General features: G+C 34.5%; 43 protein-coding genes (2 of these 43 cut by a window edge). 21 read left to right on the forward strand and 22 right to left on the reverse strand.

Features of this window, described 5'->3' with window-relative positions; all coding sequences use genetic code 11:
* The 7 genes from ABD730_RS13790 to pdxA form a co-directional block, all read right to left on the reverse strand.
* A protein-coding gene (locus tag ABD730_RS13790; protein WP_344715448.1) for a zinc-dependent metalloprotease crosses the window boundary here: on the reverse strand, positions 1-743 show its beginning. Its footprint begins 1,954 nt before the window's first position; the window shows 743 of its 2,697 coding nt (coding positions 1-743); its start codon is at positions 741-743; the stop codon falls past the left edge of the window.
* Positions 744-887: 144 nt separating this feature from the next.
* On the reverse strand, positions 888-2,240 hold the full coding sequence (gene accC, locus ABD730_RS13795; RefSeq protein WP_334468493.1) for an acetyl-CoA carboxylase biotin carboxylase subunit: 1,353 nt from the start codon (positions 2,238-2,240) through the stop codon (positions 888-890).
* Positions 2,241-2,315: 75 nt separating this feature from the next.
* Positions 2,316-2,798 (reverse strand): acetyl-CoA carboxylase biotin carboxyl carrier protein, encoded by a 483-nt coding sequence (gene accB, locus ABD730_RS13800; protein ID WP_215926220.1) that lies wholly within the window; start codon positions 2,796-2,798, stop codon positions 2,316-2,318.
* 32 nt (positions 2,799-2,830) lie between these two features.
* Positions 2,831-3,826, reverse strand: a complete 996-nt coding sequence (locus ABD730_RS13805) for a beta-ketoacyl-ACP synthase III (protein WP_344715451.1) — start codon at positions 3,824-3,826, stop codon at positions 2,831-2,833.
* 177 nt (positions 3,827-4,003) lie between these two features.
* Positions 4,004-4,207 (reverse strand): 50S ribosomal protein L32, encoded by a 204-nt coding sequence (gene rpmF, locus ABD730_RS13810; RefSeq protein WP_215926224.1) that lies wholly within the window; start codon positions 4,205-4,207, stop codon positions 4,004-4,006.
* Between the two features lie 8 nt (positions 4,208-4,215).
* Positions 4,216-4,755: a YceD family protein gene (locus ABD730_RS13815; protein WP_215926226.1), complete on the reverse strand. Its 540-nt coding sequence runs from the start codon at positions 4,753-4,755 to the stop codon at positions 4,216-4,218.
* Positions 4,756-4,834: 79 nt separating this feature from the next.
* Positions 4,835-5,875, reverse strand: coding sequence for a 4-hydroxythreonine-4-phosphate dehydrogenase PdxA (gene pdxA, locus ABD730_RS13820; protein ID WP_344715453.1), 1,041 nt, complete (start codon positions 5,873-5,875; stop codon positions 4,835-4,837).
* Positions 5,876-5,926: 51 nt separating this feature from the next.
* Between pdxA and ABD730_RS13825 the strand changes: the two genes are divergently transcribed.
* On the forward strand, positions 5,927-6,517 hold the full coding sequence (locus tag ABD730_RS13825) for a riboflavin synthase (RefSeq protein ID WP_344715455.1): 591 nt from the start codon (positions 5,927-5,929) through the stop codon (positions 6,515-6,517).
* Here ABD730_RS13825 and ABD730_RS13830 read toward each other — a convergent pair.
* The 4 genes from ABD730_RS13830 to ABD730_RS13845 form a co-directional block, all read right to left on the reverse strand.
* Positions 6,514-6,717 (reverse strand): PID-CTERM protein-sorting domain-containing protein, encoded by a 204-nt coding sequence (locus ABD730_RS13830; protein WP_334468503.1) that lies wholly within the window; start codon positions 6,715-6,717, stop codon positions 6,514-6,516. The two genes, ABD730_RS13825 and ABD730_RS13830, sit on opposite strands and share 4 nt — an antisense overlap.
* 253 nt (positions 6,718-6,970) lie before the next feature.
* Positions 6,971-9,469, reverse strand: a complete 2,499-nt coding sequence (locus tag ABD730_RS13835) for a TonB-dependent receptor (RefSeq protein ID WP_344715457.1) — start codon at positions 9,467-9,469, stop codon at positions 6,971-6,973.
* On the reverse strand, positions 9,456-10,361 hold the full coding sequence (locus tag ABD730_RS13840; RefSeq protein WP_282030136.1) for a FecR family protein: 906 nt from the start codon (positions 10,359-10,361) through the stop codon (positions 9,456-9,458). The genes ABD730_RS13835 and ABD730_RS13840 overlap by 14 nt, the downstream gene beginning before the upstream one ends.
* Positions 10,362-10,416: 55 nt before the next feature.
* Positions 10,417-10,935 carry an RNA polymerase sigma factor gene (locus ABD730_RS13845; RefSeq protein WP_334468509.1) on the reverse strand — a complete coding sequence of 173 codons (519 nt, stop codon included), beginning with the start codon at positions 10,933-10,935 and terminating at the stop codon, positions 10,417-10,419.
* A gap of 367 nt (positions 10,936-11,302) precedes the next feature.
* Between ABD730_RS13845 and ABD730_RS13850 the strand changes: the two genes are divergently transcribed.
* On the forward strand, positions 11,303-12,418 hold the full coding sequence (locus tag ABD730_RS13850) for a hypothetical protein (protein ID WP_344715461.1): 1,116 nt from the start codon (positions 11,303-11,305) through the stop codon (positions 12,416-12,418).
* Positions 12,419-12,524: 106 nt separating this feature from the next.
* On the opposite strand, the gene ABD730_RS13855 is transcribed toward ABD730_RS13850, so the two are convergent.
* Positions 12,525-13,382, reverse strand: coding sequence for an EcsC family protein (locus tag ABD730_RS13855; protein ID WP_334468513.1), 858 nt, complete (start codon positions 13,380-13,382; stop codon positions 12,525-12,527).
* 156 nt (positions 13,383-13,538) lie between these two features.
* On the opposite strand from ABD730_RS13855, the gene ABD730_RS13860 reads away from it, so the two are divergent.
* Positions 13,539-14,309 carry a patatin-like phospholipase family protein gene (locus tag ABD730_RS13860; RefSeq protein WP_215926242.1) on the forward strand — a complete coding sequence of 257 codons (771 nt, stop codon included), beginning with the start codon at positions 13,539-13,541 and terminating at the stop codon, positions 14,307-14,309.
* A 144-nt stretch (positions 14,310-14,453) separates the two neighbouring features.
* Here the strand turns inward: ABD730_RS13860 and ABD730_RS13865 are convergent, their stop codons facing one another.
* The 4 genes from ABD730_RS13865 to ABD730_RS13880 form a co-directional block, all read right to left on the reverse strand.
* Positions 14,454-15,350, reverse strand: a complete 897-nt coding sequence (locus ABD730_RS13865) for a 3-hydroxyacyl-CoA dehydrogenase (protein ID WP_344715463.1) — start codon at positions 15,348-15,350, stop codon at positions 14,454-14,456.
* Positions 15,351-15,605: 255 nt separating this feature from the next.
* Positions 15,606-16,352, reverse strand: coding sequence for a succinate dehydrogenase/fumarate reductase iron-sulfur subunit (locus ABD730_RS13870; protein ID WP_344715465.1), 747 nt, complete (start codon positions 16,350-16,352; stop codon positions 15,606-15,608).
* A gap of 6 nt (positions 16,353-16,358) precedes the next feature.
* Positions 16,359-18,281 (reverse strand): fumarate reductase/succinate dehydrogenase flavoprotein subunit, encoded by a 1,923-nt coding sequence (locus ABD730_RS13875; protein ID WP_344715467.1) that lies wholly within the window; start codon positions 18,279-18,281, stop codon positions 16,359-16,361.
* A gap of 3 nt (positions 18,282-18,284) precedes the next feature.
* The gene (locus ABD730_RS13880) at positions 18,285-18,950 is read right to left on the reverse strand and encodes a succinate dehydrogenase cytochrome b subunit (protein ID WP_344715469.1); all 666 of its coding nucleotides are present in this window, start codon (positions 18,948-18,950) and stop codon (positions 18,285-18,287) included.
* 419 nt (positions 18,951-19,369) lie between these two features.
* Here ABD730_RS13880 and ABD730_RS13885 point away from each other — a divergent pair, with 419 nt between their 5' ends.
* The 17 genes from ABD730_RS13885 to ABD730_RS13965 all read left to right on the forward strand — a co-directional run bounded on the left by ABD730_RS13885 (position 19,370) and on the right by ABD730_RS13965 (position 49,876).
* Positions 19,370-21,469, forward strand: coding sequence for a bifunctional aldolase/short-chain dehydrogenase (locus ABD730_RS13885; protein WP_344715471.1), 2,100 nt, complete (start codon positions 19,370-19,372; stop codon positions 21,467-21,469).
* 25 nt (positions 21,470-21,494) lie between these two features.
* Entirely contained in the window at positions 21,495-22,766 is a 1,272-nt protein-coding gene (locus tag ABD730_RS13890) for a sugar isomerase (protein WP_344715473.1), read from the forward strand.
* 6 nt (positions 22,767-22,772) lie between these two features.
* Positions 22,773-24,152, forward strand: a complete 1,380-nt coding sequence (locus ABD730_RS13895; protein WP_344715476.1) for an FGGY-family carbohydrate kinase — start codon at positions 22,773-22,775, stop codon at positions 24,150-24,152.
* A 6-nt stretch (positions 24,153-24,158) separates the two neighbouring features.
* Positions 24,159-25,310, forward strand: a complete 1,152-nt coding sequence (locus ABD730_RS13900; RefSeq protein WP_344715667.1) for an alpha-hydroxy acid oxidase — start codon at positions 24,159-24,161, stop codon at positions 25,308-25,310.
* Between the two features lie 45 nt (positions 25,311-25,355).
* Positions 25,356-27,446 (forward strand): right-handed parallel beta-helix repeat-containing protein, encoded by a 2,091-nt coding sequence (locus ABD730_RS13905; RefSeq protein WP_344715478.1) that lies wholly within the window; start codon positions 25,356-25,358, stop codon positions 27,444-27,446.
* A gap of 355 nt (positions 27,447-27,801) precedes the next feature.
* Positions 27,802-30,090: a T9SS type A sorting domain-containing protein gene (locus ABD730_RS13910; RefSeq protein WP_344715480.1), complete on the forward strand. Its 2,289-nt coding sequence runs from the start codon at positions 27,802-27,804 to the stop codon at positions 30,088-30,090.
* A 24-nt stretch (positions 30,091-30,114) separates the two neighbouring features.
* Entirely contained in the window at positions 30,115-31,755 is a 1,641-nt protein-coding gene (locus ABD730_RS13915; RefSeq protein WP_344715481.1) for a T9SS type A sorting domain-containing protein, read from the forward strand.
* A 259-nt stretch (positions 31,756-32,014) separates the two neighbouring features.
* Positions 32,015-33,049, forward strand: a complete 1,035-nt coding sequence (locus ABD730_RS13920; RefSeq protein WP_344715483.1) for an alpha/beta hydrolase — start codon at positions 32,015-32,017, stop codon at positions 33,047-33,049.
* Positions 33,050-33,056: 7 nt separating this feature from the next.
* Complete coding sequence (locus tag ABD730_RS13925) at positions 33,057-33,911, forward strand: polysaccharide lyase (protein ID WP_344715484.1); 855 nt, start codon at positions 33,057-33,059, stop codon at positions 33,909-33,911.
* Between the two features lie 15 nt (positions 33,912-33,926).
* Positions 33,927-35,426 (forward strand): sialate O-acetylesterase, encoded by a 1,500-nt coding sequence (locus ABD730_RS13930; protein WP_344715486.1) that lies wholly within the window; start codon positions 33,927-33,929, stop codon positions 35,424-35,426.
* A 14-nt stretch (positions 35,427-35,440) separates the two neighbouring features.
* Complete coding sequence (locus ABD730_RS13935; protein WP_344715488.1) at positions 35,441-37,819, forward strand: alpha-L-rhamnosidase-related protein; 2,379 nt, start codon at positions 35,441-35,443, stop codon at positions 37,817-37,819.
* Positions 37,820-37,838: 19 nt separating this feature from the next.
* Complete coding sequence (locus ABD730_RS13940; RefSeq protein ID WP_344715490.1) at positions 37,839-40,145, forward strand: GH36-type glycosyl hydrolase domain-containing protein; 2,307 nt, start codon at positions 37,839-37,841, stop codon at positions 40,143-40,145.
* Positions 40,146-41,804 (forward strand): MFS transporter, encoded by a 1,659-nt coding sequence (locus tag ABD730_RS13945; protein WP_344715491.1) that lies wholly within the window; start codon positions 40,146-40,148, stop codon positions 41,802-41,804.
* A gap of 29 nt (positions 41,805-41,833) precedes the next feature.
* On the forward strand, positions 41,834-43,054 hold the full coding sequence (locus ABD730_RS13950) for a glucuronyl hydrolase (RefSeq protein WP_344715493.1): 1,221 nt from the start codon (positions 41,834-41,836) through the stop codon (positions 43,052-43,054).
* Between the two features lie 220 nt (positions 43,055-43,274).
* Positions 43,275-46,460: a SusC/RagA family TonB-linked outer membrane protein gene (locus ABD730_RS13955; RefSeq protein WP_344715494.1), complete on the forward strand. Its 3,186-nt coding sequence runs from the start codon at positions 43,275-43,277 to the stop codon at positions 46,458-46,460.
* A gap of 3 nt (positions 46,461-46,463) precedes the next feature.
* Positions 46,464-48,134, forward strand: a complete 1,671-nt coding sequence (locus ABD730_RS13960) for a SusD/RagB family nutrient-binding outer membrane lipoprotein (protein WP_344715497.1) — start codon at positions 46,464-46,466, stop codon at positions 48,132-48,134.
* Positions 48,135-48,148: 14 nt separating this feature from the next.
* On the forward strand, positions 48,149-49,876 hold the full coding sequence (locus ABD730_RS13965; protein WP_344715498.1) for a hypothetical protein: 1,728 nt from the start codon (positions 48,149-48,151) through the stop codon (positions 49,874-49,876).
* Between the two features lie 145 nt (positions 49,877-50,021).
* Here the strand turns inward: ABD730_RS13965 and ABD730_RS13970 are convergent, their stop codons facing one another.
* From ABD730_RS13970 to nqrF, 3 genes are read right to left on the reverse strand one after another with little or no spacing between them, the layout of a single operon-like run.
* Positions 50,022-50,984 (reverse strand): aldo/keto reductase, encoded by a 963-nt coding sequence (locus ABD730_RS13970; RefSeq protein WP_344715500.1) that lies wholly within the window; start codon positions 50,982-50,984, stop codon positions 50,022-50,024.
* The gene (locus ABD730_RS13975; protein WP_344715501.1) at positions 50,981-51,712 is read right to left on the reverse strand and encodes a creatininase family protein; all 732 of its coding nucleotides are present in this window, start codon (positions 51,710-51,712) and stop codon (positions 50,981-50,983) included. Before ABD730_RS13975 ends, ABD730_RS13970 begins: the two co-directional genes overlap by 4 nt.
* A gap of 11 nt (positions 51,713-51,723) precedes the next feature.
* Complete coding sequence (nqrF, locus tag ABD730_RS13980; protein ID WP_344715503.1) at positions 51,724-54,057, reverse strand: NADH:ubiquinone reductase (Na(+)-transporting) subunit F; 2,334 nt, start codon at positions 54,055-54,057, stop codon at positions 51,724-51,726.
* Between the two features lie 208 nt (positions 54,058-54,265).
* Here nqrF and ABD730_RS13985 point away from each other — a divergent pair, with 208 nt between their 5' ends.
* Positions 54,266-55,132: a helix-turn-helix domain-containing protein gene (locus tag ABD730_RS13985; protein WP_344715504.1), complete on the forward strand. Its 867-nt coding sequence runs from the start codon at positions 54,266-54,268 to the stop codon at positions 55,130-55,132.
* 118 nt (positions 55,133-55,250) lie between these two features.
* On the opposite strand, the gene ABD730_RS13990 is transcribed toward ABD730_RS13985, so the two are convergent.
* The 3 genes in view from ABD730_RS13990 to kduI are tightly spaced (at most 19 nt apart) and all read right to left on the reverse strand, a layout consistent with a single transcriptional unit that may run on beyond the window.
* Complete coding sequence (locus tag ABD730_RS13990) at positions 55,251-56,426, reverse strand: DUF4861 family protein (RefSeq protein ID WP_344715506.1); 1,176 nt, start codon at positions 56,424-56,426, stop codon at positions 55,251-55,253.
* Positions 56,427-56,441: 15 nt separating this feature from the next.
* Entirely contained in the window at positions 56,442-57,236 is a 795-nt protein-coding gene (locus ABD730_RS13995) for a gluconate 5-dehydrogenase (RefSeq protein WP_344715508.1), read from the reverse strand.
* A gap of 19 nt (positions 57,237-57,255) precedes the next feature.
* A protein-coding gene (gene kduI / locus ABD730_RS14000; protein WP_344715509.1) for a 5-dehydro-4-deoxy-D-glucuronate isomerase crosses the window boundary here: on the reverse strand, positions 57,256-57,671 show its end. It continues 427 nt past the right edge of the window; the window shows 416 of its 843 coding nt (coding positions 428-843); its start codon lies beyond the right edge, outside the window — the gene reads right to left on this strand; the stop codon is at positions 57,256-57,258.

The following is a 57,671-nucleotide window of genomic DNA, read 5'->3' on the forward strand; positions in this document are numbered from 1 at the left end:
GATAGATCTCTCTCATAAATACCATTAACTCTATTAATTGTAACAACTATTGCTGCCATTGCGCCAGCAACAGTTCCTCCATGGAAAAACGCATACTCACCTGTACAAGCTACTGCAAGACGATAGTTTCTTAGCGTTCCGTCGTCTGCATCTCTTGCCGCAGCAACATCTTCATACGATCTTTCTAATAATTCTGAATCATCAATTACAGCACATTCAAAATCAAAATTTCTTGCTTCTAAATCTTTCTTAGCATAAACGGTATAGATGTTACCTTCAACTGAAAACGGATCTATAAATTGAGTGCCATTAGATGTTCCTAAAAACATCGCGTGCAAACCTTTTGGTGTGATACTAAATCTGATTATTTCTGTTGGGTTATCAATACCTTGACCAGCATATGTTCTCATATTAGGAAACTTAGCCTGAAGCTCTGGTTCCATTAACGACGCTTCAAATACTTTATACCTATTTAACTTGCCCTCTGAATTAGGAAAAGATATAACAGTGTTACCCGTATTTTCTCTGGTTCCAACGTTTTGTAAGGCATTCTTTAAGCCTTCAATATTGAGTTGAAAAAATTTCTCTGTTTTAAGTTCTATTTTTCTTAAAATTTGTTCTGTTTGTTTAGCCTTTACAGCATTAACATTTGTCCACAATTCATCTGAATTTTGTGAAGTAGCAGATAATGAGACAAATGCCATTACAATTGTCGCAATTTTTATTACGTAATTCTTATTCATAGTTAGTTTTTTTTATAATCCTTAAAGTTAAGGTATTTTTTTATAATTTTAAAAAAGTGTAATAATCAATTTCTATATTACATCTATTTAGATCCTAACGACAATCATATATAAAAAAACCAAGCTTATTAGCTTGGTTTTTTTTTATTCTTCAATCTCTTTTTGAATTACAAAGTCTTCCATAAATTTAGTAGTATAGTTACCTGCTAAATAATCTGGATGATCCATTAATTGTCTATGGAAAGGTATTGTTGTTTTAATTCCTTCAATAACAAATTCATCTAGAGCACGCTTCATTTTATTAATAGCTTCTTCTCTTGTTTGAGCTGTGGTAATAAGCTTTGCTATCATAGAATCGTAATTAGGCGGAATGCTATAACCGGCATAAACATGCGTATCTAATCGCACACCGTGTCCACCTGGTGCATGAAGTGTAGTGATTTTTCCTGGTGAAGGTCTAAAATCATTAAATGGGTCTTCAGCATTAATTCTACACTCAATAGAGTGTAAATTTGGTGTATAATTTTTACCAGAAATTGGCACACCTGCAGCCACTAAAATTTGTTCACGAATTAAATCGAAATCAATAACCTGTTCTGTAATAGGATGTTCTACTTGGATACGTGTATTCATTTCCATAAAGTAGAAGTTTCTATGTTTATCTACCAAGAATTCTACAGTACCAGCACCTTCATACTTAATGAACTCAGCCGCTTTTACTGCAGCTTTACCCATTTTGGCTCTCAATTTATCTGTCATAAACGGAGAAGGCACTTCTTCTGTTAGTTTTTGATGACGTCTTTGTATAGAGCAATCACGTTCTGAAAGGTGACAAGCTTTTCCGCGAGAATCACCAACAATTTGTATTTCGATATGACGAGGCTCTTCAATAAGCTTCTCCATATACATATCATCGTTTCCAAAAGCAGCTTTAGATTCTGCACGTGCAGATTCCCAAGCATTTTGAAGGTCTTCAGGTTTCCAAACGGCACGCATTCCTTTTCCACCACCACCAGCAGAAGCTTTAAGCATTACTGGGTAACCTGTTTCTTTGGCTACTTTTTTACAATCTTCAAACGTTTCAATTACTCCTTCACTTCCTGGTACACATGGAACTCCTGCTGCTTTCATGGTCGCTTTAGCATTTGCCTTATCTCCCATTCTATCAATCATCTCTTCAGAAGCACCAATAAATTTGATACCATGTTCTTCACAAATTTTTGAGAATTTTGCATTTTCAGATAAGAATCCATAACCTGGATGTATCGCATCTGCATTTGTTATCTCAGCAGCAGCAATAATATTAGCGACCTTAAGATAAGATTCACTACTTGCTGGTGGGCCAATACAAACAGCTTCATCTGCAAACTTAACATGAAGACTTTCTGCATCTGCTGTAGAGTATACCGCTACGGTTTTAATGCCCATTTCTTTACAGGTTCTAATAACTCTAAGCGCTATTTCTCCCCTGTTGGCAATTAATATTTTTTTAAACATAACTTTTAAGTATTTAAAATTTCAAATTCCAAATTCCAACGTATTGGGATTTATGTTTTGGAATTTTAAATTTGGTTATGATGGATCAACTAAAAATAGTGGCTGATCAAACTCTACTGGTGAAGCATCATCCACCAATACTTTTACAATTTTACCAGAAATTTCTGATTCAATCTCGTTAAATAGCTTCATTGCTTCAATAACGCAAAGCACATCGCCTTCTTTAATATCTGTACCAACCTCAACAAAAACTGGTTTGTCTGGAGAAGGCTTTCTATAAAAGGTACCAATTATTGGTGATTTTATAGTAATGTATTTTGAATCTTCTGTTGCTGCTGGTGCCGCAGGACTTTCTGCTGCTGGCGCTACTGCTTGATGTGCTGGCATATGCTGTTGCATTACAGGAGCTGCTTGCATTGGCACTTGCTGTACTATTGTCGTCTCACTTTCTGAACCCGTTCTAATGGTAATTTTAACGTCATTCATTTCTAACTTAACCTCACTTGCGCCAGATTTAGCTACAAATTTTATTAAGTTCTGAATTTCTTTTAAATCCATAATGTTTAGATATTTGTTAGTTAGTTTTTTATTTAGGAATTATAAGCCCATTTAAGATAAATTGAGCCCCAAGTAAATCCACCACCAAAAGCGGCAAATATTATTTTATCACCTTTTTTAAGTTGTGATTCATAATCATGTAATAATAAAGGTAAAGTTGCAGATGTTGTATTACCATACTTTTGTATGTTCATCATTACTTTATCTTCTTCTAAATTAATTCTATTTGCAGTTGCATCAATAATACGCTTGTTAGCTTGGTGTGCTGCTAACCATGCAATATCATTGTTAACAAGATCATTTCTGCTCATTATCTTCTCTGCGACATCTGCCATATTAAAAACGGCATTTTTAAATACTGTTTTTCCATCTTGAAACACATAATGTTTTCCTTCGTCAAATGTATCTTTTGTGATTGGATACGATGAACCACCATAAGTAGCTTGAAGAAATTCTCTACCTTCTCCATTACTTCTTAATAATTCATCTTGCAATCCTAAACCTTCTTCATTAGGTTCAAAAAGTACAGCTCCTGCTCCATCACCAAAGATGATACATGTTGCTCTATCTTTATAATTAATGAATGATGAATTTTTATCTGCTCCAATTAATAGAATCTTTTTATAACGGCCAGACTCTATATAAGCAGATGCTGTTGACATTCCAAAAAGAAAACTAGAACACGCAGCTTCTAAATCATAAGAAAAAGCATTTACTGCACCTATTTGACTTGCTGTGTAAGCGGCCGTTGAAGCAGCTTTCATATCTGGGGAAGCGGTACAAACAATAACTAAATCAATTTCTTTTGGATCTAATCCTGTTTTTTGAATTAATTCTTCTGCCGCTTTTATCGCTAAAAACGATGTTCCTTTTCCTTCTTCTTTAAGAATTCTACGTTCTTTAATACCTGTTCTTGAAGTGATCCACTCATCATTGGTATCAACCATAGTTTCGAGGATTTTGTTTGTTAAAACATAATCAGGAACATAGCCTCCTACAGCTGTAATTGCTGCTGTGATTTTACTCATTATTAAGATTTAGATAATTAAAAGTATGCAAAATTGGTAAAAACTGAGGTGTTTTATTCAATTTTCATCATTTTTTGGCAAATATTAACGCAAAGTAAGTGGTTTTTGCGCTATTGAAAAAATAATAACAAAAAAAACGCTCACAATGGAGCGTTTTCTTGTATGCATGCATAATACTTATGCTACATTTTCTTCTTCTACAGAGTTGTCAATTAGTATTTGACCTCTGTAATATAATTTACCTTCGTGCCAATGTGCTCTATGGTATAAGTGTGGCTCACCAGTTGTAGGGCAAGTTGCTATTTGAGGTACAGAAGCTTTATAATGTGTTCTTCTTTTATCTCTTCTTGTTTTCGATATTTTACGCTTTGGATGTGCCATTTTAAATGTTATTTATCCGTTAATAGTTTTTTTAAATTATTCCAACGAGGATCAATATCCTCTGATGATTTTGTTTTATGATCCTCACTAGGACTTAATTCTTCTAATTTTGAAAGTATATCTGACTCTAATGAACCGTCTTCAATACCTGGATGAACTCTTTTAATAGGAACGGCTAAAATAATAAGCTCATATATATATTGTGCTACATTAATTTCATATTCTCCATGTGGTACAATTAAGATATCATCATTATCGTCATTATACTCGTTACCAAACTTAACTACCAATTTAAAATTGTCGTTAATAGCTTGGTTATAGGGTTCATTTGAAATATCACAATTCACATTTACTGAGCCTTCTGCCGAAAAATTCAACTCTAAAAGTGTTGATTTTTTTTCGAATTCTAGATCAATTTTAACGTCAATTGCATTAAATTCATCATATTCAAAATGCTGAAAGAACGTATTATCAATTTGAAAATCAAAATGGTGCATTCCTTCTTTTAATCCTACAAAAGGGATAGTATAAGATTTTAATGCCTTCATTATCACATTCAATTTGAGCGTGCAAATATATAAATTTTTCCTTACTTAAAGCCTAGATATCAACAAATTTTGTTTATAACTATCGAGATCCTTTCTTTAAGGGGTTTTTACTGTAGTAATTATAGCTCTCTCTCTGTCTAAATATTTCGATTGCCGTATAGATTGCTTGCTTCATTGAGCTTTCATCTGCAATCCCTTTTCCTGCGATTTCATATGCTGTACCATGATCTGGAGAAGTTCTTACTTTATCTAAACCAGCTGTGTAATTTACTCCTTTTCCAAAAGCAATAGTTTTAAAAGGAATTAAACCTTGATCATGATAAGAAGCAATTATGGCATCAAAATTTTTATAGGTATTAGAACCAAAAAAGCTATCTGCTGAATAGGGACCATAAACCAACGTACCATCTGCCTTAATTTTTTCTAAGGTAGGTTTTAATATCGTGTCGTCCTCATTACCAATAACTCCATTATCTCCTGCATGTGGATTTATGGCTAAAACTGCAATTTTTGGTTTTCTTATGCCAAAATCTTGTATTAACGATTTTGTTACTGTTGTTATTTTTTCTTTAACAAGACCTTCTGTAATCGCATTACTAGCATCTTTAAGCGGAACATGATCTGTTAGAAGGCCAACTCGCAATTCATCTGAGACCATAAACATTAAACTTTTTCCGTTTAAGGCTTTTGCCAGGTAATCTGTATGACCTGGGAAATTAAATTTTTCAGATTGAATGTTGTGTTTATTAATTGGAGCTGTTACCAATACATCAATAGCACCTTCTTTTAAAGCTTCAGTCGCTGCTTCAAGAGATTTTATAGCATATTCTCCTATTTTTTTATCTTCAGTGCCAAATTGAATTTTTACAGGTTCGCTCCAAACCTCAACCACATTAACTTTTCCATGAGCTACTTTCTCAACTGAATCAATATTGAAAAAATTAATTTTACTACTAAAATGATTTTTAAAAAATTGCATGGTTTTAGCCGAAGCAAAAATAACAGGTGTATTCAATTCTAACGACCTTGGATCCTCATAGGTTTTAATGATAATTTCTGCACCAATACCATTGAGGTCACCAATAGAAATCCCTACAATTATCTTTTCGTCTTTTTTCATTTTTTGTCTTTAACTTTGTAACTGCAAATTTAACTAAATAAAGTACAAATTATGTTTACAGGTATTATAGAAGATTTAGGTACAATTGAAAAATTAGATAGGGATGGCGGAAATCTTCATATTACGATGCATACCTCTATAACAAATGAATTAAAAATAGATCAAAGCGTTGCTCACAATGGTGTCTGTTTAACCGTTGTCAGTATTGAAGGAAACACATATACTGTTACTGCTATCCAAGAGACTCTTGATAAAACCAACATAGGCTCTCTAAAAGAAAACGAATTAGTAAATATAGAACGTGCGATGAAGCTTGGAGACCGACTAGATGGCCATATTGTTCAAGGGCATGTCGATCAAACAGCGAATTGTATTGATATTATTGCCGAAGATGGTAGTTGGGTTTTTACTTTTGAATATGACAAAAACCTTAATAATATTACAATTGAAAAAGGTTCTATTACTGTAAACGGAGTTAGTTTAACCGTTGTAAACTCAAAGTTAAATCAGTTTTCGGTAGCAATAATACCGTATACATATAACCATACCACTTTTAAAAATTTAAAAATTGGAGATACAGTAAATTTAGAATTTGATGTAATTGGAAAATACGTTAAGAGACTAAATGAGCTCAGACATTAAGCCCTTTGCTTGGCAGATAATTTGTAAGCTTTGTAAATACCATAGATTAGAGCAACAACAAACAATGCAATAATTCCGCCATCTATTGGAAGACCAGGTGGTGGTGGCGGTAATGGCGGAGGAGGTGTATTACTCTGCGCCATAGAAACGAAACCTACTAAAAAAACTGATATTGAGGCTAATATATACTTGTTCTGCATTCTGCTAAATAAGGTGTAAAAGTATAAAAAAAACTGAGCTAACAAAATTTATTCGATTAAAAAACATCCTTAAACGGTAAATTTATCCGACGAAATGCTAAAAATGAACTTTATTTAGGGAAGTTAGCTACATTTTTAACCCATTTCAGCGACAAATATAATACATATTTTTAATAATTATTAACAGCATCGAATCTAATCCTAGATTTAACCTAAAATTCACAAACAATCGTAATAAATTCCGAATAACTATCTAAAAATAAACACGTAAAACCGCATTAGTCGTAATTCCTAATGAATATCTGGAAAACCTTATCGCATTATCATCTGCATCAATTCTGTAATAGTTGTTGATTGGGTTTTTAACATCAGAGATGTTCCAAGCAGACATACCAACTTCTGAGCGGAATACCTTATTTATCTTAAATTTATAAAGCGCTGAAGCATCAATTCTTAAATAATCTTGTAACCTTTCGTTATTTGCCTTATCAAAATTGATAGCATTACCTGTAACTTCATTTTCTACTAATGGTATCGATGTTGGTTTCCCTAGCCTGTAATTTAATCCGGCAGAAATGCTCCACGACTCATCACTATAGGTTGTACCCAATGTAAAGGCATGCGTAATATCAAAATTGCTAGGAAACTCAATTTCTTCAAGCGTTTTAAAGGTATAATCGTTTTTTATATATGAATAACTCAACCATGTATTTAGGTGATTGAAATTTTTTCGGACTAAAAATTCGGCTCCTAAAACATCGTAGCTTCCTTTTTCTTTTTCAAATTCATACTTGGTGGTAAATCCTTGGCTTTGTGTGGTGATACCATCAACTTTTTTGTAATACACTTTGGCATCTATTAACCAACCTTTGTTTTTATAAAGCAATCCTAATGAGGCTTGTTTACTTTTAATTATTGGGATACTATCATTATCTGTGAGTTGCCATCGACGTTTTTCTACTCCTAAAAAATCATTTTGGAAATTGATAATTTGCGAGGTGTTTTGATGTTTAAACTCACCTAATGCTTCTAATTCAACATGATTTCCTAAAGCTTTTCGAATACTTAAACGCGGTTCTACAATCAATTCATCAAACTTTTCTAGATAATTCGCTCTAACTCCTAATTTAACGCTAAGATCTTTCGTGTCATTTTCAAACTGTGTCTGAGCAAAAACCGCTTGTTCTCTTAAAACTTCAGAATCACGTCGTACAAATCTTGGCACATCGATATCATTTAGGTTTGTAATTTCCGATTCAATAAAATTATAGCCCAAATTGAATTGCCATAAGTTTTGAGTATAAAACCCTTCTAGTTTTGCTGAAGTTTCAGACACTAGATTTTCTTGTAAAAAACGTTGTTCTGCCATAACGTTAGCATTTACTGCTTGTAATGTATAATCTGTATTATAAACATTGAGCACAGTACTTAATTTATCATTCCACTGCCGACGATAATTTAAGCCTACCGAAATACTATTTTGAGAAATGCTACTTTCTCGAGTTTCTTCTACTCCATTAAAAAGGGCCGATTCATCAAAGGTTAAATCGTTATGAACTAGCATAAAATTTAATCGTAAAAAATCCTTATCCGATGGCTTATAAAGCCACCTTAAAGACGCATCATAAAAATCGAAGGCTTGATTTGAGTTACTAACATTAGAGGTGTTTTCTGCGACCTCTGTATCTTGTGTCACACGTTCAAAATACGTTTTATAAGTTGGTGTTCTTACCAATTCATCAATAGATTTACGTCCTGCAATTTGAACTGAAGACTTTTTACCAATTGGTGCATTTAAAAATAAATCGGCATTAAGAAGATTAATTCCAAAGGAACCTTTAAAATTGGATTCGATGGTTTTACTAGAATGCATATCAATAGTTCCTGAAACACCATCGGTATAAGACGCATCTGTACCGTTATTAATTACGGTTGCCGTTTGTGTGATTTGTGGATTGAAACTTGAAATAAGTCCGAAAAAATGGCTGGATTGATACATTTTTATCCCATCCCAAAGCATTAGATTTTGGTCGTGAGACCCTCCTCTTATATTAATATTGGAAACGGTTTCGTCAACGCTTAATACTCCAGGCAATGCCTGAACCGTATGTAACACATCAGACTCTATAAGTCCTGGCAATAAGGTAAACTTGCTATAATCAATAGCTATACTTCCGTCTTGTTGCTTGTCTATACCTTTAACAATATAGCCGTTGAGCACTACAGAACTAAACACCTCAGCTTCTTCAATTAAAGTAATAGCCTCACAACTATTTAATTTAAAAAATTGGGCTTGGCGCTCTATGGTTTTAAAACCTATAAATCGGATGGTAAGAAGCGTCGCTAATGATGGGACTTTAATTTCAAAATAGCCATCATCATTAGTTACTGTATAATTGTGTTTAGTATTGATGGTTGCTCCATAAAGCGGATTTTCTAGGTTGTCTCGCAAATAACCACAAATTGTAATGGGTTTAGTGATACTAAAGACCACGTCGCTAATTTTGGTGAAAATTAAATTGGTCTGTTGTTCTAAGGTTTCAATTTTTGTATTTAGACTTAGATCGTCAGCTAAAGGAATGACATAGATCTCTTTTAGAAGGTCACTTTTATAATTGAAATTAACATTATGACTTTTAGAAATCTCATTAAGCACTTGTATGATAGACATTTTTCCATCATTAGCTTGTGCTTTTACTGAAAAGCAAATTAATACACTTATTAAAAAAGTTATATACTTAATCTTTAGCATTGTGTATGACGACCTCTTTATTATTTATAATTTCATAGGTCAAACCAAGCGGCTGTGTAATTGCTTTTAAAGCATTATTAAGGTTATCGTGCTCAAATGCGCCTGTAAATCTCAACGTATTTGCAGTAATGGAATCGGTAATTGTGATATTATATTGACTTTCGAGTTCTAAAAGCACTGCTTGTACAGACGCATCTTTAAATACACTCATATTTTTAAGCCAATACGGTTCTGCTATAGCAATGTTAGATTTTTTAGCAGTTCCTGATTTTAAAATAAACTCTGAACCGGCTGGTACTTTTGTAACCGCATCGTTATAACTGACTTGCACCAAACCTTCATAACAGGTTACTTTAAAAATGCTATCCTTTGTAAACACATTAAACTCTGTTCCTAAAACGGTTACTTTTCCAAATTCAGTATTGACATCGAATTGCTTTCCTTTTTCGACATCAAAAAAAGCTTCTCCTTTTAAATTTAAGGTTCTTTCGTTTTCCCAATTTGAAGGACTATATGTAAGCTGAGACAACTCATTAAGTTCTACTCTAGAATTATCAGGAAGTGTAATGGTTTCTTTTTGTGCTAAATCGGTTGCAATTGTATTGGTATTATCTCTATTTAAAAACAAAAATAAGGTTAAACCAATAACAAAAACAGCTGCAAATCGTGATGCTATATTCATCCAATTAATTGACGAAGCCTTTTTATTTTGCAACTGGCTTTCTAAAGCTTCAAACGCAGGCACTTTTGCATGATGATGACCACTAAAGCGCTGTGCTTCTTCTGCTATTTCATTATACAGCTTCGCATCATCTAAAGCATTAAAAGCTTCCGCCTCTGCTTCAGATAAGTTGTTGTCCAACCATTTTTTTAGTAAATATTCTTTGTCCATAACTTGATGCTATACTTTTAAAACAACTCAACTTTCAATTGTCCCAAAATTAGTTTCAATTCAGTTCTTCCAATTGATCTTTCAACTTATTTAAGGCGGCGTAAATTCTGTGTTCAGCTACTTTTTTGGTAATATTTAATAGCTCTGCTATTTCTTTGTGGGTTTTTCCATCGACTTTACTTAAAAGAAAAGCCACACGTTCTTCTTCTTTTAATGTTGACAAGGCTGTTTCGTAACGCTTTAAAAATTCCTTTTTACGCAGCATGAATTCTGGCGTCTCATTAGTGTAATCCTTAGGCTTTACTTCTTGATGCTTAAAAACAATCTTTTGGTGTTTCACCTCGTTAAGCATCATATTATTTGCAACCGTATATAAATAAGATTTTGCAGCTTCAGGTGCCACTTTAGCACAATTTTCCCATAATTTAATAAAGGCATCTTGCACTTTATCTGAAGGGTTTAATAAATCACCATATTTGTAATATAAAATCGTACTCATGCTTTGCGCATACTTTTCGTAAAGTTTAGAAAAGCGCAATTTATCACAGATATCTTTGTGGAGCGACTTAGGCAATTAAAAGTGGGTTTTGAAATTTGAACACCAAAAGTATGCTTTTTTTTAAAGACCGTACAAAAGATAATGTTACTAAAACATCAAATTTATATTTTAAAAATTGCCATAAAAATCAATAAAATAATTGAGGCTATTTTAACATGTAATTGTTTTAAAACTATAAGCCCAGTTTAAAACTACACAACATATAAATCCATCTAATGAAAATAAAAAAACAATGATTCACACCTATAAACAACTCAAATTACAATTAAATAAATAAAAAAATAATACATTTCTTGGGACATTTAATTAGTGAGTTGTTCTAAGTATAAAGACGGTAATTAAAACGCCTTATTAATTGAAAAACTAAAAAAACAAATTAATTATGAAAACTATCAAACCTTATCTTTTTGCCTTATTAGGTTTATTCTTAACCATGACATCCTGTAGAACTGAGGATGATTTAAGTATTGACCCTCCGGCAGAATCTACCTTACAAGCTAATTCTACTTTGACAAATCAAATTCAAAGAGTTGCTATGAACGATGGTTCTGTTGATAATATAGTTTACAATGCCAATTGTTTTACCATTCAACTGCCTATAACCGTAACTATTAACGGAACAGAATTAACCATTACCAACATTAATGATTATGATGATCTTGAAGATATTTTAGATGAATTTGACGACGATGACGACAATGTTGTTATCGATTTTCCTATCACTATTATTTTTGCAGATTACTCCGAAGTTCAAATTAACAGCTTAGATCAGCTAGAAGATTATGCTGATGATTGTAATGATGAAAATGAATTTGATGATGATATTGAATGTTTAGATTTTGTATATCCAATTACAGCTTCTATTTTTAATACCAACAACGAAGTTATTGAAACACTCACATTTACTAACGATTATGATCTTTATGAATTTATAGACGACATAGATGAAGATGATTTAATTGGTTTTGAATTTCCTATAAGTATTGTAATTGCTAATGGTAACGTAATTGTAATTAATAATTTTAATGAGCTTGATGATGCTATTGATGATTTTGGTGATGACTGTGATGAAGACGATGATTACGACTATGATGATGACGATTGCACAAACTGCACACCAAGCCAATTAGAATCTATTTTAACAGGTTGTTCAGATTGGTATATAGACGAATTAGAACGCAACGACAATGATTTAGAAGACAACTATACAGGTTATCTTTTTAATTTCTTTGCAGATAATACAGTTACAGTGTCTTGGACTGGAAACACTGCCAATGGAACATGGACAACTAGCGAAACAGGAAACAATATCACAGTAACTTTTGATATTCCAGGGTTTGACGATATCAATGATACTTGGATTTTACATGAAATCGATAACGATGATGATGATGATGATGATGATGATGATGATGACGAAGATGATAACGAAACTGAAGTAAGCTTTGAAATAGGAGAAGACGACGAACTAGAATTTAAAAACAACAATTGTAACTAAATAGTTGGTCAAATTAGTGGCCTATACTTAAGGCCCTTGTTTTACTTTATTAATAGCAGAACCAGCCATGAAGCAATTCATGGTTGGTTTTTTTTATATTGTAGACTTAATTTTTTTTAACCTCTGTGTTTATTGCCTCATAAACCAATTTAACCTCAGCTTCTCCATACTTTCGTTCTAAACGCCTTATGGTAAAATGTGCCGTTGCCATCTTTTGAAAATGATCTACAAATACATAATTTAAACCACCTCCACCAATTGCTCCTACAATAGGTACCGCTTGTGCTAAAAATTTCTCACTAATAAGAAGACTTAATCTCGTGGCAATTTTAGACAGAAAATTACCTATAGCATTAGACCCCAAAGCACTTGCTCCTTTAACTAAACTATCTAAACTCATTTTTATACCAGCTGCCGATATGTTATTTAAAGCTGAATTTAATGCCATACGCGTCGTGTAGTAACTGGCCTCCATACCGTCATCGTCAAGAGAATCTCCACCAAGTGCAAAAACTTGCAGACATGCCATTTGCCCTTCTAAAGTATAAATATCTTCACCTTCACTACGCGCAATATCCATAATAGTACGCATTAAAAACTTCGTCGTAAGCGTTACTTCTGAAGCAAAAATAGCAGTACCAAAACCTGTAGAAGACCCGAAAAAGCCACTTAATGCACCTGTACCTGTTACAATACTTTTATAGGTGTTTTTTGAAGGCTTTTTAAATGTTTTGTTCTTTTGAATGGTTAATAAATTCGCTTTTATAATTTTTAATAATACAGATTCGGTAATCTTCTGCACTTTAACTAACACTTTTTCTGGCACATAATTAATTCCTGTTTCTACAGTATTACCAATTTTATTGACATTGCGTATGGCCCAACCTAAATTTTGCATGCTCATTTTCGCATGTTTTAAAGCTTGTTTATCTTCTGCTGATATCGTGTTTGTTGTTAGATTCAAGATTTGAGATTTTATTACTATTGGTCGATAAAACTTAGCAATTGTTACAAAGTCAATAGAATAGCGATACAATTCTTAAAAACATGTTTTCCCTAGTTTTATACTAAAATGACAAAAATCATTATACATTTATAATCATCATTGTACATTTGTAATATGAATATAGGCTTAGTACTTTCTGGTGGAGGTGCTCGCGGAGCAGCACATATCGGTGTCATTAAGGCATTAGAAGAACACGGTATCTTTCCTACACATATATCTGGAGTGAGTGCAGGAGCTATTGTAGGCGCTTTGTATGCAGCAGGTGTTTCTTGGTCCGAAATACTAACTTTCTTTAAGACTATACCTCTTTTTCATACTAAAAGATTTGCCCGTAATAAACCTGGATTTTTAAATTCTGAAAATTTTTATGATGATCTTAAAACTTATTTTCCAAAAGATAATTTTGAAGATTTAAAGAAACCTTTATTCATTCCCGCAGCAAATATCGTTGATGGGACTTCAAAGATTTTTAGCAAAGGACAACTTATAAAACCAATTATAGCTTCAGCTTCTTTTCCTGGTGTTTTTACACCTACCGAAATTAATGGAAAATACTATGTTGATGGCGGCACATTAAATAATTTCCCTGTTGAACCTCTTAAAAAAGAATGCGATATAATTATAGGTGTGTATGTTAATCCTCTAAAAGCAGTGACTATAAAAGATTTAAAACATTCTTTCTCTGTTGTAGAACGCGCTTATAAGATTAAAGTAGCCGCAGAATCCATGAACAAGTTTCCAGATTGTGATTTGGTCATCTGTCCACAAGAACTGGTGAGTTTTGGCACTTTTGGAATGAGTAATGTAGATGCTATTTTTAATTTAGGATACACATCTACACTAGCTGCTCTTAAAGAAAATAAAATGTTATTTATGTCTAAATAATTTCAACTAGAGCATACACCTTACATAAGGAATAACAGAATTAAACATTTTAAAGCCCTAATAAAATTATAGAAAGAGACTAATACCACTTCAATCTTACTTTTTATTAGGGTTCTAAAAATTAAGTCTTATTCCTAATTCAAATTATTTTAAAAAATCAGCTTCTTTATACGTTGGATTTGGGTATTTGTAAAACCCTTCACCAGTTGCAACTCCTAATTTGTTTTTATCTATATAGTTTTCTTTTAAAAAGGCCACAGTTTTTAGTTTTAAGTCATCTTTAGTTTTCTCTGCCGCTATTTTATCAATATTATATGCTGTAGTAATGCCTACAATATCGAGAATACCAAAAGGGCCAACAGGTGCTCCTGTTGCTTTCATCCATGTTTTATCTATGGTTTCTGGGTCTGAAACCTCACTAACTAATAAACTAGTGGCAGCGCTTAGCAAGGGTACCAATAATGAATTTAATATATATCCAGGCTGCTCTTTATATAAGGGCAATGCCAACATACCAATCGCTTTTGCAAAATCAACAACATCATTAAAAACTTTAGGGTCAGTTGCACTGTGTCCCATAATTTCGGCTGTATTATGAATCCAAATTGAATTCGCAAAATGTAAGGCTAAGAATTTTGAAGGTCGTCCAGTGGCTTCTGCAAAGTGACTCGGCAATAGCGTTGAAGAGTTCGTAGCAAAAACCGTTTTTTTAGGAGCAACTTTTGCTAGCATGTTGTAAAATTCAATTTTAATTTTTGGATTTTCTGGCACAGCCTCAATTAGTAAATCAGCATCTTTAACAGCTTCGGTTAAATTTGACGTATAACTTAAGTTTTCAAATGTTTTATCTAATTGTTTTTGGGTTGCATTTAGGTCTTTTTTAAATGCATCACTCATGATACTAAATTTTGCCTTTGCTTTTTCCAAGACTGCATCATTAATATCATAAACGGTGACTTGAAATCCGTGAAATGCGGTTTGAAATGCTATTTGATACCCTAGCACGCCGCTTCCTGCTATAGTTACATTTTTAAAGGTCATTTTGTTATAAATTTTAGAGTATTTTACTTCCGTGAGATTGAAACCTTGCGCCTATTCTATTAGGTAATTGTTTCAAATTATATACATAAGTAACACAAAAATACACCTCTCTACAATGATAAGTTATGACGTAAGTCAGTTCTATAAAAAAAAGAGCTTATCAATTTCTAGCTCCTGTTATCTATGAGAAAATTGGTAATGAAATATTGTAAATTATTACTGAGTTTTAAACACCTCACTCCGTATTACACTATACTATTTATTTAAAATTTTCGCTTTGTTGTATTCGTAATTCATCCGAGCGATATTTAAAACCGAAATATCTTCAGGACATTCCACTTGGCATGCTTCGGTATTAGTACAATGCCCAAATCCTTCTTCTTCCATCTGCTTTACCATATTAATAACCCTTTTACTCGTTTCTGTTTGTCCTTGTGGTAACAATTCTAATTGTGTAATCTTAGCACTCGTAAACAATGCTGCACTCGCATTTTTACAACTAGCTACACAAGCGCCGCAACCAATACATGCCGCAGCATCAAATGCTGCTTCTGCCACGTCATGAGCAATAGGAATACTGTTTGCTTCTGGTGCTTGACCTGTATCTACAGACACATAGCCACCCGAAGTAATAATATGGTCTAAGGAAGAACGGTTCACTTTTAAATCTCTAACAACAGGAAATACCGCGGCTTTAAAAGGTTCTATATAAATGGTGTCTCCATCTTTAAACGAACGCATGTGAAGCTGACAAGTTGTGGTGTTTTTTAAAGGACCATGCGCAATACCATTAATCATCATGCCACATTGCCCACAAATACCTTCACGACAATCGTGATCAAACTCTACTGGATATTCTCCTTTTTTGACCAATTTTAAATTCAAAGTATCTAACATTTCTAAAAAAGATAATTCTTGATGTACATCATCTAATGTATAATCTTTGAATTCCCCCTTACTTTGGCTATCCTTTTGCCGCCATATTTTTAAGTGTATTTTCATAGTCTCTTATTTATAGCTTCGTACAGAAGGCGTTACAGTTTCAAATATCAACTTCTCTTTATTCAATATTGGGTTTGAAGGATTATTATTCCATTCCCAAGCCGAAGAATAACAAAAATTAGTGTCGTCTCGTTTGGCCTCACCTTCTGCCGTTTGATATTCTGTTCTAAAATGTGCTCCACAAGACTCTTCTCTTTGTAAAGCATCAATACACATTAGTTCGGCTAACTCCATATAATCTGCTACGCGTCCAGCTTTTTCTAATTCACTATTGACTTCTGAAGCCTCACCAGGAACAATCAGATCTGTCTTAAATGCTTTTCGTAAGTCTTGGATGTTTTTAATGGCTTGTTCTAAGCCTTCTTTAGAACGCGACAAGCCACACTTATCATACAATTCGCTACCTAATAATTTATTGAATTCCTCAGCTGTTTTAGTGCCTTTGGTGGTAAGGAATCCTTCTATTTGTTTTTTAACAGCTTGTTCCGCCTTATCAAATTCAGGATGGTTAATATCTGTTTTTGGTTGCTTTATCTCATCAGCCAAAAAGTTTTGTAATGTATAAGGCAACACAAAATACCCATCGACACAAGCCTGTAATAATGAATTGGCACCTAATCTATTTGCACCATGATCTGAAAAATTAGCTTCACCAATAGCAAAAAGCCCAGGAATAGTTGTTTTTAATTCATAATCTACCCAAAGTCCTCCCATAGAAAAATGGGCTGCAGGCGAAATTTTCATCGGTTCCAAATAAGCATCTATTCCCGTAATTTTCTTATACATGTTGAATAAATTGCCGTAACGTTCTTTAATAATATCTTTTCCGTATTCTTTTATAGCTTTTGAAAAATCGAGGTAAACTGCATTTTTTAATGCGCCAATACCTTTACCAGCATCTATTTGTTCTTTTGCTGAACGAGACGCAATATCGCGAGGTGCAAGATTTCCAAAGGCTGGATATTTACGTTCTAAATAATAATCGCGTTCTTCTTCTGGAATATCGTTGGCTTTCCGAGTGTCATTTTTATCTTTTGGCACCCAAATTCGACCATCATTTCGAAGGGATTCAGACATTAACGTTAGCTTGGATTGGTATTCGCCACTTTGTGGTAAACAGGTGGGATGAATTTGTGTCCAACTCGGGTTTGCCATAAAAGCTCCTTTTTTATGTGCACGCCAAATAGCAGACGCATTACAACCCATAGCTAGTGTAGATAAATAATATATTTTCCCATAACCTCCTGTAGCAAGCACTACAGCGTGTGCACCGTGACGCTCTACCTTTCCGGTATCTAAATTTCTAGCAATAATGCCTTTAGCCTTACCTTCAATAAGTACCAAATCTAACATTTCATGTCTTGCGTATAAGCTCACTTTTCCGGTATTAACTTGTCGCATTAAAGCTTGATAGGAACCTAATAATAATTGCTGTCCTGTTTGACCTCTAGCATAAAAGGTTCTAGAGACCTGTACTCCACCAAAAGAACGGTTTCTAAGGTAACCTCCATACTCTCTTCCAAAAGGCACACCCTGAGCTGTAGCTTGATCTATTAAACTGGCCGAACATTCCGCCAAACGATAGGTGTTGGCTTCTCTAGAACGAAAATCACCTCCTTTTAAAGTATCGTAAAACATACGATAAACACTATCTCCATCGTTTTTATAGTTTTTTGCAGCATTTACACCTCCTTGTGCAGCAACAGAATGGGCTCTTCTAGGGGAATCTTGAAAACAGAAACTCTTTACATTATACCCCATTTCTGCAAGGGAAGCCGCAGCAGAAGCACCTGCTAAACCTGTCCCAACCACAATAACCTCTAATTTTTTTCGGTTATTTGGACTTACCAGTTTGGCTGTTTTTTTATAATTACTCCACTTCTCGCTAAGTGGTCCTTCTGGTATTTCAGATTTTAAAACGTGTTCCATGATCTAACGATTTAGATAAATAAAAATGGGAATAATGATATAGCCTATAGTCATAATTATAGTATATGCCATACCTAAATACTTCACGATTTTAGAATATATCGGATGATAAAGCCCTAATGTTCTATGCGCACTAAAAACACCATGCAACAAATGATAACCAAGAGCAATAATGGCAATGACATATACAATAACATACCACAATTGATCGAAAGCTTTAATAACCAAAGTGTATAAATCTTTGTTTCCGTTAGCATCCAAAGGTAATTCTCCAAATTTGAATTGGTACCAAAAATCTTTAAAGTGAATGACTAAAAAGAGGAAAACAATGCTTCCTAAAAACATCATATTTCGAGAATACCATTTGCTTGCACGCCCTCTTCTATCCTTAACATAGCCTGGTCCTTTTGCTTTTTTACTTTTTACAGTAAGAGATATAGCATCTAAAGTGTGTAATAAAATACAGAGATAAAGCACCATGGCTATTATCTTAATTAAGATATTATCTGCCAATAAATCACTATACCAATTGTACTGTAATTTAGCTTCGGCTTCAGGCAATAGAAGTTGAAGATTTCCAAATAAATGAATGATGAGGAAAAAGGAAAGAAAAAGACCTGTTAATGCCATTAAATTCTTTCGGGTTAATGCATTTTTAACGTACCACATGTTTGCTTTTTGTTTATAATTCTATGGCTTTAACATAAACCTCTAAGATAAAAAAAACTGATGAGCTAGAAGGTGGATCTGCCAAAGACATTTTAAACTTTTGTAGAGATAAAGTTGTATTAGATTAAAGATCTGTTTAAATACAAAACGGAATACACATTTAAACTAAAAAAAAGGATCATTAATAACCAAAGTCATCATTAGCATAAATAATTTAAGCCTCATAAGCCCTTCCTCATTACACTTTTTTATAAGATATTTTATACAATCTGATTAATTACTTATTTTATTTGTCTTTTATGATAGGACAGCGTCTGTTTACCTTAGATTTAGTGGGCTATTTATGTATTTTTGAGAGGAGTCGAAATTTATTATACACGTATAAATCGACACTTTTTTAATATATAAAACCCACTAACATGTCAATAAAAAATTACCGTTATGTAGATTATCTATGGGACGACACTAAAGTAGAAAAGATTAAAAATGATGAAGTCGCACTATTCTTATATCGCTCTAACATCTTAGGTCGTGATCTAAGAATTACCAATTACGGAGGAGGAAATACAAGCTGCAAAACTATTGAGAAAGACCCTTTAACAAATAAAGATGTTGAAGTTATGTGGGTAAAAGGATCTGGAGGAGATATTGGCACTCTGACAAGAAGCGGAATCGCAGGCTTGTACACCGATCGCTTAAGAGATTTAAAAAAAGTATACAGAGGTGTTGCCTATGAAGATGAAATGGTGGCGCTTTTCAATCACTGTATTTTTGATCTAGATAGTAAAGCACCATCAATAGATACTCCGCTTCATGGATTACTACCGTTTAAGCATATTGACCATTTACATCCTGATGCTTTAATTGCCGTAGCTGCTGCAAAAGACAGTGAAAAAGTAACCAAAGAAATTTGGGGAGACACCATGGGTTGGGTGCCTTGGAAAAAACCAGGTTTTGAATTGGGTTTAATGTTAGAGCAATGCTTAGCAGATAACCCAGGAATTCGAGGTATAGTTTTAGGTTCTCACGGCTTATTCACTTGGGGAGATACCTCATACGAATGCTATATCAACAGTTTAGAAGTCATAGAGATGGCATCTGCTTATATCGAAAATAAAATTTCTGAAAATGGAGAGGTTTTTGGCGGCCAAACAGTTGATAGTCTTCCTAAAGAAGAACGATTAGAAAAAGCGGCAATTTTAGCTCCAATACTAAGAGGTTTATGTGCTTCTGAAAACAGAATGATTGGTCATTTTACAGATGACGAGAAGGTTATAGATTTTATAAACAGTAAAGATCTGCAGCGTTTAGCTCCGATGGGAACCTCTTGCCCTGATCATTTTCTAAGAACTAAGATTCAGCCGTTAGTACTCAATCTAAGTCCAACAGAAGAGGTAAATAATACCACACTCATTTTTGAAAAACTGGAACCTGCATTCGAAAATTACAGAAAAGAATACGAACAATATTACGAGACCTGTAAAAACAACACAAGTCCTGCAATTAGAGATGCAAACCCAGTCATTATTTTGTATCCAGGCGTTGGAATGTTCAGTTTTGCTAAAAACAAACAAACAGCTCGTGTAGCGAGTGAGTTTTATATTAACGCCATTAACGTGATGCGTGGTGCTGAAGCCATTTCAGAATACACATCATTACCAAGACAGGAAGCTTTTGATATTGAATATTGGCTATTAGAAGAAGCCAAATTACAACGCATGCCTAAAGAACAATCATTGTCTAGAAAAGTAGCACTCATAACTGGTGCTGGTGGTGGCATTGGAAAAGCCATTGCGGATAAGCTTGCAGCAGAAGGTGCTAATGTTGTTCTTACGGATTTATCTGAAGACCGCTTAAAAGAAGCTATAGAAACTTATAAAAACGATACCGCAATTTATGTCCAAGGAGATGTCACAGACAGCAATTCTATTGCAAACACTTACAAACAAGCTTGTTTAGCTTTTGGAGGCGTAGATATTGTAGTGCATAGCGCAGGATTAGCAATTTCGAAACCACTAGAAGAAACCACTGATAAAGATTGGGATATACTGCAAAATGTATTGGTTAAAGGACAATTTGAATTAGCAAAACAAGCCGTTGCAATTTTCAAAAAGCAAAAATTAGGTGGAGATATTGTTAATATCGCCAGTAAAAACGGACTAGTTTCTGGACCAAACAATGTGGGTTATGGAACAGCAAAAGCAGCTCAACAACATATGTCTAGATTATTAGCAGCAGAATTGGGAGCAGACAAAATAAGAGTGAATGTGGTGAATCCGGATGGTGTGATTGTAGGCAGTAAAATATGGGAAGGAGAATGGGCAAAAGGACGTGCTGAAGCCTATGGTATTACGGTTGAAGAATTGCCTGCACATTATGCTAAAAGAAATTTACTAAATGAAATTATTTATCCGGCAGACATTGCAAATGGTGTGTTTTCATTGGTCGCTATTTTAGACAAAAGCACAGGAAACATTATCAATGTAGATGGAGGCATGGCAAATGCTTTTGTAAGATAATTTAATCGCCTATAACACTATAACTATGGAAATAAATCAAGAACAAATAACCGCTTTTAATAAAGATTTATTAGTTGAACATAAAGAAAACTTAACCCAATTATCTAGAAAACACGGCAACTTAGAAGATATTATTAATACCATTTCAAACTACAATATAGCAATACCAAGTTGGGCATTAGGAGCTGGTGGCACACGATTTGGAAAATTCGGATTTGGAGGAGAACCTAGTACTTTAGAACAAAAACTTGAAGACATCAGTGTTATTAATGCTTTAACCAAATCTGCAAATGCAGTGTCTTTACATATTCCTTGGGATAGTCCTGAAAATACTAATGCCATTAAAGAAAAAGCAAAACGTTTAGGGTTACGTTTCGATGCTATGAACTCAAACACGTTTCAAGATCAAGAGAACCAAGAATACAGCTATAAGTTTGGTTCTCTATGTCATACAGACAAAAACGTGAGAGATCAAGCTGTAGCACACAATAAAGCCGTTATTGATTACGGAGTTGCCTTAGGTTCAAAATCTTTGACGGTATGGTTGGCAGATGGATCTAATTTTCCTGGTCAGCTCAATTTTAGACGTGCTTTTGAAAACACCTTAGCAAGTTTAAAAGAAATTTATGCCCATTTACCAGCAGATTGGAAACTGTTTATAGAATACAAGCCTTACGAGCCAAATTTCTATTCTATGGTGATTCAAGACTGGGGAACGTCTCATATGTTGGCTAAAGATTTAGGAAAACAAGCCTATACTTTAGTGGACTTAGGTCATCATTTACCAAACACAAATATTGAGCATATTGTTGCCACATTAATGACAAGAGGCATGTTAGGTGGTTTTCATTTTAATGACAGTAAATATGGTGATGACGATTTAAGTGTAGGCGTCATGAAACCCTATCAATTATTTCTAATATTCAATGAGTTGGTTTTTGGAATGGAAAATAATCCTGCGAATAACCCAATTCCTGCGTGGATGATTGATGCAAGTCATAATTTAAAAGATCCTTTAGAAGATTTAATTCAATCCATTGAAGCCATTGAAACAGCGTATGCCAAAGCATTGTTAATTGACCAAAAAGCACTTGAAGAAGCACAACTACAAAATGATGTTGTAACGGCACAACGCATTTTACAAGACGCTTTTAACACGGACGTAAAAACAATTTTAGCCGAAGCTAGATTGAGAAATAATGGAGCCATTGATCCTATTTCAGCATATAGGTCACTCGATGTTAGAAATGTATTGATTAAAGAAAGAGGAATGAATTCTACAGCAACAGGTTTGTAAAACACTATGAGTACTCCAATAAAACAAGACGTTATAGCAATATTCGATATAGGAAAGACTAATAAAAAATTTTTCCTATTCGATACTAACTATAACGAAGTTTATAAAGAGTACACGACTTTAGAGGAAATTGTTGATGAAGATGGGTTTCCAACGGAAGATATTCATGCACTTCAAAAATGGATACAATTAGTATTTAAAAATATTTTAGATTCCAACACATACACTATTACAGCTGTTAATTTTTCTACATATGGAGCAAGTCTTGTTCATTTAGATAAAAACGGCAACGTACTAACACCGCTTTATAATTATTTAAAGCCTATTCCATCAGATATCTTAGAACAGTTTAATAACACCTATGGAGATATTTCTACAGAAACAGGATCACCACCATCTGGGATGTTAAATTCTGGAATGCAATTGTATTGGTTAAAATACAAGCAACCCGACGTATTCAAAAACATTTTGTATTCCTTGCACCTGCCACAATATCTTAGTTATATGTTTACAGGTGTTCCGCTCAGTGAATTTACCAGTATAGGTTGCCACACATCACTTTGGGATTATGGTGAAAATGATTATCACAGCTGGGTTTATAACGAAGACATTGACCAAATACTTCCTCCGATTGTTTCAACAGAAACATGTATTTCTAAATACTATAATGGTAAACGAATAAAATTTGGAGTAGGTATTCATGATAGTTCTTCAGCACTCATACCCTATTTAAAGGGTTCTAAAAAACCTTTTGTGTTGGTTTCAACAGGCACTTGGAGTGTGTCACTAAATCCGTATTCCGTAGTAGCGTTAACCAACGAAGACCTTCAAAATGATACCATTAACTATATGAGGGTTAATGGCAAGCCTGTAAAATCGGCAAAACTGTTACTGGGAAAAGAATACACATCCCAAATCACACAATTAAGTCAATATTTTGATGTGCCTTTAGATCAACATAAATCGGTAGCATTTAATAGTCAAATTTTCAACAGATTATCACATAATTTTAGTCTATGTTATAGGTGGAAATATTTGCTCAACACTGAAACACCAGAGAAAACTAACCTCAAATTTGACAATTATCAAGACGCTTATCATCAATTAATGATAGAGCTTATCGATATACAAATACAAAGTATAAAAACCACATTAGGCACTAACAGTTCAATAAAACGATTGTATATTGATGGGGGATTTAGCGATAATGATGTATTTATAAAATTATTGACACACCGTTTGAGTAACCTAAAAGTAAGATCAACCAGTTCTTCATTAGGATCGGCATTGGGGGCAGCCCTTGTAATTTTGGATGGCAAATTGGATTCTAATTTTTTAAAAAAGAATTATGGCTTGAAAAAACATATACCATTTATTCGGAAGTAAAACATGATGAGTTTAAAGATAAACACGAAATATCCGTCCATAACTGATTTAAGGTTGAGAGCCCAAAAAAAAATACCAAAATTTGCTTTTGAGTATTTAGATGGAGGCTGCAATGAAGATGTCAACTTGCACCGAAATACCTCTGAGCTTAGAGACGTACAATTACAACCTAATTATTTAAAAAACCACACAGGTACATCGTTAAAAACAACGCTTTTTGGAATAGAATATGATGCGCCTTTCGGAATTGCTCCCGTTGGATTACAAGGTTTAATGTGGCCCAATTCCCCTGAAATATTAGCAAAAGCAGCATTTAATCACAATATCCCGTTTATTCTCAGTACGGTTACCACGACAAGTATTGAACGCACCAGTGAACTTACAGAGGGTAAGGCTTGGTTTCAATTATATCATCCTACAGAAGATCGATTGCGAGATGATATTATTAAGCGAGCAGAAGCTGCGCATTGCCCAGTGCTTGTTATTTTATGTGATGTTCCAACCTTTGGTTTTAGACCTCGTGATATTAGAAATGGCTTAGCTATGCCACCGAAAATGTCTGCTAAAAATATTTTACAAATTTTGGGAAAGCCACATTGGGCACTAGAAACTTTAAAACACGGACAACCCAATTTTGAAACGCTGAAACCATACATGCCAAAAGGCTTAGATTTAAGACAATTAGGCAAGTTTATGGATCAAACATTTAGTGGTCGATTAAACGAAGAAAAAATTAAGCCTATCAGAGACATGTGGAAAGGAAAACTCGTATTAAAAGGTGTCGCCTCTGAGCATGACACTGAAGAGGCTATACGCTTAGGCTTAGATGGCATTATAGTCTCCAATCATGGTGGACGCCAATTAGACGCAGGACAATCCACTATAAAACCGCTAAAAACCATTGCTCAGAAATATGGAGATAAGATTGAGGTTATGATGGACAGCGGACTTCGTTCTGGTCCAGATGTTGCTAGGGCTTTAGCATCGGGAGCCAAATTTACGTTTTTAGGACGTTCATTTATGTATGGTGTTTCTGCATTAGGAAAAAAAGGAGGAGACCATACTATATCATTACTAAAAACGGAATTACAGCAAGTCATGGTACAAATCAACTGTGAAAAAACAGCGGATTTTCCGAATTTTTTAATCAACCCTTAACGTTCAATTACTATGAAAACTTACGGCTACTTTTTACTTTGTTTTTTGCTGACACAACTAGCCCACGCGACTGAATTTTATTGTGACCCAGTTAATGGAAGTTCCAACAACGTTGGCAGTAAGGTAAGTCCATGGGGCAGTTTAGAAAGTGTTTTTGAAAAAGGAATAGAATTTAAAACAGGTGATGTGATATTCTTACTTTCCGGAAATCATGGAAACGTCAAAGTTATAGGCCAAAACGAAAAATACATTACTATTTCTGGACTTACAGGCCAAAATCCTACGATAAGCTCTATAATATTTGGAACTGAAGAATCGCCTGCATCCAAGTGGATATTCAGTAATATTACTTTTAATGGAGCCTTCAATTCAAATACTGCTTTTATACATCAAAATAGTTCAAAGATCAGATTAACGGAAAATAATTTTATTTCAAATACAAAGGATGATACTGCAATCGATGTCAAAGGAACGCAATGTAAAATAGAAAGTAATGTCATTTCTCATTACAAAAACGGCATTATAGTTTCTGGTAAAAAAACTCAAATTCGGAATAATCGTATCGATTTTTTTAGCCATAATGCCATTACTATTTTAGGAGATTATAATTTATTAGAATACAACTTAATTAAAGAAAGTATAGCCACAGATTCAGAAGTAAACTCAGGCATATACTTTACCGAAAAAGAAACAAAAGGTAACATTTTTAGAGGTAATACAATTATCAATTTCACCAAGTTAAATAGAGCGCAAATAGGCGTATTAAATGGTATTTATGGGTTGAAAACCATTATTTCTGAGAGTATTTTTGAAAACAACATAGTTATTACAAATGGTAAAAAAGGGATATCTCTTACGGGTCAATTGAACAATCTAAAAATCGTTAATAATACAGTTGTAAATCCCTATTTTGGTTTAAATTTCAACGATAAAAGCGAAACAAATGCACCACTTGCCATACAGATCATTGGCGAAAATGATTCTTCAAATCTGTTTATAAGAAATAACCTGTCTAATGATGTCCTATTCACAAACATAAAAGGGATTGCAGATTATAATCTAACGCTTCCTGTCTCCTCACATGATTATGACAAATGCTTTAATAATTGGGCTTTGTTTGATTTCTCTTTAGGCCCTAATTCAAAAGCTCTAAACAGTGGAACATCGAATATGGCACCAGATTTAGACGCAAGTCAAAACAAACGGACTTTGGGTAACTTTGTTAATATTGGAGCCTTTGAATATACTAAAATTGATGAGGCTAATCAGGTTTTTGAAATACCTTCGGAAGCTTCAGATAGACAGATTCACTCCAAAGGTAAAGGAGACTGGGATGGCCAACCACAAATTCGTATAGGAGGTGTTGGCGAAAATATTGATGGTGCTGGCGTATTTCCTTTTAAGCTTCCAGAAATCCCTGGAGGCAAAAAAATTCTATCTGCTAATTTTAAAGTGTATTTGTCTAAAGTAGATAATCAACCCGAAGGAGGCATTGATTTATATGCGTTGCCTCCAAAATCGAATTTTTGGGTCACTGAAGACCTCTATTATCAAGGAACTTTTGGACAAGATGTTTCGGCAAGACCCATTCAGAATAATTTTGTAGACCCTAATATGTATTCCGGAGACATTAAAACAAATAACATTGGACAAAATGGACTCAAAGATTACTTGAACACCATTTTTGAAACAGAAACAAACTCTGAGGACTATATCTTTTTAAGAATGAACCCTAACTCTAAAGATGTTTCAGATTATAATAGATGGAACTTTGTAAGCGCTAACGGGAACAAAAAAGAAAACCAACCAATGCTTGAAATTACTGTTGGATATCCTGAACTTAATGAAGGTAATATTAGTAACATAGAATCTATTAAAAACAATGTTGTTATTGCCCCCAACCCTATAACTAATGGAGAATTTAATGTGTACTTTTTAGGTTTTAAACAAGGTAAAACTGTACAACTTAAATTGTTGAATTTTTCAGGTGAGCAGGTTTTTGAACAGACTATAAATCCTTCTGACCTTTCAGGCGATGTTTTTCGTAGTGAAAATTCAAAACTACCTACCGGGAAATATTTGTTAGAATATACTACTGAAGGTGAAACAAAAAAACAAATTTTCTTCGTGTGGTAATTGGATAATTTTACACCATCAACTTTTAACAAATTACAGTTAATCACACTTTAAAGTTATTAAATTGATAACTGAATTCATAAAATTTAAATTTCTCACAATAATCACCTTAATTTTACCCATTATTCTCAAAAAGCGCAATTGAAGTTTATACTATCTGTTTAATTGTTTGTTAGTTTTGTCTGTTTTATTGAGCTAAGCACTGAAAACACTAGGATTAGTCAGCTATTTGTATTTATATTTGAGAATAGCGCTTTCTATTTTTCGGCCTTATCTGTATCAAATACAGAAACAAATAATAATTCCCAATAAAAATCAAATGTTTAAAAAAAGTACTACCCTTTTCGTCTTCTTAATGATTTTCATACAATCGATTGGACAAAACACTTTTAATCTTGATCCGGCTGTCGGAACAAGGTTTACAGTAACAGATAAAGTATGGCCTGAAGTCGTAGGAGACGGAGATGTCTGCTTGTGGAATGACGATAAATTAGCCGCATTCACAATAACCATTGATGATAATAACGAACAGGATATCCCTTTTTGGACATCGATGATTTCTGAATATGGTTTCCATTTTTCGTGGTTTGTGATTACTGAGGCAGATCCGGCATATAATGTTCAAGATTGGAGCCTTTATAATAACCTTGCGGCTTTAGGAAGTCAAATAGATGGGCACGATGATAGAAATTGGTATACTAACCCAGCAGAAGGAGAAACCAACCTTTCTGATGCGGATTATCTCGCAAGATTACAAGCCACAGTTACAACTATTGACACAGAAGTAACCTCTGGATCTAATAAATGTTTAACCTATGCCTACCCCTATGGTGAAGGCAACGAAACCATTGCTAGAACACAATTTATAGGAATTAGAGGCACCCAAGGGATTCTAAATCAATCCAACACCGTTAATTATTTAGATGTTAATAGCGTTTCTAATGTTCATATTTATGGTAATGATACGGACAGAGATCAATATATTTTACCACTATTAGACAATGTCAATACATTATATGGCACCAATTACTATCGTGGTTGGGGAAGTACACATTTTCACGGCTTAGATGAAGCTGGTGAAACTACCACTAACGAATTTTTACAATACTTAGCAGACAAACCAGAATTGTGGGTAGCCGGTTTTACAGAGGTCACTCAATATTCTCAATCCTTTGCAACTCATAATTTAACCATAGATAATGTTTCAGAAAGTGAAATAAAATACACACTAACAGATGACATGTTAGACTCCGCTTTCTATTTTCCTCTAACCGTTAAAATAAGAATTGACAATAGTTGGATAAGTGTTACCGCCATTCAGAATGGAGAGCCTGTAGATTCTGAAATAATAACACATAATGGTAAAAAATATACGCTAGTAAAAACTGTACCAGACGCAGGTCAAGTTACAATAGCAGGAGTTGCAGATTCTGACCCAGCAATAATTTCTCCATCCTTAGCAAATCAATCTATGGTAGAAGAAACTACGTTACAAATAGATTTTTCAGCAGCTACTATTGGTAATGATGCCATTTCTTTTACAACATCTAACCTGCCTAATTTTGGAGTCTTAACTGACAATGGAGACAATACAGGAAACATTGTATTTTCACCTGCACTTTTAGATACAGGCGATTATCAAAATATTACAGTTATTGCAGATAATGGAAGAAGTATCACATCACAGTCTTTTAACTTAACGGTTAGTCCTGATTCTGGTGGAGAACCAACGACAGAATATATAATTACTCCTACAGGAGATGGTATCATATCTGATATCGTTAATTTAGAAGAAGGTACTACAAATCCCTGGTTAAATGGAAATGATATCGATGCCACCAAAGTATTAAAAGTTGGAGCTAGTGCATCAACTGGTGGTGGATTTACAACTAATGCAATTATTCCTTTTCAATTACCAGTACGCCCACCAGGTAAATTAGTGACGGCTGCTAATTTAAATGTGAACATTGCCTATATAAGACACTGGATTTCTTCTGATATCGATTTATACGGATTACCATATAATACATCTAACGCTATATCTCCAAATGATTTTTATGATGGCTCTTTTGCTAACGTTCAAGGTACAGCAACAGGACTACAAGATGGATTTGTTGTTAGAGATGTAGATGGTAATGAACCTGTCGGCACTTTGATTTTAACAGACAGACAAGTAGATACGGATTCAGAAGGTGATACTAACCTAGCAGCATACATAAATGCACAATATGATGCAGGTGCCGTTGCAGGAGATTACATTTTTTTAAGGTTAAGTGTAGATGCTACAACAGGTTCTACAAGTGCCCATTATTACGGTATAAGTGACGAATCAACAGAAGAAGCACCAACTTTAACATTAGAAATTGAAAATATTTTAAATGTTGATGATTTTGATCAATCAAATGTAAGCCTTTATCCAAATCCAGTAACAGAAGGCAAATTAACCATCGTATTAAAAGGATTTAAATCGGAAAACACAAAACTAAATATCTATTCTCTAACAGGTAGTCTAGTTCATAGTGAAATGATTACAACCAATTCAAGTTCAAATTTTGAAACAAATTTGAATTTAAATGCTGGGCTATATCTTCTTAAGATATCCGATGGGATAACCTTAAAAACACAAAAACTAATTATACAATAAACTAATTCTTTAAAACAATACAATATGAAAACAACGCTACTAAATTCTTTATTGGGAATTGCATTAGGTGTGACACCATTTGCATTACAAGCCCAAACAACATCCTATGATGTTACACCAGAAATTGTTACAGATCAATCCTATCATGTCGATGGTATTATTTCTGATATAACTGCTATGCCTGCAAATAACCCTTATTTAAATGGAAATAATGTAGGCGGAATAAATTCGTTAAAAATAGGAGCAAGTGCTGCAGACGGAAGCCCAAATACAACAAGTGCCATCATACCTTTTAAACTACCTGTGCGCCCAGAAGGAAAATTAGTAGTTAATGCGAATTTAAAAGTACATGTCAATTATGGTCGCGAATGGATATCTTCCAATGTCGATTTATATGGACTTCCTTATAATGCGGCTAGCACTATTTATCCTGCAGACCATTTTGATGATGCCTACCCAGATACTACAGCTGATGTTACAGCAATTCAAGATGATTACTTTTCAAAAAATGTTGATCCTGGATCTTTAGATACAGCACGTTTTGAAGAGACAAATGCTGGTGGAGATACCGCTTTAGTGGACTACTTAAATGCACAATATGATGCTGGTGCGGTTGCAGGCGACTATGTGTTTTTAAGACTAAATGTTGATGACCCAGCAACTACTGGTGCTCATTATTTTGGAGTTGATGATGGTTCTACTGCAAACGCACCAACATTAACTATAGAAGTGGAAGATGCTGAGGCAAGCCCAACAACAGATTATGACTTGGTGCCCGAGATGGTATTAGATCAAGCTTACCACGTTGATGGTATTGTTTCTGATATAGCTGCTTTGCCTGCTAACAATCCTTATTTGAATGGAAATAATGTTGGCGGAATAAATTCGTTAAAAATAGGAGCAAGTGCTGCAGACGGAAGCCCAATTACAACAAGTGGTATTATTCCATTTAAATTACCAGCGCGTCCATCAGGTCAGTTAGTCGTTTCTGCTAATTTAAAAGTACATGTCAATTATGGTCGCGAATGGATATCTTCTAACGTAGATTTATATGGACTTCCTTATAATGCGGCTAGCACTATTTATCCTGCAGACCATTATGACGGCGCGTATCCAGATGCTACAGCTGATGTTACAGCAATTCAGGATGATTACTTTACAAAAAATGTTGACGCTGGATCTTTAGATACAGCACGTTTTGAAGAAACAAATGTTAGTGGAGATACTGCTTTAGTAGACTATTTAAATGCGCAATATGATGCTGGTGCGGTTGAAGGTGATTATGTGTTTTTAAGATTAAATGTAGATGACCCAGCGACTACTGGTGCTCATTATTTTGGAGTTGATGATGGTTCGACTGCTAATGCACCAACATTATCAATTTCTATTAATAATGCATTATCCGTGGATAACGTAGAAAAATCAACTTTAAAATTATATCCAAACCCTGTAACTGATGGTAGGTTAACAATTACATCAAACGGATTTAGCAATGATTCTAAATTGACTATTTTCTCAATAACAGGTCAGTTAGTCCATTCTGAAAAAGTTGAAGCAAATTCAGCAAATTCTTTTAACACAACATTAAATTTAAAATCAGGTGTGTATATCGTTAAACTTCAAGATGGAACGCGTTCTAAAACACAAAAATTAATAATTCAGTAATTAATAGCAATTTTTGAAAACGAGGGATCATTACATTCCCTCGTTTTTTATTTAATATATTCATGTATTCACAATTTAAATATATCGTTTTCAACATTTCCTTAAACAACTTATTATTAAGTTTTTCTTTAATAATACTTAGTAGCAGAATTATTTTTGGAACTCGAAGGTGTTCTTTGGATTCCTGATAATTTATAACATGGTTCAAATTATTATTCTCAAAAACTAATCGTTAATTGATTAAGAAGTATATTTAAAAATGAAACAAACCCCTAATAACGCTTTAATTTCATCTCAAGAAGAGAGAAATATTAACCACAAGGCTGAAAACGAATTAGCTATACCTTCTACAATTTCAGAAGAGGCTAAAACGATGTTAGGCAATTGGACGATTGAAGGTAGAAATGCTGGAGCAAATTTACCAAAACATGACGCTCCTTTTTCGGTGTGGAAAGAGAGACAGCTGGAGTTTCAAATTGAAGCAGAAAAACCTTTAGCTAAGTTATTAGAAGTATATCAACCTAATGTGGAAACCATCTTTTTAGATGGCATTAGAGCTATTGATATTAAGCCGAAGAATTATCAAGAATCTAACAAAGTCATTATTTACATCCATGGTGGAGGTTTCGTTTTCTATCCTGCCGATGTCACGTTATTATCTAGTGTTCCGTTAGCAGATACGAGCAACTTAAGAATAATAGCTATTGATTACACCTTAGCACCACAAGCAAAATTTCATCAGATAATAGATGAAGTTATTACAGCATACAAAGCTCTATTAAAAACTTATAAAGCAGAACATATTGCGATATATGGCGATTCCGCTGGAGGCACGATTACTGTAGCTTCAATTTTAAAAATGCGAGATTTAAAAATAAATTTACCAAGTTCCGTTGTATTATGGTCTGCTTGGTTAGATTTAAATGAGATAGGAGACTCCTATCAGACATTAAAAGATACAGACCCTACTCTAATTTATAAAGGATTTTTAGAAAATTGCGCTGAAGCTTATGCTCCAAAGTCGGAATGGACAAACCCATATGTTTCGCCAGTATATGGAGATTATTCAAAAAACTTTCCTCCCACTCTAATTCAAGTAGGAAGCAAAGAAATATTTTTGAGCAATTCTCTCAGAATGTATCGACAACTAAAAGAAAACAATAAAGACGTGGAGTTAGATGTTTATGAAGGAATGTGGCATGTTTGGCAAGGCCATTATGATATTCCAGAATCAAAAATAGCGGTTAAAAATACCAAAAACTTTATGTATAAACACTTAGGGATTACCAAATAGTAGAATTATGAAAAATACAATCTTATTTATAGTATTCTTTAATGGCATTATGCTGAATGCTTGTGCTCAGGAAAGCGTTGAGGATAGTAATGAAGACCCACAGACACCTATTGCTGAAAATATAATTTTTGAATTAGATTTTGAAACCGCAGCGCAAGGAACCTATACAACGCAAAATTTAATAAGCGAAGGTGGAGATATCCGTTGGTCTTTACTTGGTGATAACGCCAATATTGTTGCTGATCCTGAAGGAGAAAAAGGGCAGGTTTTAAAAGTAGATTATCCTGAAGGAACAGTTGGACCAGAAACTAATGGTGTTCAATTTATAAAAACCTTACCGGCTTCAAATGAATATTATTTGGACTATTATGTATATTTCGAAGAAGGGTTCGATTTTAGAGAAGGCGGTAAATTACCAGGTTTAACCAGTGGTGGCTCAACGTATACGGGTGGAAATCACCCCGACAATGGTGAAGGCTGGAGTGCACGATACATGTGGGTCAATAGAAACGCAGGCGTTGAGGCCGTAGTCTATTTTTATTATATGGATATGGCTTCTGAATATGGAGATTCAGTGAATTCAGGAATATATTTTGAAACTGGAAAATGGTACCGCTTAACGCAACGTATCAAATTAAATCAAAACAATTTACCAAACGGCATTATGCAGGTTTGGATCGATGGTGTAAAAGTAATTGATGATACAGAAGTTCGCTATCGCTTATGGGACCAAGGCGATATTGATTCATTTTACTTTTCAACATTTCACGGAGGAGCTACAGAAGATTGGGCGCCGCAAAATGATTCCTTTGCTTTGTTTGATAAAATAAAAGTCACCAAATTAAAACCTGAATTTAATTAAAATACACGCTATTTTATGAAAACTAAAACCGTTTGTTTATTCATTTTTCTGACGTTTTACTCCATTTTTTCAGGTGCACAAAACAAGTTGAACGTCGATGCTATTTTTTCTAGCCAGATGGTTTTACAACGACATCATAAAATTCCTGTGTGGGGAACCGCCAAACCAAACATAGAAATAACAGTAACGTTGAAAGATGTAACCATTACAACTTTATCTAATAGTCAAGGACGCTGGAACGTTAATTTTGAGGCGTTAGAAGCTGGAGGTCCATATCGATTAAATATTGTATCAACAGATGAATCCATTCAACTCACAGATATTTTAATAGGTGACGTTTGGTTGGCTTCTGGGCAATCTAACATGCATCTCGATCTAAAACGTACTTTAAATGGAGATAGCATTGCAAAAAAAGCAAATAATCCTAACCTAAGAATTTTCAACATGAAACCCACTTACCCAACAGGTAAAGAGGGTGTTCATACGAAAGAAGAATTAACAAAAATTCAAAATAATCAATATTTTAATACCAAGGATTGGGTTAAAGCAACACCTGAGAATGTGTTGTACTTTTCTGCTGTTGGGTATTACTTTGCCGAAAAATTACAAAGTGAATTAAATATTCCCATCGGTATTATTCACAATGCAGTTCCTGGTTCGCCCATTGAATCATGGTTGTCTAAAAAAGAAATTCAACAAGATTCTACTATATCAAACTTTGTAAAACAACGTTGGAAAGCTAAAGCGGAAGAAAAGGATGCGATGATTTCAGTAGCGAAACATCAAATATTACTGAGTGAAGATGTCAATCAGAAACACCCTTGGATGCCGAGTTACAATTACGAGAATGGTATATTACCAATAAAGAACGTACCAATCAAAGGTGTTATTTGGTACCAAGGAGAATCCAATGCAGAAGCACCTGTGTTGTACCAATCTATGTTTAAAAAAATGGTGAAGTTATGGCGTACAGATTTTAATGCAGACGTCCCTTTTTATTTTACACAATTAACCAGTAGAGAAGACAGACCTGCATGGCCAGAATTTAGATATGCGCAAAGCGAATCATTAAATGAAGTGGCCAATACCAAAATGGCTGTAATATCTGATGTTGGTGATCGGAAAGATACACATGCAAAAAACAAACAACCTGTTGGCGAAAGATTGGCACTCTTAGCACTCGGAGATACGTACAAAGTAATTAAAGATTATGAAAGCCCTGTGTTTGACAAAACCACTTTTTCCAACCACACCTATACGCTTCATTTTAAAGGCGAGTTTAGTGGTTTAAAAACACCACCATCACAAGATATAATTGGTTTTGAAATAAGTACAGATAACATTCATTTTGAAAAATTAGAACCTCATATTGAAGGCAAAACAATAACGTTTAGCTTAGCAAATAAACACAAAAAACCCTTTTACATAAGATACGCCTGGAAACCTTATACAGAAGCTAATTTAACATCGATTAAAGGATTGCCTGTATCAACTTTTAGAGCGAAAATCGATTAATTTTTAAGATAAATATGAGTAGACCAGAGTCAACAGTAACGGTTAATGGGTCCGGAAAAGATATTAACTTGCTTAAGCATACATGGAAAGCACAATGGGTTACACACCCAAGTGCATCAACACTAGACTATAGTGTGTTCCTTTTTCGCCATGTATTTACTCTCAAAGAGAAAATAAGTGAGTTCATCATTTTTGTGTCTGCCGACAACCGTTATAGACTTTTTGTTAATGGCGAACGTGTTTGTTACGGACCATCAATTGGAGATACCGCACACCAACGTTATGAAACACTTAATATAGCCGACAAATTAAACGTTGGTAAAAACGTTATTGCTGCTGAAGTCGTGAATTTCGGTGAGTACAGAAGTGTGTCGCAAGTGACTTACCAAACGGCTTTTATCTTACAAGCAGACCGAAACCTCAACTTAGATATTAATACCGGAAGTGCCGATTGGAAAGTGATTAAAAACCATGCATTTTCACCAGTTAAGATTACAAGCGAGATGATGAATGCTTATTATGCCGCAGGACCACGTGACCATGTTGATGACTCAAAATACCCTTGGGGTTGGAACCAATTACAGTTTAATGACAACCATTGGCTAAACCCTAAAAGCACAACGACAGAGTTTGCTGTGGGTAGAGGTTTTTTATACGGAGGAGCTTGGCATTTAGTGCCAAGAACCATTCCTTTTATGGAAGAAAAAATAGAAAGGTTTCCTGAAATTATCCGAGTGAGTGGCATTGAAAAAAATGACGGATTTTTAAATGGTAAAGCCACTATAATCCCTAAAAATTCAAAGGTAAAAATTCTAATTGATCAAAAATATCACACTACAGGATATCCAGAATTAACCTATAGCCATGGAAAAAACAGTGAACTAAAAATAACCTATGCAGAAGCATTAATAAAAGATGTCAATCCAGATAAAAAAGTTTCTGATGGTAATTTAAACCTAGTAGATTTAAAAGGAAATCGTAATGAGTTTGAAGGAAAATCCATATTTGGGTATTATGATATCATTTGTCCTAATGGTGGTAAACATAGATTTTATAAACCGCTTTCACGACGAACCTATCGATTTATTGAACTAGAAATAACGACAAAAGAAGAGGCTTTAATTTTAGAAGATTACCATGGTGTTTATACAGGATATCCATTTGAAGAAAAAGCAAAAGTGAGAACAGGCGATCCTTCTCTTACTAAAATTTGGGATGCCGCATGGAGAACATTACGTAATTCTGCAGACGAGATGTATTACGATTCTTATTATGAAAATTTACAGTATATAGGCGATACAAAAATTGCGTCTCTTATCTCAATTTATGTGTCTGGGGATGACAGATTAATGCGAAAAGCCATACAACAATTCGATGACTCTCGCACCTCAGAAGGTTTAACCCAAAGTCGATATCCATCAAACATAATTCAAATTATACCACCTTTTTCATTGATTTGGGTCGATATGATTTATGATTATTTCATGTATAGAAATAATCCTGAATTTTTACGTCAGTTTATTCCTGGAATTAAATCAATAATAGACTGGTTTGCTACTCGTGTTGATGAAACTGGTATGCTTACAAATTTAAAATGGTGGAATTTCACAGATTGGACTATCGATTTTCCAAGTGGCATTCCTCAAGGTGCAGACGATGGCTATTCAGCAAATATCGCGTTACAGTTTGCCAAAACCTTAGATCATGCACAAGCTGTATTCCGTTATTTTAATTTAGAACATGAAGTCAATTCGTATCAAAAACTGTCTAAACGTATTAAAAAGTCTGTTTTAGAACGCTGTTTTGATACAAAAAAAGGACTTATTGCTGAAACACCAGATAAAAAAGAATTCTCACAGCACACAAATATCTTAGGTATATTAACCGATACATTTAAACAAGATGTTCAATCTGACATAATGAAAAAAGTACTTGAAGACGAGACGCTTTTTCAAGCTACAATATATTTTAAATTTTACCTCTTTAGAGCACTTCAAAAGGTAGGTTTAGGAGATTTATATTTCGATTTATTAGGATCTTGGAAAGGTATGATTGATGATGGCATGACGACTTATGGCGAAACGGATATTAATCCGCGTTCAGAATGTCATGCGTGGAGCTCGAGTCCAAACTTCGATTTTCTACACACCGTTGCTGGTATATATCCAGGCGAACATTCGTTCAAATCGGTTGTAATAGAACCAAATTTAGGACAATTAACAAAACTCGATGTCGAATTTCCGCATCCTCAAGGTATGATCATCGTTCGCTATTCAAGAAATGATAATAAAATAAATGCAGAGATTTCAACGCCAGAAGATCTTAAAGGTGAATTTAAATGGCAAGGAAAATCGATTCCACTTGTTGGAGGAAAACAAAACATAGCATTATAAAAATTTAGAAAACAGTAATATGAAATACGGTAGTTATATAAATAACGGACTTGAATATAACATAACAAATTCACAACCGCCTCGCGATTGGTTTAACATGTTGTGGAACCCAAAATACTTAGCCAGTGTAGGACAAAATCTTAATGGCTTTTCATTGTATCAAAATGAAGCTGGTGTCCTAACTAATCTATTTGGAAAACAAGATGATAGAAGTGCGCCACGACATATTTACTTAAGAGATAATGAGACTAACGACGTATGGTCCGTAGCACCAAACACAACTGGTGTTGAATTAGATGACTATAGTTGTACACACGGATTGGGCTATACCATTTTGGAAAGTAAAAAAAATGGCATCAAGGTCACATTTCAAATATTTGTACCACGCCAAGAAGCCGGTGAAATATGGTCCGTAAAGGTATTTAATGAATCAGGTAGACCACGAAACATATCTGTATTTAGCGTAGCAAAAGTGATTTTAGATGGAGTAAATCTAACCTATGGCTATAATTCTGCCGTTGATGGTTATCACGATAGAGAAAAACAACGATTGTTTTTTAGAAACCGATCGGTAAGTGTTATGACGGAAAAGTATCGCGCATTTACCTATACTGATGTACCTTTTGATCATTTTGACATTAGTAAAGATGTATTCTTAGGTCACAACCTCAGTTTTGAAATGCCAGACTGTATCGTTAAAGGACAATTAAATGATAGTGATGCTTCAACAGAATATATGGTATCTGCCTTACAGCACAATTTAAATCTGAATGATGGAGCGGAGCAACGCATCAATATTGTAATGGGTATTGTATTTGATGAAGCTGAAGCAGATGACTTTACGGCTTTATATGCCAATAGTGCTCGTATTGATGCCGAACTTGAAACTATCAAAAAACAAAATATAGCCAGATTAGGCCTTTCAGAATTAAACACTCCCGATGCCGATTTTAATAATCTGTTTAACGTTTGGATGAAACATCAGTTACATCTTATGGCAGACTGGGCAAGGTTTTATTTTAAAGGCTATCGTGATACACTTCAAGATGCCGCAGGTGTTGCCATTATAGATCCTGACCGTGCTTTAAAAATGTTAGAAAAAGCGTTAGAAAATCAAAAGAGTAATGGATTTTGTCCTAGAGCATTTAGAGTCTCTTCTATGGAGGTGGCAGCGGCAGATAAACATTATTCTGACTCACCAAGTTGGATTAGTCATGCCACATATTCCATACTTCGGGAAACCGGGGATCTTAGCATGTTAGATAAAGTTGTCGCCTATTCTGATAGTGGAGAAGATACCATCTGGAATCACAACTTAAAAGCTTTAGATTTTCTTTGGAACGACAGAGGAGAGCACGGCTTAGCATTAATACGACATGGAGACTGGAATGATTTAATGGATCGCGTTGGTGCTGAAGGAAAAGGAGAAGGAGTTTGGATGAGTATAGCTCTTGCTAAAGCGCTTAAAGTGGTTGAAGAAATTGCAGCTTGGAAAGGTGACACAACAATAGCAACACAATGTGCAGAAAGATATCATGAAATTAAAGCGAATATCTTAAAATATGGTTGGGACGAAGATCACTTTATTTACGCTTACACGGATGCCGGAAATAAGGTAGGTGATAATGCTTCAGAAGAAGGGCAAGTTTTCATAAATCCGCAGTCATGGGCTGTACTTGCAGGCATTATTGATGCTGAAAAATATGAAGTTATCATGAAAAAAGTGGAACCTATGGTAGATACACCTGTTGGTCCTGTTCATAATTGGCCACCATTTACAAAATACAATAAAGACATCGGTTCTATAACTGGGATTCCACAGGGTAATTTTACCAATGGAAACGTCTATTGTCATGCCGCATCATTTAAAATTGCAGCAGATTATGCTGCAGGAAGAAACGATAAAGCCTTTGAAACCTTTAAAAGAATTCTGCCTTCAGAAGAGAAATCAGAACCTTATGCACAACCCAATAGTTATGTAGGTCCATCGGCATTACGTAAAGATAGACACGTTTCTGATGATCCTTGGAGAACAGGTACTGTGGCTTGGAATATGCTCAACTGTTTTGATAATCTTTTAGGCTTTAAACGAACTCTAAAAGGGGTTACAATTGATCCGCAAATTCCTTCATTTTGGAATAATGTATCCTATACAAGAATTTTTAGAGGGACTACATTCAATATTACCATAAAACGAGGTGAGGAACAAATGATGTTGGTTGACGGAAAAGAACAAACAGATAATTTTATTGAAGTATCTGAATCTGGACTAAACCAAAAGGAAATCTCTATAGATTTTCAAATAGGAAAAACTAAAACGAATTAAATGAAGTTAGACAAACAAAATATTGGTGTAGAGGAAAATATATCGATAAAAGAAAAGATTGGTTTCAGCTTAGGAGATACAGCTTCAAATCTGGTATGGCAGACCTTAATGATTTTTCAACTGTATTTTTATACCGATATTTTTGGGTTACCAGCAGCTGTCGTAGGAACCATGTTTTTAATTACAAAAATATGGGATTCCATCAACGATCCGGTAATGGGACTTATTGCCGATCGTACCAATACAAAATGGGGAAAATTCCGTCCTTTTCTTTTGTGGTTGGCCTTACCATTTGCACTGGTAGGTGTACTCACTTTTACAACACCGGATTTTAGCCTAACAGGCAAAATTATATACGCCTATGTAACCTATACGCTAATGATGATGGTATATACGGCTATAAATATTCCTTATTCTTCATTGATGGGAGTTGTTTCTGCAAGTCCTTCACAGCGCGCTAGTTTTTCACAATACAGATTTATGTTTGCGTTTACTGGCGGATTGCTTGTGCAAGCCTTAACGCTTCCATTAGTTAATAGTATCGGTGGAGATAATACCAGTGTGTTTTCAGCAGAATTAAATACCAATCAAATTGTAATTACTGAACATGGTGTTGGAGCTTCAAAATTAGTTTTAAATGCAGATATAGGTGAAGACGACCTGTTAACTAAAAACGTTACCGTAATCGTTTATAAAAATGATTTAAAAAGTGAAATAGATGATACAACAGATATTTTATATTTAGAAGAGGGCTTTGGAACACATACTTTAAATCCTTCAACCTATTTTGACGAAACTATTTTCTCGAAGAAACTATCAGTTCAGGTGGTAAATGAAGCTAAAGGGTTTCAAGGGGTCATGATTGTATTTGGAATTATGTCCATCATCATGTTTCTAACCACATTTTATACCACCAAAGAGCGTGTTTCGCCTCCTAAAGAACAGAAAACAAACATCAAAAATGACTTTAAAGACTTGTTTAGCAATAAGCCTTGGTTGGTGCTTTTAGTTATTGGAGTGATAAGTTTGGCGTATGTTGCCATTAGATATGGGTCGGTTATGTATTATTTTAAATACTACATAGAAGATGAATCGCTAGTAAGTTCGTTTCTAGTGTCAGGAACTATAGTCACAATCATTGCCATTTCTTTTACTGAGAAACTATGTAACCGATTTGGTAAAAAGAAAGTTGTCATTGCCTGCCAACTCATTGCTGGTACGTTTACAGCCCTATTCTTCTTTGTGGATAAATCTAATATAACAATGATATTCGCTCTTAATATCATTGTCAGTTTAGCTTCAGGTCCACCAGCTCCAATCTTATTTGCGATGTATACGGATACGGCAAGTTATTCTGAATGGAAAAATAACAGACGTGCTACGGGCCTAATTATGTCGGCTTCTACCATGGCTCAAAAATTTGGACTTACCATTGGAGCAGCGCTAGCCGGTTGGATATTAGCTTTTTATGGATTTAAGGCTAATACAGTACAAACAACAGAATCTGCTTTTGGTATTCTTTTAATGGTAAGTTTAATTCCTGCTGCAGGTAGTTTTCTTGTTGCTGGTATTATGAGTTTCTATCCGCTTGATAATAAAACCATGGATAAAATTGAGGGTGAATTGGAATCGAGAAGAGCCCTAGCAGAAAAACAATAAATTTTGTAAAAAATTAAAAGACTATGACAATGTCAATAAGATTTATAGCGATCACAATTTCGATTTTAGTTTTAACATCGTGTAAAAATAAAATTGAAGTTAAAGAACACACTGAGGAAACTAAACAAGAACTCGTGAAACGGGTTTTTTCATTAGCAGAACATCAGTATGATTATTTAATACATAAAATAGATACCATTTCACCATTATTGAACCCAAGAAGTTTAAATAAGGATGGATCGCTTAGAATGGCCTACAAACAAGATTGGACCTGTGGTTTTTTTCCAGGTTCACTATGGTATTTATACGAACAAACAAATGATAATAAGTGGAAAATAGAGGCCGAAAAATTTACAGAAGCCTTAGACTCCGCCCAATTTGTAAAATGGAACCACGATGTTGGATTTATGATACAAAACTCTTTTGGACAAGGCTATCGCCTTACCGGAAAGGACACCTATAAACAAGCGGTTATTGATGCGGCAAAATCCTTAAGTACACGTTACCGACCAGTTGCAAAAGTCATCCAATCTTGGGATACTGATGCGCCATGGATTCAAGGGAAAGGATTAGACATGCCTATTATTATTGATAATATGATGAATTTAAACCTCTTATATCAAGCTACTAAGCATACGGCAGATTCAACGTTTTCAAATATCGCAAATGCTCACGCCACAACTACGATTAAAAACCAGTATAGAACTGATTATAGTTGTTATCATATCATAGACTACGACCATATTACAGGTGAAGTACGTAAAAAAGTAAATTTTCAAGGCTTCGCTGACGAGTCTGCTTGGGCGCGTGGACAGGCATGGGGATTGTATGGTTATACAGAAGCTTATAAAGAATCGGGACATAAAATATTCCTAGAGCAAGCTAAGAAGATAGCCGATTATATTATGAATAACGATAAAATTCCTGGTGATAATATTCCTTATTGGGATTATGATGCCGAAAGTACTGAAGAGATTCCCAGAGATGCCTCAGCGGCAGCTATTGTAGCATCGGCATTATTGGAATTACAAGCTTTTGATGTAACAAATAAAAAAGAATATTTAGACTACACCGAAACCATCTTAAGAACACTTTCATCTGATGACTATTTAGCTCAAAAAAATGAAAACGGAGGCTTTATTTTAAAACATTCTGTGGGCAATTTTCATGAAAATAATGAAACCGATGCTCCACTAAATTATGCAGATTACTACTATTTAGAGGCTTTAATTCGATGGTCTAATATATAACGGTATCATTTAAAAACGGAAATTTATACATACTGCTCAAACCTTTATAAGTTTTGTCTTTTATTCATTACTGAGCCGTGTAATATTATGAATTTAGAAGTTTTTATATATATATTTGAGAATACTATAATAATTAGCTATTGTATTACTAACAACTAACTTTTTAGGGTACTTTTTTGACGTTTCTTTAAAAGCCTTATAATTCTAAATTCAATTTTTTATGGGAATAACACATTTTAAACTCACTGCATTTCTCTGTGTTTTTATAATAACATCATTTTCTGTTTTGCAAGCACAAGAAATTCAAATAACTGGTAAAGTGACTTCATTAGAAGATGAGATGCCTATGCCAGGTGTGTCCATCATTGTTGTAGGAAAGAACAAGGGGACGAATACGGATTTTAATGGAGTTTATTCAATTGATGCAGAAAAAGGAGACGTACTTCGCTTTAGCTATATTGGCTTCTCTGAACAGAAGGTAACTATAGGAGATAATACCGTTATTAATATTCAATTGGTTGAATCTGTTGAAGCTCTTAACGAAGTCGTGGTTACTGCTCTAGGAATTTCACGTAAGGAACAAGCTTTAGGCTATGCTATATCTAAAGTTGATGGTGAAGAACTCGCTGAAATAAAAAGTATTAATGCCGTTAACTCGTTAGCAGGAAAAGTTGCTGGTGTAGATATTGCGCAACCAAATACAGGGTCAGGTGGTTCATCTAAAATTATTATTCGTGGAAACACAAAATTTAATGGTTCTAATCAACCACTATACGTTGTTGATGGGGTTCCAATGGATAACAACTCTTTCGGACAAGCCGGACAATACGGTGGCCAAGATTTAGGAGATGGTATTTCTTCTGTAAACTCAGATGACATAGAAACCATATCTGTTTTAAAAGGTCCTGCAGCAGCAGCATTATATGGTTCTAGAGGTGGTAATGGTGTCATTTTAATTACTACAAAATCCTTTAAAAAGAACTCGAAATCTAAATTTAATATTAATTTTTCAACAAACTCTACGTTTGATGAGGTCATAAGTGGATACGAAGATGTTCAACATGTGTATGGTCAAGGAATCGGAACTCCACCAAGAGATATTGGTGACGCTACAGGAATGTGGAGTTGGGGTGGTAAAATGGATCCAAATTTACAATTCATCTCTTTCGATGGACAGTATAGAGATTATGGTGTAAAAAAAGATAATATTGAGTCCTTTTTTAGAACAGGTTATACCATTCAAAATACCATCTCTTTATCTGGTGGTAATGAATCTGCCAACCTATTATTTTCTGCATCAGATGTAAAAATGGAGGATATTGTTCCAAATAGCGGTTTACATAGAAATAACTTCACTTTAAAAGGGCATATGAAAATGTGGGAGAAATTAACTTTAGATGCCAAAGTTAATTTTACTCTAGAAGATGTAGATAATAGACCTTATTTGGGTTATTCTGGTGCAAATACGGCATTAGCACTTTTGGGCTTACCAGGAAATATTGATCAGCAATGGTTACAAGATAGTGCAACGGATGTCAACGGTGATTATGTGTTTTGGAATTCTGCAACTCGAATTATCAATCCTTACTATTCATTATATAACATGAAAAATGAATCTAATAAGAATAGAGTTTTAGGATATGCCTCTTTAAACTATAATATCACAGATTGGTTAGATTTCAAATTCAAATCTGGTATAGATACATTTACATATGATTATTATAATTACTCACCAAAAACAACCCCTTTAGCTGAATGGGGAGAATTAACAAAAATAGACTCAAGAACTACTGAAATTAATACGGAATTTCTATTTTCTGCGAATAAAGAGCTTAACGATAATTGGACCGTTGGAGCAAGTCTTGGTGGAAACATTATGAATTATGAAAGTTCAACAAATACTATACTTGGTAAAAACCAAGGGTCAGAGGATGTCATCTCTATAAATAATTATAATGAATTCATTGTAGGACGACAAAACCCTAGAAAATCAGTCAGATCGTTTTACGGATTTGCAAATGTTAGTTTTAAAGATTATGCCTTTTTAGATGTCACAGGAAGACAAGATTGGTCATCTACATTAAAAAAAGGAAATAACGGCTATTTTTATCCATCATTTACAGGTGCTTTAGTCTTAACCAAGGCCATAGAAAATATAAAATCTAAAACAATATCTTATGCAAAATTAAGAGCCTCATATGCCGAAGTTGGTGGCGATACAGATCCTTATGCTTATAATACCTTTTTCGATTACCCATATTCTTCAAACGGAGCAAATTTTTCAACCGTAAATGATATTACTTATTTTACCAATATTAACCCTTCAAGAACAAAAGGATATGAATTTGGTTTAGACGCAAAACTTTTTAATTGGAGAGTTGGCTTAGACATAACACATTACAATCAAACCACCTATGACGAAATTATGAATATTCCTATTTCTAATTCAAACGGATTTGAATCTGCTAGTATTAATGCAGGTGAAATAAACAATAAAGGATGGGAAGTGATGGTAAATTTTGTACCTATCAAAACAGATGATCTCCGTTGGGATTTAACATTCAATTTTGCCCACAATGAGAACAAAATTGTAAAATTACATGAAGAAGCAAAAAGACAAACCATTGCAAGAGCAGATTGGATTAGCTCATTAATCACAGCAGAAGAAGGTGGCTCTTATGGAGATATTGTCGGTTACGACTTTAAACGTACTGAGGATGGTACTCCTATATTAGGTGCTAATGGACTACCTTTAAGATCTGATGAACAAGTGACTTTAGGTAATGGGCAATATAAATTTACTGGAGGTATTACCAATGGTATCCAATATAAAGGATTTAGGTTAAGAGCTTTAATTCAAATTAAATCTGGTGCAGATATATTATCTATGACCAATCAAAAATTATATCAACAAGGGGCACATATTGGAACCTTAGACGGACGAGAAGGATGGGCACTATCCGAATCAGAACGGGAAAGTGCTGGCGAACTTCCAAGTAATTGGGTTGCCACAGGTGGTTACCTAGCACAAGGGGTCATTGAAGATGGAGTTGGAGTAGACGGAAATCCAAATTATAGAGCTAATGACGTTTATGTAAATCCTAAAGATTATTGGGGCAGCATTGCAAATTCGCACATTATAAAACCTTTTATATACGATGCATCGTATGTAAAATTAAGAGAGGTATCTTTATCTTACTCTTTAGGACCAAAAGCACTAAAAAACATTAAATTCTTAAATGGTTTAACTTTTTCTATTATTGGTAGAAATTTATGGTTAATTTATTCAAATGTACCTAATGTCGACCCCGAATCAACTTACAATATTAGTAATGGACAAGGCTATGAATATGGTTCTTTACCACAAAGACGAAGTTACGGATTTAACTTAACTGCAAAATTTTAAAAAATGAAGACAAGTATAAAGCTATTAATAGTAGTAGTGTCTACTTTAACACTAACTACTAGTTGTGAAGATTTTAACGACTTAAATGTTGACCCAACAACCTCAACTATTGCCAACCCTAAAACCTTAATCTCTAAAGTACAAACAAGCTACTCTGGGGATAGAGAAACACAATGGAGATCTTTAGCTGCGTATCACATGTCAATTACGCAAATGATTTCAGATGGGTGGACTGTATCGCATGGGCAAGCCTATAAACTCGATATAAGTTATATGGAGTATATGTGGAAAAGTTCTTATCGTGAAATCAGTGATTTAACTTACGCCATTCAAGAAGCTGAACAAAATCCAGAACTTGTAAATTACGAAGCTGTAGCCAGGATATTAAAAGTTATGATCTTTGCTCAACTTACAGATACTTATGGAGATTTACCATATTTTGAAGCGGGTGCACAAGCAGAGGACGATAATTTACATCCGGCTTACGACAATCAGGAAGACATTTATAACGATTTCTTTAAGGAATTAAAAGAAGCTGCCGCTCAATTAGATGACTCTAAAGCTTTAGAAGGTGATTTAATGTATAATGGAGATGTAGAAAGATGGAGAAAATTTGCAAATTCTTTAAGATTAAGATATGCTATGAGATTAGTCAATGTTAATTTGTCTAAAGCCGAAACAGAAGCCGTATTAGCTATTGAAGATGGTGTGATGGAAAATATTGATGACGCTGCCAAAGTAGAACATGGTGATTTTACAGTAAGCACAAGTGGAGCCTCAGAAATTAGAGGAAATGGATTTTCACAAGTTCAAAATTTTTCAGAAGAAATAATGGTGGCCTGTGAAACATATGTATCTTATTTACGAGACAACGATGACCCAAGACTCTTAATGATGTTTGGAATGTATGCCGCTTACCAAGAAGATGCTACATCGCGATACAACTCAAAGTCTTCTACCGAAACTAGTGTGGAAATTACAGATGAATATTTAGCTGCCTATGGAGTTCTTGAAGGCTATGCACCAGGATACTTTTTATTTGAATCACCTGAAGATGCACCAGCCGATATTTGGTCACCACGTTTCGTTGAAAAAAATGGTAGAACCGTTCAAATTGATAAATATTTTAAACCACTTCAGATAAGAAGACATTTAACACGGATTGACTTACCTTCAATATATCAATCTTATTCTGAAGTAGAACTTTGGTTGGCAGAAGCAGCTCTAAGAGGTTGGAGTAGTATTGGTGGTGATGCTAAAACCCATTATAAAAATGCCATTTTTGCTAACATTGATGAACTGGTTATAATATTAGGTGCTGAACCTAATTTAGATATTAATTCAGATGTTTACGCTGAAAATTTATGGAACAATACTGCAGATAAAATGGAGGCTATAAACATGCAACATTATGTTAATAATTTTTACAATGGTATAGAAGGCTTTGCAAACTGGAGAAGATCAGGTTTTCCTGTACTTAAACCTACAACTGATAATCCGTATACGGACCAAACACTAAATGGTTTAATTCCTAGAAAATTACCATATCCTAATACTGAAATGAATTTTAACAGAGAAAATTTAGAACCCCATTTAGATAACGGAGTTAATTTTTGGGGAGCACCTGTTTGGTGGGATAATAGTTTAACAAGAGGAGTTGATTTATCAGATTAATAAAAAAAAACATTATGAAAATAAAGAATTATAGTGCCTATATTTTTAGTATTTTATTACTTCTTACATCATCTTGCAGTCAAGACGATGTAAATAATCCAACATTATCTGACACAGATTTAACCGTTTATTTTTGGGGTGAAGGAGATAACATAACAGGTATTGCATGGGAAGGTTATGATGTTTTAATAGGAGAAACACTAGACCTAAACCTACAAGTATCACCAAGTGAAGACACCACCGTAAAATGGGTAGACGACGAGACTGGTGAGGTGTTAAGCAACAATTTAAATTATACTTACGCTCCTACTGAAGAAGAGACCAAAAGAGTTAATTTTATTGCGACCCGACCTTCTGGATATGAGAAAACAGTGGTCTTTAATTTTAGAGGTAATCTCGATGGTTACACGAGTAGAATTAACGAATGGCAATCTATTCCAATTCCGCAAGGCACTCAAACAGGTACATTTACTGTTGAGTTTGATATGATTCCTAGTAAAGACATCATGGATGGTGTTGTTGGTATCTTAGATGGTATTGCAACAACGTATTCTGATAACTCATGCATTGTAAGATTAAATCCTTCAGGAAAAATAGATGCTTATGATGATACTGGGTACGCAGCGGATAACGAGCTAGAATATCATGCTGGTTTAACGTATCATGTAAGAATGGATATCGATGCCGTTACTATGACTTATGACATATACGCCAATGAGCAAGGTGGAGACGTTGTTCAAATTGGAGAAAATTATAAATTTAGACGTAAAATTACACACCAAGATTATTGGTCTATGGTCGCTGGTAATTTTAATTTGGATGATCCTGGAACGCATAGAGTTTTAAATATGGAAATCACAACACTAACACAAAATCAAGCTCCTGTTTTTCTACCTGTGGATGATGTTGTATTAGCGGAAGGAGCAGTTTTAGAAGTAGAAATTGAAGCCGTAGATCCTTTAGGCGGTAATATTACTATGGAAGCAAATGATTTACCACAATTCGCAAATTTTGTAGATAACGGCTTTGGATCTGGAGCAATAACTTTTGACCCATATTCCGATTGCGGAGGATGCGATTTAGGTACCTATGATATTACCATCGTTGCTACTAATGGTGTTGAATCCTCTGAGTTAACTTTTACTATTGATATTGTTGATCCAAACGCGGCCTTCGATGTAACTGCGGATGCAGGAGATGCTACAATTTGGAGTGGAGGCTCTGTGGATGCAACATGGACTCAACTATTTGGTGGTCACGTAGCCACAGGCGTTGGTGGTGATGATCAAGTCGTTGGTGTAATGCCATTTGCTTTACCAGAAATCCCTGAAGGTAAAAGAGTAAAATCAGCCGTTTTAAAGGTCAATGTCGTTAATAATAACTCTTGGGTTCCCGTAGAGTTTGATGTGTACGCTATAGCTTCCAGATCAACTTCAGAGGTTCTATCTACAGACTATTTTACAGGAGATTATAATACCGATGCCAATGCTACTGCAATTCAACAAGGTTTTATCACTGATGGAGATGCTCTTGGCGAATTTGTTATGGATGACCCATCAGGCATAACTTTAGCAACTTTTATGAATGACCAATATGATAATGGAGCAAGTGCCGGAGAATTTATGTTTCTTAGAATTGGTGCTAACCGAAATGACATGCCAATTTGGGCGCATTTACAGTTTGATAGTGCAGAATCAGGGGCAACCGCTCCTATTCTAACAGTGACTTTAGAAGATGAGTAAGCTTGTTATCTAAAAATATAAGTATTTAAAACTTACTAAAAATAGAAACCTCCAGTACAACGTAATACATTGTGCTAGAGGTTTTTTAAGTTTAATATTTTATAATGAATGCTGTTTTCTTGCTTAAAAATATAAATGTTAGATTTTAAGCAGGTTCAAAATCCTTTTTTAATGATTCTTTGGCCAATTTTAATTCTAACTCAGTAAAAGGCCTTGCTTCTGAAGCAGAGACCGCTCCTTTTAACTCGCTAATATTTTTAGCTCCTGATAAAACCGTTGAAATCCCTTTCTGATCCAATACCCAACGTAAGGCAGCTTGTGGCATATTTTTAACGTCATCTCTCATTAAAAACTTGAAAGCCTCTACTTGGTCAACGCGCTCTGCAATGTCTTCACGCGAATAACGTGCATTCAATGTGCCTTCTGCAAATTTTGTATATTTTGTAATTGCTCCTGATAAAAACCCGTTTGCCAAACACTCTCGTCCAAAGACACCAATTGGGTATTCTTGTAATTCTTCGATTAATTCCTGAGATTCTTTATTCATTAAACTCAATACCACTTGAATAACGTCTATTTTACCTTCTTTTGCCCATTGACGTGCCATATTTTCGGTCTGATGAAACATGGAAATAGAATGCCCAATAAATCGTACTTTACCTTGTTTTTTAACTTGTTCAATTCCTTCCCAGACATCATCATCGATTTCTTCAGGAGAAAAAGGAGAATGAAAAAATAACACATCGATATAATCGGTTTGTAACCGTTTTAAACTCTCTTCTACGGAATCAATTACTCGCGATTTATAAAATTGAGACGCTCCATTTTTAATCGTCGGATTTCGTCCAAATTTTGTAGAGATATGTACCTTATCACGTTTGCCTTTTAGTGCTTTTCCTAAAACTATTTCGGCAACACCATCTTGTTCTGGAGTACCATACTGCGGTGCTGTATCAAAAATATTTACACCCATATCAATACCGGCATGAATGGTATTTATCCCATCCTTTTCATCAACACCACCATAAACTTTGTTACCAAAAGCCCAAGTACCCAAACTGATTTCACTAATTTCTATACCCGTTCTTCCTAATTTTCTATATTTCATAAATATTTTCGTTTTAACTCTTCTATAACTAAAGATGCATTTCTTAGAAATAATTTTACAATCTTTTCACCTAATGCTTTGGTCGCTAATCTTGGATCGTCACCAGAAACAGCATCTAATTCTAGCGTAACTGACCTGTCCTTTGGTAAGGTCTCTAAATCTACCGTTTCAGGTGCGTAGTATAATTGTAAGGATGTTTCACCTATAGCCGAATGGTTAGCAACTAATAGATCATCTGGTAAAATATCGAATTCTGCTAATGCCCAAAATCTTCTATCTGGATATTTATTATTAAACGCTTCTGCTACCGTTTTTAAAAGCGTCAGGTGAGGTTCGCCTGCATGTCCAGATAATAAAACAATAATTTTAAAACCTTGCACAACTAGTTGTTCCAAATACTCTTCACATGCAAGCCTAATGAGCTTCTCTGAAAATTCAATAGAATGCTTAGGGAAGTTGACACCTGGATAAGATTTAATTAAATTAGCAGCCAAACTAACAACGGGAAAAACAAGACCTCCATTTTTTTCTGCTAAGTCTTTGCACATGCTAAACGCTTTTATGCTATCAAGACCAGTAGGATTATGATTTCCATGATATTCAATGGCTCCCCAAGGCAAATATGCAATAGGTGTCTTTTTTTGAATCGCTTCAATCTCCTGAGGTCGCATTTGGTCGTATAGTCCCCAAGTAGAAGCTGTATTTGTAGTGTCATTAACAATATTCATATCATTCAGCATTAAAACTCATCAAAAGCAATTTGATGACTTCTCACTCCTAATTGCGTCAACATTTTGGTACAGGCCTTAATCATCTTTGGTGGACCGCATAGATAAAATTCTAGGGCTTTAGGGTTGGGATGCGTTTTTAAATAAGTATCAAAAACAACTTGATGAATAAAACCCGTTTGTCCTTCCCATTTATCGTCTTTTAACGGTTCAGAAAGTGCTATTTGAAAATTGAAATTAGTATGTTCATCTTGAATACTTTTGAAATAATCATCATAAAAAATTTCTTGTTTAGAGCGTGCTCCATACCAGTAACTCACTTTTCTATGGGTAGACTCATTTTCGAATAGATGCGCAATATGAGAACGGATTGGCGCCATACCAGCTCCACCTCCAATATAAACCATTTCTCTCTGTGTCGGTTTTATATGAAAATCTCCAAAACTACCAATAGCAGTTACACGATCACCTGGTTTTAGATTAAAAATATAACTAGAACCAATGCCTGGAGGACAATCTTGACCAGGTGGTGGGGTCGCTATACGAACATTAAATTTAAGTGTGTGTTCTTTAAGTCCGTTACTGGCTAATGAATAATTATTAACGCGACCAACCTCAGCATTACTACAACTTAAATCAAAAATTCTTTGATGATTCCAAACGGCAGCATAAGGCTCTGGAATATCAAATTGATTGAATGGTATTTCATTATACTCTGGAATGTTAATTTGCATATAATCTCCAGGCACAAATTCTATTTTTTCATTCGTATTTATAGGCTCAAGAATAAGTTCCTTTATAAATGTTGAAACATTTTGGTTACTAATTACTTTTAAATCATAGCGCTTTTTCTTGCGAGAACCTGATCCACCTGCCTTTTCAATATTTAGCCAGATTTTATTATTTCGGTTTTCAATGGGATAAGTTGCCAATCCTTGACAAATAGGAGCACGAGCAGGAGAACCATCTTCAATATTAAAACGTCCATTATGTTTTGGGCATTCTATAATTTTACCTTTTATTAAACCTTCACTTAAGTGTGTATTTCCATGTGTGCAAATACCATCTGTAGCATGAAGACAGCCTTGACTATCACGAAAAAGGGCAAAGGTTTTCTTTACATGATCAAATCTAATAATATCTTCAACCTCTAAATCTTTGTCAGCACAAACTTCTAACCAGCCTTCAGAATCAGGTAATACCTTAGACTTTACTAAACCTTCTGGTGCGACGTTTTTTCCTTCTGGTAATTTACGTTTCACGTAATAACCAGGTTCTTTAACTTGTCTTTTTATGGCAGGTAGTATTTCACTCCAAGCACTGTAAATAGACGTGTAAACTGGAGGACAATCGTCTTTTATAAGTTCATGTAATTTAGGAAGTGCATGGTAAGGCACAAGCGGAAACATATGATGTTCTGTGTGGTAGTTCATATTCCAATATATAAACCTGCTTATTGGATTCATATAAACGGTACGGCAATTTAAACGGTGATCTAAAACATTTTCTGCTAAACCAGCATGTTGTGTAGTGTTATGCACAATCATCAGCCAAGTCCCAAAAAATTGAGGTAATACAAATAGAAATATTGGAATCCAACTACTCAAAATAATAGACAAACTAATAACAGCAATATAAATTGCTAGGTAAATGCGTGCTATTGTAAAAATTTTGCCAAATTCAGTTTCTGGAATATACGTTTTTTCCGAATCCGTAATTTTTCCAAATGCATGCCGAATTAAACTTGGAAAGAATGTTTTGTAACCTCCCCAATTAAATAGAGATAAAATAAGATTCTTGATGTTTGGTGGACGCGGTATTTGAATTTCTGGATCGCGTCCAACAATAATAGTATCACTGTGATGACGGGTGTGACTCCAACGCCAAACTACAGATTCTCTCATCACCATAAACGATGCTACTTCATAAACAACATTATTCATCCAATCGGTTTTAAATGCTGTTCCATGGCTACACTCATGCCATCTAGAGTCTGAACTTGTACCATAAAATACAGCGTAAATAAGATACGGAAATACAACCCACCATGTGCCCCAGAGTAAAATGGTAGCGACCGCTGTACTAACTAAAATAGCAACTAAAAGTAAGGTATCTATAATGGCTGGTCCATCTTTTCTTACTAATAATTTTCGCATGATTTTGCGAGGCACTGGAGTTTGGTACCAATCTGCCTCAGCAAGTCCTAATTCTATAGCTCTAGCAGCATTTTTTCCTGTTAGTGAGTAGTCTAATTCAATTTGAGGGTTCGGCATAGAGGTTTCATGAGCCAAAGTCTTTTCTTTATGTGTTTTTTGTATTACAACCTTTGGTTCTAGATCTATCATTTTAATTTTTTACTGTTTTCATACCTTATGTCAAATTTGCAAACGGTTAATTTTTGCTCTTATAAATTGACGTGATGAAAATTGATTATAGCGCCATGAGAAACACTTTATTCAATATGGGTGATTTACAAACTTAGAGGAATCACCTATTCCAAACAATAGACGTTTTGTTGGTTTTGTTGTTCAAAATGTCTACATTTGATTAGATATGGACAGTTTTTTTCACTATTTAGCTGACGACCCTGAAGCCGAGGTTTGGGGTGTTTATGTGCCTACATGTGGCTATCAGCATATTTACCCTGGAGCTCAATACCCATTAGAAGGTCACCCAGATACACATGACTTTCAACAAGCCATGGGAAGAACGCTACCTGGATGTTATCTTGTGTATGTGCCTACAGGCAAGGGTACGCTAGAGACAAAATCTGGCAAATGGGAAGTGAACTCAGGAGATGTTATGTTATTATACCCAGGAGAATGGCATAAGTACAAACCAGATGAAGACACAGGATGGGAAGAGTATTGGATGGGCATACGAGGTGAGGTCTTATCTAATAAAATACTTAAAGATTTGTTTCCTAACAATACGTCCTATGTGAAACAAATGGGATATCAGGATGAGTTGATATTTTTATTTAATCAATCTATAAAATTAGTTAAAAGAAATAGCCCAGGATTTAGAAAAATTTTAGCAGGCATCGTTTTACAGTTGGTTGCCTATGTTATTTCTTATGAAAACCAAGAAACAGGTAATCGAGAAGAAGAACTTTGTAAAAAAATAATTGATTTTATTAGAGAGAATCTTAATACAGATGTAGACTTTAAAAAACTGGCTAGTGAGCATCACTTAAGTTACAACAGGTTTAGAACGGTTTTTAAAAATAATACTGGCGTTTCCTTACAGCAATATCTTATTCAAGAACGGCTAGAACATGCGAAACGACTTATGGTGAATACCACGCTTTCTTTAAAGGAAATTTCCGCTAAAACAGGGTTTAATTCGCTATTCTATTTTTCAAAAGTATTTAAAAATAAAATGGGGTATTCTCCAGGACAAATTAGAAGAAAGCCATAGTTTTAACGTTGTAAAACTATGGCTTTATGGTTATTTTTATGTTATGAAATAAACCATACTTCAAGAAATTATCCTCATTAAAAAAAGTTTAAACGCCTAATGACATCTAATTTATACTCTACTTATTCAAGCTAATTTCTAAAGGGTTGTTTACACATTTTGAAAATGTAACTATATAGTCTTCCCATGCTTTCTCAGAAGCAAACTGACCACTTTTTTTCCACCCAAAACCTGCGTAATAAACAACCTTATTGTCGATGACTTTAAGATGTGCATAAGCATTACTAAGATCTTTTATGTCACTATTATAAGTCTCAAAATCATTAAAATAATCTTTAGACGCAATAATAGCAGTTCCTAACTCTGAATCTGCATGAGGTTGCCAATAACTAAGCCAACCTTCTTCATTATTACCAGAAACTTCACCATCTCTTTCATGTAAAGTTAAACCAGCTGAAATGTTTTTGACACCATCTAATGACACATTAAATTTTGAAAAATTCTGACCTAAATCCAAACTGATAACTTTTGATTCTGTAATTGTGTTTCCTGCAGCATCCCAATTTTCATATTCCAAATAAAAACTAGTTCTGAGAGGCCCCGTTGTTATTGTATGCCAATTGATAAAGTTTTTAGCGGTATAATACGTCGTATCAATTTTTACAGCAATACCACCTACTCCACGACTAGCGCCAACATGAAAATCATCTAATCCTTCACCTGAATCGATATGATAACTTCCGTCTGTTTCAGTTTCCTTTTTGTACCATTTATTAATAATTGGATATTCTACACGTTTTAACCAAGCGTCAACACCACTAGAAAGCGTACCTCCAGGAATACTATCTTCAATCATTTTTTGTGCCGTTGGACCATAAACACGGAAAGCAACTTTATCATTTTCCCACGTATAGTCATCGGTTCGTTCTGGTACAAAACGCGAATAACACAATTCTGCTGCTTTAGGTTGTTCTGCTTCGGTAATTGTCACCACCTCAAATTTAGCTACAGATTTTGAAGCTATTTTAGGTTGAAATAAAATGACATCCATAGTGCCATCTCCATCATTATCCACTAATTGGGTCACTTGAAGCTCGCCTGTATTTATATCTTTAATACCAATATGAGATAGATTATCTACGTTTAAGAACGCTTTATCAATTTCTACAGTTTCAAAGGAACGCTCAAACTCTAATGTGTTTTTTACGCTAATAATGGTGTTTTTCTTTTCTTGCGCGCAAGCACATAAAAGCACTATCAGTAATACAGAAATACGATTTTTTATGATTTTCATACTATTTTATATTTACTAATCTTCGTTCGCAGGTTTACCAATAGTTGCAAGAATTCCTCCATCTACATAAACAACATGGCCATTAACAAAATCACTGGCTTTAGAACTTAAAAATATAGCTGCACCCTGAAGATCATCTGGGTTTCCCCATTTTCCTGATGGTGTTCTATTGACAATAAAATCATTAAAAGGGTGACCATCTACTCTAATAGGTTCTGTTTGACTTGTTGCAAAATACCCAGGACCTATTCCATTGGTTTGAATGTTGAATTTTGCCCATTCTGTCGCCATATTTTGAGTTAGCATTTTAAGTCCACCTTTTGCAGCCGCATAAGCACCAACTGAATTTCGACCTAACTCACTCATCATGGAACAAATGTTAATAATTTTTCCACTTTTTCTTTCAATCATTCCTTTTACAACGTGTTTAGAAACAATGAAAGGTGCTACTAAATCGACATCAACAACCGCTTTAAAATCAACCACCTCCATATCTACCAATGGAGTGCGTTTAATAATACCTGCATTATTGACTAAAATATCAATGGAACCAACTTCTTTTTCAATTTTTTCAATATTTTCTTTTACAGCGACCTCATCTGTAACATCAAAAAGGTAACCGTAGGCTTCAATACCAAATTCTTTATAAGTTGCAACAGCTTCATCTAATTTTGTCTGTGACGAATTTCCGTTTACAACAATTTTAGCACCTGCATTTCCAATACCTTTAGCCATTGCCATTCCTAAACCATGCGTAGCTCCGGTTATTAATGCTGTTTTTCCTGTTAAATCAAATAAGTTAATAGACATAATTGCTGTTTTTAATAAATTATTTTAACTCATTGATCTTACAGTGATCCATATCTCCGTAGTCTAAATTTTCTCCAGCCATACCCCAAATAAAGATATAGTTACTCGTTCCTGAGCCTGAATGTATAGACCAAGGTGGAGAAATTACAGCTTGATTATTGGCCATCCAAATATGTCTTGTTTCCTCAGGTTCTCCCATAAAATGACAGACAGCCTGATCTTCTGGCACTTCAAAATAAAAGTACACCTCCATTCTTCTATCATGCACATGAGCTGGCATGGTATTCCAAACACTTCCTGTTTTTAGCTCAGTCATACCCATTTGTACCTGACACGTTTCAACTACACTATTTACAATTAGTTTTCTAATTGTTCTGGCGTTTGCTGTTTCTAAAGCACCTAATTCTACCACTTCAGCATCTTCTCTACTAATTT

It is taken from the genome of Winogradskyella damuponensis, from assembly GCF_039538385.1.
Lineage (GTDB): Bacteria > Bacteroidota > Bacteroidia > Flavobacteriales > Flavobacteriaceae > Winogradskyella > Winogradskyella damuponensis.

Bases quoted from the DNA above. Each gene is read 5' to 3' on its own strand.
- accC (WP_334468493.1), bottom strand. From the start codon at position 2,240: ATGTTTAAAAAAATATTAATTGCCAACAGGGGAGAAATAGCGCTTAGA.
- accB (WP_215926220.1), bottom strand. From the start codon at position 2,798: ATGGATTTAAAAGAAATTCAGAACTTAATAAAATTTGTAGCTAAATCT.
- ABD730_RS13805 (WP_344715451.1), bottom strand. From the start codon at position 3,826: ATGAGTAAAATCACAGCAGCAATTACAGCTGTAGGAGGCTATGTTCCT.
- rpmF (WP_215926224.1), bottom strand. From the start codon at position 4,207: ATGGCACATCCAAAGCGTAAAATATCGAAAACAAGAAGAGATAAAAGA.
- ABD730_RS13815 (WP_215926226.1), bottom strand. From the start codon at position 4,755: ATGAAGGCATTAAAATCTTATACTATCCCTTTTGTAGGATTAAAAGAA.
- pdxA (WP_344715453.1), bottom strand. From the start codon at position 5,875: ATGAAAAAAGACGAAAAGATAATTGTAGGGATTTCTATTGGTGACCTC.
- ABD730_RS13825 (WP_344715455.1), top strand. From the start codon at position 5,927: ATGTTTACAGGTATTATAGAAGATTTAGGTACAATTGAAAAATTAGAT.
- ABD730_RS13830 (WP_334468503.1), bottom strand. From the start codon at position 6,717: ATGCAGAACAAGTATATATTAGCCTCAATATCAGTTTTTTTAGTAGGT.
- ABD730_RS13835 (WP_344715457.1), bottom strand. From the start codon at position 9,469: ATGCTAAAGATTAAGTATATAACTTTTTTAATAAGTGTATTAATTTGC.
- ABD730_RS13840 (WP_282030136.1), bottom strand. From the start codon at position 10,361: ATGGACAAAGAATATTTACTAAAAAAATGGTTGGACAACAACTTATCT.
- ABD730_RS13850 (WP_344715461.1), top strand. From the start codon at position 11,303: ATGAAAACTATCAAACCTTATCTTTTTGCCTTATTAGGTTTATTCTTA.
- ABD730_RS13860 (WP_215926242.1), top strand. From the start codon at position 13,539: ATGAATATAGGCTTAGTACTTTCTGGTGGAGGTGCTCGCGGAGCAGCA.
- ABD730_RS13865 (WP_344715463.1), bottom strand. From the start codon at position 15,350: ATGACCTTTAAAAATGTAACTATAGCAGGAAGCGGCGTGCTAGGGTAT.
- ABD730_RS13870 (WP_344715465.1), bottom strand. From the start codon at position 16,352: ATGAAAATACACTTAAAAATATGGCGGCAAAAGGATAGCCAAAGTAAG.
- ABD730_RS13875 (WP_344715467.1), bottom strand. From the start codon at position 18,281: ATGGAACACGTTTTAAAATCTGAAATACCAGAAGGACCACTTAGCGAG.
- ABD730_RS13880 (WP_344715469.1), bottom strand. From the start codon at position 18,950: ATGTGGTACGTTAAAAATGCATTAACCCGAAAGAATTTAATGGCATTA.
- ABD730_RS13885 (WP_344715471.1), top strand. From the start codon at position 19,370: ATGTCAATAAAAAATTACCGTTATGTAGATTATCTATGGGACGACACT.
- ABD730_RS13890 (WP_344715473.1), top strand. From the start codon at position 21,495: ATGGAAATAAATCAAGAACAAATAACCGCTTTTAATAAAGATTTATTA.
- ABD730_RS13895 (WP_344715476.1), top strand. From the start codon at position 22,773: ATGAGTACTCCAATAAAACAAGACGTTATAGCAATATTCGATATAGGA.
- ABD730_RS13900 (WP_344715667.1), top strand. From the start codon at position 24,159: ATGAGTTTAAAGATAAACACGAAATATCCGTCCATAACTGATTTAAGG.
- ABD730_RS13910 (WP_344715480.1), top strand. From the start codon at position 27,802: ATGATTTTCATACAATCGATTGGACAAAACACTTTTAATCTTGATCCG.
- ABD730_RS13915 (WP_344715481.1), top strand. From the start codon at position 30,115: ATGAAAACAACGCTACTAAATTCTTTATTGGGAATTGCATTAGGTGTG.
- ABD730_RS13920 (WP_344715483.1), top strand. From the start codon at position 32,015: ATGAAACAAACCCCTAATAACGCTTTAATTTCATCTCAAGAAGAGAGA.
- ABD730_RS13925 (WP_344715484.1), top strand. From the start codon at position 33,057: ATGAAAAATACAATCTTATTTATAGTATTCTTTAATGGCATTATGCTG.
- ABD730_RS13930 (WP_344715486.1), top strand. From the start codon at position 33,927: ATGAAAACTAAAACCGTTTGTTTATTCATTTTTCTGACGTTTTACTCC.
- ABD730_RS13935 (WP_344715488.1), top strand. From the start codon at position 35,441: ATGAGTAGACCAGAGTCAACAGTAACGGTTAATGGGTCCGGAAAAGAT.
- ABD730_RS13940 (WP_344715490.1), top strand. From the start codon at position 37,839: ATGAAATACGGTAGTTATATAAATAACGGACTTGAATATAACATAACA.
- ABD730_RS13945 (WP_344715491.1), top strand. From the start codon at position 40,146: ATGAAGTTAGACAAACAAAATATTGGTGTAGAGGAAAATATATCGATA.
- ABD730_RS13950 (WP_344715493.1), top strand. From the start codon at position 41,834: ATGTCAATAAGATTTATAGCGATCACAATTTCGATTTTAGTTTTAACA.
- ABD730_RS13955 (WP_344715494.1), top strand. From the start codon at position 43,275: ATGGGAATAACACATTTTAAACTCACTGCATTTCTCTGTGTTTTTATA.
- ABD730_RS13960 (WP_344715497.1), top strand. From the start codon at position 46,464: ATGAAGACAAGTATAAAGCTATTAATAGTAGTAGTGTCTACTTTAACA.
- ABD730_RS13965 (WP_344715498.1), top strand. From the start codon at position 48,149: ATGAAAATAAAGAATTATAGTGCCTATATTTTTAGTATTTTATTACTT.
- ABD730_RS13970 (WP_344715500.1), bottom strand. From the start codon at position 50,984: ATGAAATATAGAAAATTAGGAAGAACGGGTATAGAAATTAGTGAAATC.
- ABD730_RS13975 (WP_344715501.1), bottom strand. From the start codon at position 51,712: ATGAATATTGTTAATGACACTACAAATACAGCTTCTACTTGGGGACTA.
- nqrF (WP_344715503.1), bottom strand. From the start codon at position 54,057: ATGATAGATCTAGAACCAAAGGTTGTAATACAAAAAACACATAAAGAA.
- ABD730_RS13985 (WP_344715504.1), top strand. From the start codon at position 54,266: ATGGACAGTTTTTTTCACTATTTAGCTGACGACCCTGAAGCCGAGGTT.
- ABD730_RS13990 (WP_344715506.1), bottom strand. From the start codon at position 56,426: ATGAAAATCATAAAAAATCGTATTTCTGTATTACTGATAGTGCTTTTA.
- ABD730_RS13995 (WP_344715508.1), bottom strand. From the start codon at position 57,236: ATGTCTATTAACTTATTTGATTTAACAGGAAAAACAGCATTAATAACC.